General features: G+C 71.3%; 59 protein-coding genes and 1 pseudogene (1 of these 60 running past the window's edge). 26 read left to right on the forward strand and 34 right to left on the reverse strand.

Going from position 1 to position 54,272, the window contains the following annotated elements:
* Window positions 1-1,197 precede the first annotated feature (1,197 nt).
* The 5 genes from NDW01_RS38820 to NDW01_RS44575 form a co-directional block, all read right to left on the reverse strand.
* Entirely contained in the window at window positions 1,198-1,335 is a 138-nt protein-coding gene (locus NDW01_RS38820; protein ID WP_252829462.1) for a hypothetical protein, read from the reverse strand.
* A gap of 301 nt (window positions 1,336-1,636) precedes the next feature.
* Window positions 1,637-2,068, reverse strand: a complete 432-nt coding sequence (locus NDW01_RS38825; protein ID WP_252829463.1) for a DUF6896 domain-containing protein — start codon at window positions 2,066-2,068, stop codon at window positions 1,637-1,639.
* A 185-nt stretch (window positions 2,069-2,253) separates the two neighbouring features.
* Complete coding sequence (locus NDW01_RS38830; protein ID WP_252829465.1) at window positions 2,254-2,643, reverse strand: Imm32 family immunity protein; 390 nt, start codon at window positions 2,641-2,643, stop codon at window positions 2,254-2,256.
* 90 nt (window positions 2,644-2,733) lie between these two features.
* Window positions 2,734-2,919, reverse strand: a complete 186-nt coding sequence (locus NDW01_RS38835) for a hypothetical protein (RefSeq protein ID WP_252829466.1) — start codon at window positions 2,917-2,919, stop codon at window positions 2,734-2,736.
* 4 nt (window positions 2,920-2,923) lie between these two features.
* Complete coding sequence (locus tag NDW01_RS44575) at window positions 2,924-3,292, reverse strand: zf-HC2 domain-containing protein (protein ID WP_406567803.1); 369 nt, start codon at window positions 3,290-3,292, stop codon at window positions 2,924-2,926.
* 185 nt (window positions 3,293-3,477) lie between these two features.
* Here NDW01_RS44575 and NDW01_RS38840 point away from each other — a divergent pair, with 185 nt between their 5' ends.
* Window positions 3,478-3,828 carry a hypothetical protein gene (locus NDW01_RS38840; RefSeq protein ID WP_252829468.1) on the forward strand — a complete coding sequence of 117 codons (351 nt, stop codon included), beginning with the start codon at window positions 3,478-3,480 and terminating at the stop codon, window positions 3,826-3,828.
* Window positions 3,829-3,962: 134 nt separating this feature from the next.
* Here NDW01_RS38840 and NDW01_RS38845 read toward each other — a convergent pair whose 3' ends face one another.
* Window positions 3,963-4,334, reverse strand: a complete 372-nt coding sequence (locus tag NDW01_RS38845) for a hypothetical protein (RefSeq protein WP_252829469.1) — start codon at window positions 4,332-4,334, stop codon at window positions 3,963-3,965.
* Between the two features lie 406 nt (window positions 4,335-4,740).
* On the opposite strand from NDW01_RS38845, the gene NDW01_RS38850 reads away from it, so the two are divergent.
* Together NDW01_RS38850 and NDW01_RS38855 are read left to right on the forward strand one after the other, a co-directional pair.
* Window positions 4,741-5,319, forward strand: a complete 579-nt coding sequence (locus tag NDW01_RS38850; RefSeq protein WP_252829471.1) for an RNA polymerase sigma factor — start codon at window positions 4,741-4,743, stop codon at window positions 5,317-5,319.
* Entirely contained in the window at window positions 5,319-6,413 is a 1,095-nt protein-coding gene (locus tag NDW01_RS38855) for a hypothetical protein (protein ID WP_252829473.1), read from the forward strand. Before NDW01_RS38850 ends, NDW01_RS38855 begins: the two co-directional genes overlap by 1 nt.
* 90 nt (window positions 6,414-6,503) lie before the next feature.
* On the opposite strand, the gene NDW01_RS38860 is transcribed toward NDW01_RS38855, so the two are convergent.
* The 4 genes from NDW01_RS38860 to NDW01_RS38875 all read right to left on the reverse strand — a co-directional run bounded on the left by NDW01_RS38860 (window position 6,504) and on the right by NDW01_RS38875 (window position 8,834).
* On the reverse strand, window positions 6,504-6,953 hold the full coding sequence (locus tag NDW01_RS38860; protein WP_252829475.1) for a GlcG/HbpS family heme-binding protein: 450 nt from the start codon (window positions 6,951-6,953) through the stop codon (window positions 6,504-6,506).
* A gap of 103 nt (window positions 6,954-7,056) precedes the next feature.
* Window positions 7,057-7,569: a hypothetical protein gene (locus NDW01_RS38865; RefSeq protein ID WP_252829477.1), complete on the reverse strand. Its 513-nt coding sequence runs from the start codon at window positions 7,567-7,569 to the stop codon at window positions 7,057-7,059.
* 126 nt (window positions 7,570-7,695) lie between these two features.
* Window positions 7,696-8,172 (reverse strand): SRPBCC family protein, encoded by a 477-nt coding sequence (locus tag NDW01_RS38870; RefSeq protein ID WP_252829479.1) that lies wholly within the window; start codon window positions 8,170-8,172, stop codon window positions 7,696-7,698.
* A 131-nt stretch (window positions 8,173-8,303) separates the two neighbouring features.
* Entirely contained in the window at window positions 8,304-8,834 is a 531-nt protein-coding gene (locus tag NDW01_RS38875; protein ID WP_252829481.1) for a UTRA domain-containing protein, read from the reverse strand.
* Between NDW01_RS38875 and NDW01_RS38880 the strand changes: the two genes are divergently transcribed.
* Window positions 8,780-9,160 (forward strand): GNAT family N-acetyltransferase, encoded by a 381-nt coding sequence (locus NDW01_RS38880; RefSeq protein ID WP_308211868.1) that lies wholly within the window; start codon window positions 8,780-8,782, stop codon window positions 9,158-9,160. The two genes, NDW01_RS38875 and NDW01_RS38880, sit on opposite strands and share 55 nt — an antisense overlap.
* Window positions 9,161-9,219: 59 nt before the next feature.
* On the opposite strand, the gene NDW01_RS38885 is transcribed toward NDW01_RS38880, so the two are convergent.
* Window positions 9,220-9,975, reverse strand: a complete 756-nt coding sequence (locus NDW01_RS38885) for an SDR family NAD(P)-dependent oxidoreductase (protein ID WP_252829484.1) — start codon at window positions 9,973-9,975, stop codon at window positions 9,220-9,222.
* Between the two features lie 122 nt (window positions 9,976-10,097).
* On the opposite strand from NDW01_RS38885, the gene NDW01_RS38890 reads away from it, so the two are divergent.
* The 3 genes from NDW01_RS38890 to NDW01_RS38900 all read left to right on the forward strand — a co-directional run bounded on the left by NDW01_RS38890 (window position 10,098) and on the right by NDW01_RS38900 (window position 12,326).
* The gene (locus tag NDW01_RS38890) at window positions 10,098-10,697 is read left to right on the forward strand and encodes a TetR family transcriptional regulator (protein WP_252829486.1); all 600 of its coding nucleotides are present in this window, start codon (window positions 10,098-10,100) and stop codon (window positions 10,695-10,697) included.
* Window positions 10,698-10,771: 74 nt separating this feature from the next.
* Entirely contained in the window at window positions 10,772-11,281 is a 510-nt protein-coding gene (locus NDW01_RS38895; protein ID WP_252829488.1) for an FBP domain-containing protein, read from the forward strand.
* Between the two features lie 334 nt (window positions 11,282-11,615).
* Window positions 11,616-12,326, forward strand: a complete 711-nt coding sequence (locus tag NDW01_RS38900) for a choice-of-anchor P family protein (protein WP_252829490.1) — start codon at window positions 11,616-11,618, stop codon at window positions 12,324-12,326.
* 78 nt (window positions 12,327-12,404) lie between these two features.
* Here NDW01_RS38900 and NDW01_RS38905 read toward each other — a convergent pair whose 3' ends face one another.
* From NDW01_RS38905 to NDW01_RS38915, 3 genes are read right to left on the reverse strand one after another with little or no spacing between them, the layout of a single operon-like run.
* Window positions 12,405-12,770 carry a signal peptidase I gene (locus tag NDW01_RS38905; RefSeq protein WP_454923427.1) on the reverse strand — a complete coding sequence of 122 codons (366 nt, stop codon included), beginning with the start codon at window positions 12,768-12,770 and terminating at the stop codon, window positions 12,405-12,407.
* Window positions 12,771-12,799: 29 nt separating this feature from the next.
* Entirely contained in the window at window positions 12,800-15,484 is a 2,685-nt protein-coding gene (locus NDW01_RS38910) for a hypothetical protein (protein WP_252829495.1), read from the reverse strand.
* Window positions 15,484-17,250 carry an HSP90 family protein gene (locus tag NDW01_RS38915; RefSeq protein WP_252829497.1) on the reverse strand — a complete coding sequence of 589 codons (1,767 nt, stop codon included), beginning with the start codon at window positions 17,248-17,250 and terminating at the stop codon, window positions 15,484-15,486. The genes NDW01_RS38910 and NDW01_RS38915 overlap by 1 nt, the downstream gene beginning before the upstream one ends.
* A 152-nt stretch (window positions 17,251-17,402) precedes the next feature.
* On the opposite strand from NDW01_RS38915, the gene NDW01_RS38920 reads away from it, so the two are divergent.
* Window positions 17,403-17,591: a hypothetical protein gene (locus NDW01_RS38920; RefSeq protein ID WP_252829498.1), complete on the forward strand. Its 189-nt coding sequence runs from the start codon at window positions 17,403-17,405 to the stop codon at window positions 17,589-17,591.
* A 41-nt stretch (window positions 17,592-17,632) separates the two neighbouring features.
* Here NDW01_RS38920 and NDW01_RS38925 read toward each other — a convergent pair whose 3' ends face one another.
* Window positions 17,633-18,586, reverse strand: coding sequence for an SDR family oxidoreductase (locus NDW01_RS38925; RefSeq protein WP_252829501.1), 954 nt, complete (start codon window positions 18,584-18,586; stop codon window positions 17,633-17,635).
* Between the two features lie 120 nt (window positions 18,587-18,706).
* Between NDW01_RS38925 and NDW01_RS38930 the strand changes: the two genes are divergently transcribed.
* Window positions 18,707-19,297, forward strand: coding sequence for a TetR family transcriptional regulator (locus NDW01_RS38930; protein ID WP_252829503.1), 591 nt, complete (start codon window positions 18,707-18,709; stop codon window positions 19,295-19,297).
* Window positions 19,298-19,441: 144 nt separating this feature from the next.
* On the opposite strand, the gene NDW01_RS38935 is transcribed toward NDW01_RS38930, so the two are convergent.
* The 3 genes from NDW01_RS38935 to NDW01_RS38945 all read right to left on the reverse strand — a co-directional run bounded on the left by NDW01_RS38935 (window position 19,442) and on the right by NDW01_RS38945 (window position 21,201).
* Complete coding sequence (locus tag NDW01_RS38935) at window positions 19,442-19,870, reverse strand: MerR family transcriptional regulator (protein ID WP_252829504.1); 429 nt, start codon at window positions 19,868-19,870, stop codon at window positions 19,442-19,444.
* 69 nt (window positions 19,871-19,939) lie between these two features.
* The gene (locus tag NDW01_RS38940) at window positions 19,940-20,374 is read right to left on the reverse strand and encodes an Hsp20/alpha crystallin family protein (protein WP_252829506.1); all 435 of its coding nucleotides are present in this window, start codon (window positions 20,372-20,374) and stop codon (window positions 19,940-19,942) included.
* Window positions 20,375-20,832: 458 nt separating this feature from the next.
* A complete protein-coding gene (locus tag NDW01_RS38945; RefSeq protein WP_252829507.1) occupies window positions 20,833-21,201 on the reverse strand; it encodes an ATP-binding protein in 369 nt (122 codons plus the stop codon).
* A gap of 10 nt (window positions 21,202-21,211) precedes the next feature.
* Between NDW01_RS38945 and NDW01_RS38950 the strand changes: the two genes are divergently transcribed.
* Window positions 21,212-21,472, forward strand: a complete 261-nt coding sequence (locus tag NDW01_RS38950; RefSeq protein ID WP_252829509.1) for a helix-turn-helix domain-containing protein — start codon at window positions 21,212-21,214, stop codon at window positions 21,470-21,472.
* A 76-nt stretch (window positions 21,473-21,548) separates the two neighbouring features.
* Here the strand turns inward: NDW01_RS38950 and NDW01_RS38955 are convergent, their stop codons facing one another.
* On the reverse strand, window positions 21,549-21,956 hold the full coding sequence (locus NDW01_RS38955; protein ID WP_252829510.1) for a DUF2795 domain-containing protein: 408 nt from the start codon (window positions 21,954-21,956) through the stop codon (window positions 21,549-21,551).
* Between the two features lie 194 nt (window positions 21,957-22,150).
* On the opposite strand from NDW01_RS38955, the gene NDW01_RS38960 reads away from it, so the two are divergent.
* A complete protein-coding gene (locus tag NDW01_RS38960; protein WP_252829513.1) occupies window positions 22,151-23,899 on the forward strand; it encodes an acyclic terpene utilization AtuA family protein in 1,749 nt (582 codons plus the stop codon).
* Window positions 23,896-24,618, forward strand: a complete 723-nt coding sequence (locus NDW01_RS38965; RefSeq protein ID WP_252829515.1) for a YoaK family protein — start codon at window positions 23,896-23,898, stop codon at window positions 24,616-24,618. The genes NDW01_RS38960 and NDW01_RS38965 overlap by 4 nt, the downstream gene beginning before the upstream one ends.
* Here the strand turns inward: NDW01_RS38965 and NDW01_RS38970 are convergent, their stop codons facing one another.
* Entirely contained in the window at window positions 24,619-25,389 is a 771-nt protein-coding gene (locus NDW01_RS38970; protein ID WP_252829517.1) for a TIGR03943 family putative permease subunit, read from the reverse strand. It abuts the gene before it with no gap.
* Complete coding sequence (locus NDW01_RS38975; RefSeq protein WP_252829519.1) at window positions 25,377-26,390, reverse strand: permease; 1,014 nt, start codon at window positions 26,388-26,390, stop codon at window positions 25,377-25,379. The genes NDW01_RS38970 and NDW01_RS38975 overlap by 13 nt, the downstream gene beginning before the upstream one ends.
* 147 nt (window positions 26,391-26,537) lie before the next feature.
* On the opposite strand from NDW01_RS38975, the gene NDW01_RS38980 reads away from it, so the two are divergent.
* Window positions 26,538-28,430 carry a bifunctional metallophosphatase/5'-nucleotidase gene (locus NDW01_RS38980; RefSeq protein ID WP_252829521.1) on the forward strand — a complete coding sequence of 631 codons (1,893 nt, stop codon included), beginning with the start codon at window positions 26,538-26,540 and terminating at the stop codon, window positions 28,428-28,430.
* 81 nt (window positions 28,431-28,511) lie between these two features.
* Here the strand turns inward: NDW01_RS38980 and NDW01_RS38985 are convergent, their stop codons facing one another.
* A complete protein-coding gene (locus NDW01_RS38985; RefSeq protein ID WP_252829522.1) occupies window positions 28,512-29,084 on the reverse strand; it encodes a TetR/AcrR family transcriptional regulator in 573 nt (190 codons plus the stop codon).
* Between the two features lie 74 nt (window positions 29,085-29,158).
* Between NDW01_RS38985 and NDW01_RS38990 the strand changes: the two genes are divergently transcribed.
* A complete protein-coding gene (locus NDW01_RS38990) occupies window positions 29,159-29,572 on the forward strand; it encodes an organic hydroperoxide resistance protein (RefSeq protein WP_252829524.1) in 414 nt (137 codons plus the stop codon).
* A 31-nt stretch (window positions 29,573-29,603) separates the two neighbouring features.
* Here the strand turns inward: NDW01_RS38990 and NDW01_RS38995 are convergent, their stop codons facing one another.
* The 4 genes from NDW01_RS38995 to NDW01_RS39010 all read right to left on the reverse strand — a co-directional run bounded on the left by NDW01_RS38995 (window position 29,604) and on the right by NDW01_RS39010 (window position 33,821).
* On the reverse strand, window positions 29,604-29,885 hold the full coding sequence (locus NDW01_RS38995; RefSeq protein ID WP_252829526.1) for a hypothetical protein: 282 nt from the start codon (window positions 29,883-29,885) through the stop codon (window positions 29,604-29,606).
* A 146-nt stretch (window positions 29,886-30,031) separates the two neighbouring features.
* Window positions 30,032-30,790, reverse strand: coding sequence for a hypothetical protein (locus NDW01_RS39000; RefSeq protein WP_252829527.1), 759 nt, complete (start codon window positions 30,788-30,790; stop codon window positions 30,032-30,034).
* Window positions 30,787-31,326, reverse strand: a complete 540-nt coding sequence (locus NDW01_RS39005) for a SigE family RNA polymerase sigma factor (RefSeq protein ID WP_252783958.1) — start codon at window positions 31,324-31,326, stop codon at window positions 30,787-30,789. The genes NDW01_RS39000 and NDW01_RS39005 overlap by 4 nt, the downstream gene beginning before the upstream one ends.
* A 107-nt stretch (window positions 31,327-31,433) precedes the next feature.
* Window positions 31,434-33,821: a beta-xylosidase/alpha-l-arabinosidase gene (locus NDW01_RS39010; protein WP_252829528.1), complete on the reverse strand. Its 2,388-nt coding sequence runs from the start codon at window positions 33,819-33,821 to the stop codon at window positions 31,434-31,436.
* 379 nt (window positions 33,822-34,200) lie between these two features.
* Here NDW01_RS39010 and NDW01_RS39015 point away from each other — a divergent pair, with 379 nt between their 5' ends.
* The 7 genes from NDW01_RS39015 to NDW01_RS39045 are packed head-to-tail and all read left to right on the forward strand — an operon-like array spanning window position 34,201 to window position 41,453.
* Window positions 34,201-35,538: an ABC transporter substrate-binding protein gene (locus NDW01_RS39015; RefSeq protein WP_252829529.1), complete on the forward strand. Its 1,338-nt coding sequence runs from the start codon at window positions 34,201-34,203 to the stop codon at window positions 35,536-35,538.
* A gap of 28 nt (window positions 35,539-35,566) precedes the next feature.
* Window positions 35,567-36,505, forward strand: coding sequence for a carbohydrate ABC transporter permease (locus NDW01_RS39020; protein ID WP_252829530.1), 939 nt, complete (start codon window positions 35,567-35,569; stop codon window positions 36,503-36,505).
* Window positions 36,506-36,509: 4 nt separating this feature from the next.
* The gene (locus NDW01_RS39025; RefSeq protein WP_252783962.1) at window positions 36,510-37,397 is read left to right on the forward strand and encodes a carbohydrate ABC transporter permease; all 888 of its coding nucleotides are present in this window, start codon (window positions 36,510-36,512) and stop codon (window positions 37,395-37,397) included.
* 12 nt (window positions 37,398-37,409) lie between these two features.
* Window positions 37,410-38,819: a glycoside hydrolase family 30 protein gene (locus NDW01_RS39030; RefSeq protein ID WP_252829531.1), complete on the forward strand. Its 1,410-nt coding sequence runs from the start codon at window positions 37,410-37,412 to the stop codon at window positions 38,817-38,819.
* On the forward strand, window positions 38,819-39,892 hold the full coding sequence (locus NDW01_RS39035) for a Gfo/Idh/MocA family protein (RefSeq protein WP_252829560.1): 1,074 nt from the start codon (window positions 38,819-38,821) through the stop codon (window positions 39,890-39,892). Before NDW01_RS39030 ends, NDW01_RS39035 begins: the two co-directional genes overlap by 1 nt.
* Window positions 39,889-40,758, forward strand: coding sequence for a DUF6807 domain-containing protein (locus NDW01_RS39040; RefSeq protein ID WP_252829532.1), 870 nt, complete (start codon window positions 39,889-39,891; stop codon window positions 40,756-40,758). The genes NDW01_RS39035 and NDW01_RS39040 overlap by 4 nt, the downstream gene beginning before the upstream one ends.
* Window positions 40,752-41,453 carry a cupin domain-containing protein gene (locus NDW01_RS39045; RefSeq protein ID WP_252829533.1) on the forward strand — a complete coding sequence of 234 codons (702 nt, stop codon included), beginning with the start codon at window positions 40,752-40,754 and terminating at the stop codon, window positions 41,451-41,453. Before NDW01_RS39040 ends, NDW01_RS39045 begins: the two co-directional genes overlap by 7 nt.
* A gap of 13 nt (window positions 41,454-41,466) precedes the next feature.
* Here NDW01_RS39045 and NDW01_RS39050 read toward each other — a convergent pair whose 3' ends face one another.
* Window positions 41,467-42,363 carry a LysR family transcriptional regulator gene (locus tag NDW01_RS39050; protein WP_252829534.1) on the reverse strand — a complete coding sequence of 299 codons (897 nt, stop codon included), beginning with the start codon at window positions 42,361-42,363 and terminating at the stop codon, window positions 41,467-41,469.
* A 104-nt stretch (window positions 42,364-42,467) separates the two neighbouring features.
* Between NDW01_RS39050 and NDW01_RS39055 the strand changes: the two genes are divergently transcribed.
* The 4 genes from NDW01_RS39055 to NDW01_RS39070 all read left to right on the forward strand — a co-directional run bounded on the left by NDW01_RS39055 (window position 42,468) and on the right by NDW01_RS39070 (window position 45,932).
* Entirely contained in the window at window positions 42,468-42,773 is a 306-nt protein-coding gene (locus NDW01_RS39055) for a hypothetical protein (protein ID WP_252829535.1), read from the forward strand.
* A gap of 13 nt (window positions 42,774-42,786) precedes the next feature.
* Complete coding sequence (locus NDW01_RS39060; protein ID WP_252829536.1) at window positions 42,787-43,137, forward strand: DoxX family protein; 351 nt, start codon at window positions 42,787-42,789, stop codon at window positions 43,135-43,137.
* A gap of 261 nt (window positions 43,138-43,398) precedes the next feature.
* The gene (locus tag NDW01_RS39065; RefSeq protein ID WP_252829537.1) at window positions 43,399-44,385 is read left to right on the forward strand and encodes a lytic polysaccharide monooxygenase auxiliary activity family 9 protein; all 987 of its coding nucleotides are present in this window, start codon (window positions 43,399-43,401) and stop codon (window positions 44,383-44,385) included.
* A 146-nt stretch (window positions 44,386-44,531) separates the two neighbouring features.
* Window positions 44,532-45,932 carry an endo-1,4-beta-xylanase gene (locus NDW01_RS39070; RefSeq protein ID WP_252829538.1) on the forward strand — a complete coding sequence of 467 codons (1,401 nt, stop codon included), beginning with the start codon at window positions 44,532-44,534 and terminating at the stop codon, window positions 45,930-45,932.
* 66 nt (window positions 45,933-45,998) lie between these two features.
* Here the strand turns inward: NDW01_RS39070 and NDW01_RS39075 are convergent, their stop codons facing one another.
* From NDW01_RS39075 to NDW01_RS39085, 4 genes and pseudogenes are all read right to left on the reverse strand, one after another.
* The gene (locus NDW01_RS39075) at window positions 45,999-46,217 is read right to left on the reverse strand and encodes a TetR/AcrR family transcriptional regulator C-terminal domain-containing protein (RefSeq protein ID WP_252829539.1); all 219 of its coding nucleotides are present in this window, start codon (window positions 46,215-46,217) and stop codon (window positions 45,999-46,001) included.
* Window positions 46,218-46,251: 34 nt separating this feature from the next.
* A pseudogene (locus tag NDW01_RS44580) lies at window positions 46,252-46,413 on the reverse strand (TetR/AcrR family transcriptional regulator C-terminal domain-containing protein); the annotation flags it as partial.
* 394 nt (window positions 46,414-46,807) lie between these two features.
* A complete protein-coding gene (locus NDW01_RS39080; protein WP_252829540.1) occupies window positions 46,808-47,014 on the reverse strand; it encodes a hypothetical protein in 207 nt (68 codons plus the stop codon).
* A complete protein-coding gene (locus NDW01_RS39085) occupies window positions 47,011-47,283 on the reverse strand; it encodes a hypothetical protein (RefSeq protein WP_252829541.1) in 273 nt (90 codons plus the stop codon). Before NDW01_RS39085 ends, NDW01_RS39080 begins: the two co-directional genes overlap by 4 nt.
* Before the next feature lie 197 nt (window positions 47,284-47,480).
* Here NDW01_RS39085 and NDW01_RS39090 point away from each other — a divergent pair, with 197 nt between their 5' ends.
* A complete protein-coding gene (locus NDW01_RS39090; protein ID WP_252829542.1) occupies window positions 47,481-48,911 on the forward strand; it encodes a hypothetical protein in 1,431 nt (476 codons plus the stop codon).
* Between the two features lie 70 nt (window positions 48,912-48,981).
* Here NDW01_RS39090 and NDW01_RS39095 read toward each other — a convergent pair whose 3' ends face one another.
* The 3 genes from NDW01_RS39095 to NDW01_RS39105 form a co-directional block, all read right to left on the reverse strand.
* Window positions 48,982-51,006 carry a phospholipase D-like domain-containing protein gene (locus NDW01_RS39095; RefSeq protein WP_252829543.1) on the reverse strand — a complete coding sequence of 675 codons (2,025 nt, stop codon included), beginning with the start codon at window positions 51,004-51,006 and terminating at the stop codon, window positions 48,982-48,984.
* A gap of 127 nt (window positions 51,007-51,133) precedes the next feature.
* Window positions 51,134-53,446, reverse strand: coding sequence for a beta propeller repeat protein (locus NDW01_RS39100; protein ID WP_305883857.1), 2,313 nt, complete (start codon window positions 53,444-53,446; stop codon window positions 51,134-51,136).
* Between the two features lie 291 nt (window positions 53,447-53,737).
* A protein-coding gene (locus tag NDW01_RS39105; RefSeq protein ID WP_252783981.1) for an SLATT domain-containing protein crosses the window boundary here: on the reverse strand, window positions 53,738-54,272 show its 3' portion. It continues 53 nt past the right edge of the window; 535 of the gene's 588 nt are visible here — the last part of the coding sequence; its start codon lies beyond the right edge, outside the window; it ends in the stop codon at window positions 53,738-53,740.

Consider the following 54,272-nt stretch of genomic DNA (forward strand, 5'->3'; position numbering starts at 1 on the left):
CATCGCGTAACCACTCTCCTTCGTGTCTTGGTCGACTTCGAAGGGATCTACGCGATGGCCGTCCTCACTTCACGACGCCACGCCTGTCACCAGCGGAAACTCGTACACCACCTGCGTGGACGCAACCCCGGCAGACTCGCATTCGCTCGCCCTACGGGTGGCCTACGGCCATCAGACGGCAGCCCCACTCGCGCAATCAGTGGCCCGGGCTGTCAGCCGCCCGCGAAGCTCAGGCCCACAAAAGGATGGCTACGAGCATGACGGCCGAAAATGCAGCCAGCCCACCCCCAGACCGTCGTGCCTGGTAGTAACCCATCCCACGCCTTACGGCATAGTGATCGGCCAACCCACGAGGCAGATCCAGGGCGACGAGGAGACCGAAGACCAATGGGGCAAGCCAGATCAAGCCGAGAAGGTTGCTCCCGGGATGCACGTGCCTCCAGTGATCGTTCACGCCCCAGCCCCCCGTCTCCGCAACAATAGCTCGATCCGTCTTAGATCCACCGACGTGGGCTAAGGTTCCCTCCGCTTCCAGGGAGACTGGTCACCTGGTCTCAGCGGGATCGGATTGGATGGGTTGATCTCCAAGCGCCTCCGGCGGGGGCGCTCAGGCTCGGGGATAGAGTCGGCCGGCACCAGGCGCACGGTAGCCGATGGCTGAGGTGGAAGCCGGGTCATCCCCTCTGCCTCCGTCCCAGGACAGGCCCAGCAGACCAGGCCCCACGGGTCGAGGTCGTTCGTCCGTGGGGCGCTCCACCTCGACCCGTGGGGCCTGGCCCGCTTCCCCTCCGGGGTGGGACGAAGGCAGAGGGGATGACCCGGCGGGCGGTGCTGTGGCGAGGTCGCCGATGCCCATCGTCGGGCCATTAGCGGGCCATTAGCCTCGGTGATCAAGGGTCAACAGCGGTCATTCGCGATCACTCGGACGAGCAGGTCAGCGCCCAGGACGCCCCGGAACCAGACGATTCCCAAGCTGGTAGCGCGGGTTCGATTCCCGTCACCCGCTCCACACGCGAAAGCCCAGGCCAGGAACAGGATTCCGAACCTGGGCTTTGCTCTTGATGGGGCCTAGGATCCCGCTCACCAGGGGCGGGTAGCATCGCCAGTCACACCGGCCGGTCGCCCTCGAAGCAGGATGCCAGGACGGGGCTCAGGCCGGGCCGGGTCGCCGAGCGTGCAGCGCCAGTGGTCTTCCGGTCAGGGAGCGTTGTGCTCCGGCTGGATCGGATGGAAGTAGACGGTCAGACTCGGCCGGAGGCCGTCCGCGGTGATCTCGTTGTGCAGGATCAGGTCCTGCACCTCGACGGGACCCAGTTCCTCGATCGAGTCGGCCACCCGCCGCAAGAGCGAAGGAACGTTGCCTTGCTCCACTCCGTGCGGGTTGGACCACGTGCCGGATGGCCCACTGCTCACCATCGTCAACGCGATCGTGCCATGCGGCGCGTGCCCGTTACATGCCCGCCAGAGGGGGGTGATCCCGGCCGCGTACGGTCACTCACGGGTTGACCGCGAAGAACGCGCAGGTCGGAGTCGCCCCCAGGTAGCCGACGGTCAGCGGAAGCGACTTCCCAAGCTGCTAGCGCGAGCGCCGAGGTCAGCCGCCTGCTGCGTCGGTGTCTCGAGGACGCTGCAGCGGTCACCGTTCTGACGGCGGCGGTGCCGCATACCAAACGCCATACCTTGTTGGGGCAACGATCAGGATGCCCTCGCCGGCCAACTTCTCTAGCGTCGCAGAGAGCTCCAACTCGGTGACGGACTCCTCGCCGATGGACTGGGCGAACCGCCGGACTCGCCAGGCATCGAAGATCAGCATCTCCGGCTCGGGGCCCAGGTCGACATCAATCAACACTCCGTCCCGGTCCGTGATGCGGCAGCCGAATCCATGGACGTCGTAGCGCAGGCCCCCGGGAAGCTCACGATTACGGGGAATGAGTCGCCGGTTCACAGCCCTGACCAGTGCACCGATACCACCCTCACTACCGATGTCGTGCGCCGTCGCAGCGATCACCGCACCGGTCAAGCGCTCCATAGCGCCAAGGAATCGCAACAGCACCTCGTCGGCATCCATCCGCATATGCTCTCCGCTGCCAACGTCCAGGCCAAGGCATTTCGCCTCCGGCGGGGACCTCGGGATCCGGAATGACCGCGCCAATGGGCCGAGCCGGATGAGTGGTTGAGGTGGAAGCCTGCTCATCCCGTCGGCCATCGTCCCAAGACGAGTCGAGCAGACCAGGCACTAGCGGCGCCCTACCTTCATTGCCCCGGCATGCCGCCATGCGGGCTGTCGACCACCAGTGGTACCGATCCTGCTGCGAGGTAGGGGTGATCAGGGAAGTAGTCGACGTGGAGGTGACCGCCGTCTTCCATCTGGGCCATGTCACTGAGATTGTCGGCGAGGATGCCCCGGGCATCAGCGTTCCCGGAGATCACGAGAACCCGCCGCGCGGTATCGACATGGATGCGGACACCTGGACCGGTTTCCTGGGCGACTTCCACGGCTGTCAGGGAGCCGGGTTCGGCCGGCTCTGACTCCCAGCTCAGCGATCCCTCGCCGGTCACAACCAGCTCGGCCAATCGGAGCAGCTCCATCGCCGTCGCGCTCAGGTGCACTTCGCCGAAGGGCGGATAAGACACGATCCTCATGAGGTAACGCTCCCTAAGCGTACGGATCTGATCGAGGACTGAAGCCGGCCGGGCCGGGTCGCCGAGCGTGCAGCGCCAGTGGTCTTCCGGTCAGGGAGCGTTGTGCTCCGGCTGGATCGGATGGAAGTAGACGGTCAGACTCGGCCGGAGGCCGTCCGCGGTGATCTCGTTGTGCAGGATCAGGTCCTCCGGTGGCGCGAGCCACTCGGCATCCTCGGTGAAGACCGCGGCGATTCGGCCGGCATCGTGACTGGCATCGTGACCACCCTGGGTCACACCGTCAGTGTCCAAGCCCCAGGAGAGGCCCGACGAAGTACCTGAGGAACTCCGGTAAAGCGATGAAAACCAAGACGATCAGGGCGGTCAGCCATGTGCGTCGGTTCCTTAAGGTGCGCGGCGACGGACGTCGGATCCGACCGGAGGATGGCACCGGGGCCGGCGGAGCGGTGAACCAACGCGGCAAGATGGCTTCGGGCGGATAGCCCTGCGCGACAGCTTCCACCAGCTCCTCACGGCATGACCCGCATCCGCGGAGGTGTTCGATCACCTCTGCGGCCTCCCCATTGCTCAAGTCATATGACAGTAGCCGAGGGAGATCCGAAACGAAATGCTTGGCGTTTGAGGATCCGATCTGATCAAGCGATTCCACGGAAGGCCTGCATCTGTCGATGTTGCTATGAGTACCTCGATTCTATTATTCGAAGCTGAGCCGATCGAGTCTCAGGCCGCCGCCCCGGCCGTTACGGAGACCGGGTCAGGAGAGTGGCTTACGTGTCTCGGGCGGGAGCACGGACCGTCGATCCAACGACCGGCCGTGCTGCCATGCTGAGCGGCATGGACGACCTTGCACTGCTCCGCCGCGAGTTCGACGCGGAGGAAGGCTCGTTCTTGCTCCAGCTCCGATGCGACCTCCATTGGGACAAGGAGGCGTTCAGCCGGCTGGAGCAAGCGATGCGCCGGGTCTGCACCCGGCAAGAGGGGCGCGATCAACTCGAACGATGGCTGGTCGAGGGCTACTGGTATCTGGCGGATTTCGTACCCGCTCATACCGGCCACCCCGACTTCCCGCGCCCGGAACCGCCGGAATACTACGAAGCCGCTCTTGAGCGCCTTCACGACCTGCAGAATTGGTTCGTGTCCGGATGCTCGCCCTACATCCCGGAGCACGTCTGGCCGGACCTCTGAACCCCCGCCTCGGGGGATGGCCGGGTCATCCACTTCGCCGGCGCCCCAGCGCGGTCGCTCGCTGCCGAGACTTTCGGTGGCGAGAGAGCCACCGAAAGTCTCGGCGCTCGCTTTCTCGATAGCGACCGTCGGCGCTACCAGCCGCCTTCGGCGGTGCATCCGCTGTGGGACCCGACGAACCCGCAGGCACGGAGATTCCAGAGGATCCCCAGTCCGGACTCGTCCTTGGTGTTCACCGAGGTCGCACCCGCCGGAATCGTGGCGCCCCAGAACTGGTAGGTCTTGAAGCCGTCATCGCTCCACTCGAGCTTGACGACGTCGCCTGGCGAGCCGCCGACGATTTGCGCGTGCCACTCGATGGCGTCCCCGTACATCCACAGTTTCACCGTCCGGCCCTGCACGGTGGTCTGGTGGTCGACGGCCCAGCTGGTCGCCTGGGCGGTGCCGGCAGATGCCACGGACCCGCCGAGGGCCAGAACAGCACCCGAGCCCAGAGCAACGGCCATCTGACCGATTCGCGAACGGAGGGCGTTCGCTAAGACGAAATTCCTTGGATTCATAGCGCGAACGTACGTCGATTGCGCTGAACCCTGTCGCCAATGCGCGCACGGCCTCTCGCCATTTCATGCCCGGCCGGGACATGGGAGCGAGGGCAGGGCGCAGACCGGTGAGCATGGCAGGGCGGCCGCTCCGGTACGTCCTTCGAGTGTGCGGCGCGGGCGCCGGTCCCTCCGGTGGTGCCGCCGGTCTCGTGGTCGACCGGGTCGACCGGCCGTCGTTCCCCGCAGCGGTCCTACCGCTGAGTTCCCGAGTACGTGGTGCTCCGAGAGCATGGCGCTGACCAGCGCTGAACGCTTTGCCGGATCAGGTGGCAATCCCTTGATGTACGGCAATCCGGACGCGAGGAGGGTCATGTCATCTGATCCGGATGATGCGGAGTTGATCGCCCGGTCACTCGACGGCGATCAGGACGCCTTCGTCGAGGTCGTCCGGCGCCACGAGGCGGCGGTGGGCGCCTACCTCGCGCGACGAGTCGGCCGGGACTCGGCCGAGGACCTGCTCGGCGAGGTATGGGTGGCGGCGTTCAAGTCCCGGGCCAAGTACGACCGCGCGTTCTCGGACGCCCGCCCGTGGCTGATCGGCGTCGCGCACAACACGATCCGGCGGCACTGGCGTTCCCGTCCGGCCGAGGAGCCGGTGGCGGACATGAGCATCGTGGCGTCCGGGTGGGACCCGTGGGCGGCCGTGGACAGTCGCGTCGACGGAGAGTCGGTGCTGCGACGCGCCCTGGCGCTGCTCGGACCGCAACAGCGGGAGATCGTGACTCTGGTCGCCTGGGAGGACCTGACCGTCGCCGAGGCGGGCCGGGTGCTCGGCATGCCGTCGGGAACGGCGCGCCGTCGCCTGCACGAGGCGCGTACGGCGCTGCGGAACGCGCCGGGGATGGTCGAACTGCTGACCGACCACAACGCGATGAAGGGGGCGAGCTGATGGTTGACGAGATGGACCTGCTGAGGCGCCTGGAGGGCACCGGGCAGGTGCGGCCTGCCGCCTTCGACAAGGCGAGGTCCGCGCTGCGGGCGGCAATGGCCGCTGAAGAGGTATCGGAGATCAAGGGCGTGACGGAGGTCGGGAACGTGACCGAGATCAAGACTGCTTCGCACCGGCGGGCTCGGTGGGGCAAGGGTCGTACGGTGGGCTTCGGAGCCGTCGGGCTCGCCGCGGCCGCGGCGGTCGCGCTGGTCGTCACGTCCACGTCGGGGTCGGCGTCGGGCCACAACACCTCGGCGAGCGGGAGCCCCTCGACGGCCGCGGCGGCATCGGAGGGGAACCCGATCCTGGCCAGGCTGGCCGCGAACAACATGCCGCTGTCGACCAAGCTGCCGGGCGACGCGACGCTGGAGATCCGCAACCAGTCGCCCACCAGCGAGGCGGTGGGCGGGAACGGCATCGACATCTACACGGACGACGGCACGTACCACTGGGCGGTCGACAAGCGTGTCCTGCCGAAGGTGGCGGGCCAGAATCAGGACGACGGTGAGGGTACGTTCAAGCGCGACATCGCGGCGGCGCTGTACGCCGTGAAGGGTGACATCAACACCGCGCGCGCACGGATGGCCGTCGCCAACCTCATCCCGGGCAAGAAGGTGGATGACGGAACCAAGGCCGCGAACGAGAAGCTCAAGGCCATCGCCAAGGAGAAGGGTAAGAAGTTCGTGCCCTTGAAGCCGCTGACCCCCATCCAGAAGAAGGATCAGACCGACAACTTCATCTGGACGAACGCGATCGACGCTCTGGTCGCGGCACCACAGAACCCCCAGGTCCGGGCAGGTGTGCTCCGGATCATGGCGTCGATGCCGAACGTCAAGGTCGTGAAGTCCAGCACCGCCGGCCGGCCCACGCTCACGCTGTCGGACACCTGGCCGCACCTCGACGACTCGAAACTCGTCGAGTCGCTGGTCATCAACGCCGACACCGGCGCTCCCGTCGCCCTCTTCAACAGGGCGCCGGGCCAGCCGCTGAACGCGACGTACTACCACGTCCGCCGGGTGAGCCTCTCCGACCTCAAGGCCGGCAAGTTCTAACCGGTACGCGAGATCGTGCGGGCCGTCCGGTCACCGGACGGCCCGCACGTCCGTACAACGGTCGAAGAAGGTGCCGGCCGTCCACCCGCATCACTTCTGGCCGGCTGTGGAACGGCTCTCCTGCCACCGCCGCACCGCCGTCTGCACGGCCTCTTCGTCTTCACGGGCACGAGCGCCGGATGCGCCCGCGGCACCGAGGATCACCCCACCGTCGGTGATCAGAACACCACCCGCGAAGGGGACGAAGTCGCCGCCGTACAGGTGCTGAATGCTGTCGACGATCGGCCCGGGCAGGTCGACCGAACCGGAGGACTTCAGCGCGAGAAGCGCGGTGCGCGCCTTGGCGACGGCGATACGGCTGGTCATCGGCATGCCGCCATCGCTCCGCCGCAGCACGATCGCCTCTCCCGCGACGTCGACGACGGCCACCGCCAGCGGCGGAAAGCCTCGCTCCGTACCGACCGCCAGCGCGGCTTGCACCAACCAGTCCGCGTCGGCCAACGTGAGCCCGGGAAGGCGCGGAGTATCAGACATGATCATGAAGCTATTCGCGACGGCACCCAGCGGTCAAAGCGGTCGACACTCCACGGACGGCGACCGTGGACGTCGCACGGCCTCGACCGACGTGGTGGCAGGCCGAGGCTCACAGGCAGGTCCAGCAGTAGAGCCGGTCGTTCGCCTGACGGGCGCGACGCGCCAGAGCCACGAAGCCCTCGATGATGTCCAGGGCCAATGACGCGTCCATATGGCCGTCGAACTCCTCGATCCGCGCCCATTGATCGGCGATCGAGGGCAGCGCGTAATCGTCGACTCCGGCGAACGCGTCACGGAGCCGGTCGTCGATTTCTTCCACCCACGGGCCGGTGTTCCACGGAGACTCCTCGGGCAGCCGTTCCATCTCTTCGCGTGACCTCGGCTTCGTCTCCTCCGGCGGCCAGACGCAGACGGTCTCGACCAGCCCGACGCTCCACGGCACAGCGAGGATCAGGCCGAGCAACCGGCCGAGGATGACGTGAGGATCGATCCCTTTCGCGTCCAGCGCGTCCACGCCTGCGCCGATGGTCGCCGGTCCGGTCGGCACGCCATCCCCTTCGTCGAGCAGCCGAAGCGCCGCCTCCCGGTCGGGCGCCCGGAAGTAATCGAACAGCACGCCCACGCGACCCGCTCCCATCGACGTGTCAGGGGACCACCATCGCGCGGATCGTACCGATGGCCACCGTCGAAAAACCGTCATGACCGGGCCGTCGCGCGGCGCCGCGAGTGGTCATGGCGGTCGACGACATCACCTCCCGGAGGCGAGTTCGGCCAGGTGGCGCAGGGAGTTGGTGAGGTGGTCGGGGCCGAACGGCGGGAACTGGAAGTGTTCGCGGATGGCCTGAGGCACCGCCGACCAGTCGTAGGTGAGCGTGACCTCGGTCTCGGACGGGCCCAGCGGCGCGAGGTCGTAACGCCAGATCCAGCCGCCGAACTCCAGGTGACCGTCGCCGTTCTCCTGTCCGGGCAGCCAGCCGATGGCGTGCGGCGCGTCGAGCACCTGGACCTTGTTGGCCATCCGGTAGTCACCGTCGGGATGGTTGGGGTGATACATGTCCATCCGGAAGACCTGCCCCACCTCGCTCAGCGGCGCCCGGTCGACGGCTTCCCGAACCCAGCCGGTGCCGTCGATCGCGGGATGGGCCGTCGGGTCCGCCAGCACCGCGAACATCTTCGCGGCGGGCACGGCGACGGTCAGGGTGGCGCTCACGTTCTCCTGGTCCACGGGTGTGCACGCTCCTCGTCATCTCATCTCGGGTCTCCCGCAGGCGCGGGAGGCGCGTTCCACGATGTAGACCACGCGGAGAGGCGGAAGTCATCGGTCGCGCAGGCGGAACTTCGCACCCGGGTCACAGGTCAAAGCGCGTAGACGTCGGCCGGTTCCCGGGACTCGCCGGGGCGGGCGAGGTCGACGACCAGGACAGGGCGCTCCTGCGTGTCGGCGACCGTCGCGAGGATCGCCAGGACGGGTACGTTCCTCGCGAGGCCCAGCGCCTTGGCCTCCGCGCTGGTGGGCCGCCGGGCGATGAGGTGTTCGGCGACGCTGCCGAACCGCCGTCCGGTGGCCGACTCGATGAGCCGCCGGACGCTCGCCGACACGGGCGCCTGGATGTCCAGGCCGGTGGCACGAGCGAGGTCGGGGTCCAGCCAGAGGCTGATGAACTCCCGCGGCATCTCCTCCTGCACGACCACCCGTTGGCGGAGGACCAGCGGCGCGCCTTCGGCGACTCCGAGCAGCCTCGCCGTCTCGGTACGGGCCGGCCGTTGCTCGACGTACGTGACCTCCCCCGGTTCGTCGGCTTCGGCGCGGTCCAGCAGCGTACGGATCGGTCGTGCCCACATCGGTTCGCCCGGAGCCTTCGTCGGCATGTGGTTCGGCTCTGCCATGGCGACCACCCAACCACGCGACAGGAGAGCCCGACAGCGGCCGTACGGTCCCCACGAGGCGACGGCGGGGGCGGGGTCACATGACCGAAGGTCTGAACCTCGTCGTGCGTCCCGCCTTCGAGGGGTTGCGGCTCCATCGGCTGGAGGCCCAGATCCAGCCCGACAACCACGCCTCCATCGGTCTGGTCCGGCGGCTCGGCTCCGTTCGATGTCGGGTTGCTCGGTGTAGGTGGGCGGGTTGTGGAAGAGCCCGTAGCGCATCGCGCAGACCGTGGTCGCGCCGAGTACGGCGGCGGCCTCGACCGCCTGCTCGGGGGTCATCGTGACGGAAGCGGTTGCGGCGCCGCCGAAGCCGCGCCGCATCTGAATCCCCGCCGGCCGGCGCTCAGCGACCGGGCGGGCGTACGAACATGACGCTGCCCGAGATGTGCTCCGCCGCTTCACTGCACAAGAAGACGGTCAGCGGCACCAGGTCCTCCGGTTGCCCGATGCGCCTGCCCGGGTACTGCGCGGCGACACGGGCGAGGTGCTCCTCGGTGACGATCTTCTCCATGCCCGGCGTGACGGTCAGGCCGGGGGCGAGGGCGGTGGTGCGGATGCCGTCGTCGGCGAGCTCCTGGTGGACGACGTTGGCCAGGACGTTCACCGCGGCCTTGGAACCGCCGTAGGCGGCCCCGCCGGGAGCGGTCTGCACGCTCACGGCGCTGGAGAGGTAGATGATGCGGCCTCCGCCGCCCCGGATCATCAGCGGCGCGAAGTGCTTCGTCGTCAGGACGCTGCCGATGAGGTTCGAGCCGAAAACCTCTTCGAAGAGGGATGCCTCGGCCTCCAGGATCGGCTGGCGGGGCGGCATCCAGCCGGCGTTGTTGATCAAAGCGTCGACCCGGCCCCACGCGCGGTCGACCTCGGCGGCGGCCTCGCGTACGGCGGCCTCGTCTCGGACGTCGGCCTCGAGGGCCAGGGCGGGCGGCGCGTCGGGCAGTGTTCCGATCTCGTCGACGACCGCCTGCGCCCGCTTACGGTCCCGTGCGAGCACCGCCACCCGGGCGCCCTCGGCCGCCAGGCCGAGGGCCAGTACGCGCCCGATCCCCTGCGCGGCCCCGGTCACGACCGCGACCTTGTCCGTGATGTCCACATTCATCGCTGTGGCCTCTCGTCTATGGTGAGCAAAATGACCAACTCCAACGCTGGAGTTGGGAACGCTCCTCACCGTAGACCCTTCCTCGGGTAACTACAACGTTGCCGTTGGATTAGAGTGAGATCATGGCCTGGGACACGGAGGGGACCCGCCGCCGGCTGAAGGAGGCGGCGACGGTGGAGTTCGCCCAGTACGGGCCGGACGGCACGACCATGACGCGCATCGCCGAGCGGGCCGGCATCAACAAGGAACGGCTCTACAAGTACTTCGGCGACAAGGAGTCGCTGTTCGAGTCGGTGCTCCGCGACGAGCTGGAGAAGCTCGCCGCCGCCGTGACGCCGCCGGCCGACGGCCTGAAGGACATCGGGGAGTTCGCCGGGCGTACGTTCGACTACCACGCAGCCCATCCCGAGCTGGCGCGCCTGCTCCTGTGGGAGGGGCTGGCCGGCGGTCCCCCGGCCGACGAGGCGAACCGCACCGAGCACTACCGGCGCAAGGTCCGCGCCTTCGCGGCCGCACAGCGCGACGGCGCTCTCACCGACGACCTCGACCCCGCCTACCTCGCCTTCCTGGTCATCGGACTGGCCGCCTGGTGGCACGCCGCGCCGCAACTCACCCGCATGCTGTCCGGACTCGACCCGGACGACCCGGACGAGCGCACCCGCCGCCGCGCCTTCGTCGTACGCGCCGCGGAACGACTCGCCCTGCCGTACCGCGAGGCGTGACCGGGCAGCTCAGGGGCCGGTGAACCGGTTAAATGAGGCGACAGGAGTCGATTCCGGACACTACGGTACGGCGCATGAGACCGATCGGGGAGAACGAGATCCGGGGCTCCTTCGTCAACTGCTCCAAGGGCGAGGCGCGCAAGATGCACCTGCCCCGGGGGCTGGCCGACCTGCCCTGGGACGACCTGGACTACTTGGGCTGGCGAGATCCGGGAGCACCGGACCGCGGCTACCTGGTGGCGGAACGCGGCGACGGGCTGATCGGGGTCTCGCTGCGCGTCTCGGCCGAGGTTCGCCGGAGCCTGGCGAAGACGACGGTCTGTTCCATCTGCCTGACGTCCCACGCGGGGTCGGGGGTCTCCCTCTTCGTCGCGCGCCGGGCGGGCGCCGCCGGACGTGACGGCAACACGGTGGGCACCTACATCTGCGGGGACCTGGCCTGTCCGCTGTACGTGCGCGGCAAGAAGAAGAACCCCCTCGCCACGCGGTTCACCGAGTCGCTCACCCTCGAGGAGCAGGTGGGCCGGATGCGCGAGAACCTCGACGCCTTCCTGGACCAGGTCGTCGAGGAACGGACGTCCTGAGGCGGACGGTCGCCGAAGAACTTCTTCGGAAGCGTGCAACCCCGGCGCCACTTCATGCGTATTGGGGGGGCGGAAGGCACCTGTTCCGGAAGAGGGTGACGTCGATGGCGAGGTCGCCGCAGAGCCGGCCGGCCCACCGGGTCCGGCCGGTGTGCGCGTACGCCGGCCGGCCGTGCCGCGTGACCTCCACGCCGCGTACTGCCTCGGCCTCTTCCGGCGGTGTCCTCCACCTGCCCGGCCGCCCGCTCGAAACCGCGCCTGACGCGGAGCGGCCGCGCGACCGAACCGACTCCGCGCCCGCTCGCGGAGAGCTTCCCCGAAGGAGTGGACCCCTGTGCGCTTGACGCGTCTTTCCGCCTCCGCGGCCATCGCCGCCGCGCTGGCCGCGCCCCTGGCCCTGGCCGGTACGGCCTCGGCCACCACCGGAACCGGCTCCGCCTACGGCCTGGCCGCCAGTGGCCTGGTCGCCATCCCCGCCACCCCGGCTGCCACGGCCACCGCCGACAAGAGCCTGCTGCACCTGCCGGCCAACCCCCTCATCGACGTCAAGGTCCTGCACGTCACCGCGAAACCCGCGTACGCGCGGGCCAGCGTCACCGACCTGCACGTCGCCAAGGCCGCCCTCACCGCGCACCTGGTCACCGCCACCTGCCACGACGGCACCGGTGTCAGCCGCCTGGCGGGCGCGAGCCTCGCCGGACACCGCCTCGCCGCCGTCGCCGCGCCGAACAGCGCCATCAACATCCCCGTCCAGGGACTCGGCACCGCCTCCGTCACCCTCAACAAACAGACCCGCAACGCCGACGGCAGCCTGACCGTCACCGCCATCGAGGCCGTCCTCCCGCTGGGCCCCGGCCGTACCCAGACCCTCAGCGTCAGCTCCGCCACCTGCTCCGGTGGCAGTGGCCAGAAGCCGCCCACCCAGCCGCCGGGGAGTCCACAGCCGACCCCCACCCCGACCGCGACCGGCACCCCCGTCCCCGCGCCGCCCGGCGAGGCGCCCAAGCCCACCCCCGTCACCGGCGACCTCCCCGTCACCGGCTGATCGTCTGAGACGGACCCTCGTGAGGAGACCAGTGCACGGGCCCCCTCACGAGGGCCCTCCGAAGACCGAGCCGGCGGGTTACGCGGTGGGGACGGCGTAGCCGGGGATCGACGGCCAGCGGACGGTCATGACGACCGACTCCTCCTCGGCGTACCAGGAGTGGTCGACGCCGTGGCCCCACACCACGTAGTCGCCCTGTTCGCTCAGGACGACGTCGCGGCCGGGGAACTCCAGGTGGAACCGGCCGCTGATCAGGACGAGCAGGGCGGTGCGCTTCTCCTCCGTCGCCCACTGCGCCCGCCGGTCGCCGCGCGGGTGGACGCCCCACTTGATCTCGACGTCGTCGCTGTGCCGGATGTCGCCGACCGGCTTGAAATGACCGAGGAGCCAGCCCCGGTCACCGGCCGCGTCGGCGGCGGCCTTCCCGACGTACACGTTCTCCACCACGAGCGGCGACGCTAGCAGGCACTTCTTCAGGAATCCGCGTCGGCGGGGCCCGACCGCGCGGCGATCAGATCGGCGCGCAGCCTGGCCGCGGCCTCGGCGGGATCCTTCTGGTCCAGGTCGGCGAACGCCGCGGCCGCGCGCTCGGCACCGGCGATCGCCTCGTCGAACCGCTCCAGGGCGCCGAGGATCCGCGCCTCGTCGAAGTCGACGAGGGCCGTCTCCCAGGCCAGGGCGGCGGGTTCGTCGGCGGGCAGGCTCGCGAGCGCGGCCCGCGCGCCGGCCATGGCGGTCAGGCCGTCCTCGGCGCTGCCGCTCCACATCACGCACAGCGCCCGGCGCCGCAGCGCCTGGACGGTCCCGTACGGGTCGCCGGCCGCGGTCGACGCCTCGGCGGCCGCGGCGAAACGTTCGGCGGCGGTGGCGTCCTTGTCGAGCCGGCTCAGCAGGTCGCCCGCCTGGACGAGCAGGCGCGCGGCGGCGGACGGCTGGTCGGCGCGCTCGTCCTCGGCGAGACGGGTGAAGGTCTCGGCGGCGGCGTCGACCTCGCCGAGGTCGCGCTGGGCGTTGGCGAGCAGGTAACGGGTCCGGCGCGCGGCGTCGGCGTCACCGTGCGCCGTGAAGAGCGGTAGCGCCTCCTCGGCGGTCTCGGCCGCTTCGAGGTACCGACTGGTCTCCAGGTAGGCGACGCACAGGTCCTGGCGCGCGTACGCGGCCTGGTGGTGGGAGCCCTCGGCGGTGAAGCCCGCGACGGCCTCGACCAGGTCCTCGGCGGCCCGGACGGCGTCCCCGCGGCCCAGCAGGTGACCGCCGCGGACGGCGTACGCGGCGGCGCGGAGCCCGGCCATGTCCACCGGGGCGTTCGTGATGGCCTCGGTGAGCAGCGCGTCCGCCTCCGCGGCCTCCTCCTCCGCCTCGCTCGCGGCCAGCCGGCGGCCGAGCAGGAAGGCGGCCTCGGCGAGGACCGCCCGCTGACCGCTCTCGCGGAAGCCGCCGACCGCCCGCCGCAGTACGGGCGTCAGCTCCGCCTCGCGGCCGGCCGCCCCCAGGACGCGGGCGCGGATCATCTCCTGGTCGCCGAGGTCGTCGGGTTCGGCGGGCGCGGGCCCCTCGTCGAGCAGGGCGAGCGCGTCGTCGGTGCGGCCCGTCTCGCCGTACGCGGCGGCCAGCCGCCCACGGGCCGCGAGCACCCGCCGGGGATCCGTGCCGTGGGAGTTCAGCCAGGCGTACGCGGACTCCAGCAACGGGAGTCCCGCCTCGGCCTGCCCGGTCTGGCAGAGCACCGCGGCGTACCGGCTGGTCGCCGACTGCGCGCTCTCCTCGTCGCCGCCCTGCGCGTACAGCTCGGCGGACCGCCGCCACAGCTCGATCGCGCCCTGCGGGTCCCCGGTGAGGAGGCGTTCGAGACCCTCACCGTCGACCCGCCGGCCCCGCTGGACGGCGGAGAGCTCGCCCGCGACCGCGTCGACGCGCCGCCAGGCGGCCAGCGCCGCGGCGAACTCGCGCCGCCTCCAGTGCTCCTCGGCGAGGTCGAACAGCCGGTCGGCGTCGTCGACGCCGCCGAAGTCCTCCTGCGGTGCCGGTGCCGGGGGCGGCGCCGGGGCGCGGCGCGCGTACGGGGTCAGCGGCAGGTGGTCGACGAGCGGCTCGGCGTCGAGCAGGTCCCGTACGAGCCGGCCCTGCTCCGGCGTGCCGTTGCGGGCGTCGAAGCGCGCGGCGAGATCCAGGGCCTCCCTGGTCAGCTCCGCCCGCAGGTCGGCGGCCGGCACCTCGGCGGTGGGCCGGTCGCCGTGCGCGGGCCGCCGTACGCTCACGTCCCCGTGGCCGATCTCGGCGAGCCGCCGCAGCAGGAGCGCGCCCGCCGCGGCGAACCGCATGCCGTCGTACGGCGTCGGGGCGCGGTCGAGCCAGCCGAGGTGGCGTTCGAGCAGCTCCAGGCCGCGGGCCTCGTTGCCGGTCCGGGCGCAGAACTCCAGGTGCACGGCGATTCCCCACAGCTCCGACAGCCGGTCCCGCTGCGCGCGGTACGCGCGCCGGTGCGCGTCGACGGCGGCGTCGAGGCGGCCCGTACGGAGATAGATGGGGAGGAGCTCGGTGAGGATCGTCTGAGGCTGCTCGTCGCAGCCGAGTTCGCCGCGCAGCAGCGGCTCGGCGAGCGCCATCGCGTCCTCGTCCCGGCCGCGCGCGCCGAGGTAGGCGACCTTGCTGCTGGGGTCGCAGCCCTCGCAGTCCGACAGGCGGGTGCGCGGGGCGGCGTGCCACCGGGTGTACCACTCCTCGGCCGCCTCCGCGCCGTGGATGTGCTGGGTGACGACGGCCCGGCACATGTAGACCGGCTGCAGGCCCTCACCGGCGAGCCGGTACCGGCGCTCCATGTCGTCCAGGACCGCGAGCGTACGGTCGAGGGGGATCTCGGGGAACCTCGTGAGCCCGGTCACGGTCCCCTTGAACCCCCAGAACAGGCGGTGCTCCTCGCCGAGCTCGGGGTTCCGGTCGTAGTCGCTCAGGCAGCGCACGAACACCGCGAACGCCTTGGCGCGCTCACCGCTCTGGGTGTACTCGTTCCGCAGGTAGTGGCGGATCCGGTACGCGAGGCGCTCGTCGGCGGCCGCCTCGGCCAGCCGCAGCGCCTCCTCGACCATGATCGTCCGCGCCTGGCCGTACGGCAGCTCGCCGGCACGGCCCAGCACCTCGAACGCCTGCTCGACACTCATCATTTCTCCGGGGCGGGGTCGTGGACGGCCCAGTCGAGCAGGCCGAGGAAGGATCGGTTCAGCACGGCGGTGTCGGCGGCCCGCAGCGGGTGGTGACCGAGCAGGAGCGCCTGGCCGTACAGCGCCTGGACCGCCAGTTCGATCAACGGGGCTTCCGACAGCGCGGTGATGCGCCGGGCCAGCGGATTGCGGTGGTTGAGGACGAGTTGCGGGCGGTCGCTCACGGCCGCCATGCCCTCCAGCGCGCCGAGCACGCCGGACCACAGCGCGTCGGCGGACTCCCGCGCCTCACGCAGCTCGGCCTGGTGCCGGGCGGCCCGGCTGGTCAGGTACAGCGCGGGCAGCGAGGCCGGGTCGAAGTCGCGGACGACGACCTCGCAGCCGAGCGAGTCGACGGCCCGCTGCGCGACGGCCAGGAAGGGCCGCAGCGCCAGCTCGGTCTCCGGGTCGAGTACGCCGAAGTGGGAGGTCAGCTCGGAGGGGTCCAGCGGCCGCAGCACGGCGTCGGGGTCGATGGCCGGGAGACGTTCGATGATGTCGGTGTCGTAGACGTAGCCGCCGTTGACCAGCGCGACGCCCTGCGCGCCGGACACGGCCGCCAGGCGCCGGAACTCGTCCACGTCCGCGGTGTAGCGTCCGTCCCGGTGCCGGGTGCGGAACTCCGCCAGGGTCATCGGCCCGTCGGACGTCTCGAACTCCAGCCACCGGTCGACGATGCGCAGCATGTCGTCGTCGCGCAGGGCCATCGCCTTGACGCCGAGGTGGTGCAGGCGGAGGAAGGCGCGCAGCTTGGCCGGGTCGGTCTCCGACAGCCGTACGAGCCACTGCCGTACCTGCCGGCCCAGCGCGTCGCGGGCGGCGTCGAGCAGCTCGTCCTCGTACAGCGCCTCGCGTCCCGCCGTCGGGCGCAGCTCCCCGGCGTCCACCACGCAGCGCACGAAGAACGCCCAGTCGGGCAGCAGCCCCTCCACGCCCTCGGCCAGCAGCATCCGCTTCAGGTAGACGCGGTGCGCGCCGCGCGAGGACGGGGTCACCGGCTGTGGGAGGACGAACGCGACCCCGGTCAGCCCCGCCTCGGGCACCTCCAGGTCGATGACGTCGAACGGCGCGAACCCGAACAGCCGCCGGCAGTACTCCTCCAGCGCCGCGCGGCGGCGGCCCGGATCGGGGTACGCCGCCCGCCAGGGCGGACCGTCCGCGGTGATCCGCCGCCCGTCGACCGTCAGCTCGACCGGCAGCAGCTCGCCGTACGTCGCGGCGAGTTCGGTGACGGTCGCGGGCGTGAGCCAGTCGCCCGCGCCGTGCCGGGGCCGCAGGCTGACGGTGGTACCCGGCTCGTCACGCGTGCCGGGCTCGACCCGGTAGCGGCCGTCGGCGAAGCCGGTCCACCGTACGGCGTCCCCGCCGCGAGCGGAGCGGGTGACCACGGTGATCTCGTCCGCGACCAGGAACGCCGACAGCAGGCCGATCCCGAACTGGCCGAGGAAGTCGTGCCGGGCCAGGCCCAGCTCGTCACGCTTGGACGACCGGCCGATGGTCGCCAGCAGCTCGTGGACCTCCGCCTCGGTCAGGCCGATCCCGTCATCGTGCACGCGGAGCTCGGCCCCGGTCTCGATCCGGATCCGTCCCGGCCCGTCGCCGCGCGCGGTGATCGCGTCGACCCCGTTCTGCAGCAGCTCCCGCAGGTAGACGCGGGGACTGGAGTACAGGTGCCTGCTCAGCAGGTCGACGACGCCGCGCAGATCGACTTGGAACGCCTGGTCCACCCCGGTGACCTCTCATCGGTCGGCATTGCTGCCGATCACCCTAACGGCGACCTATCGGACCCGCTCTCCAATATCACGAGACGGCGGAGATCGGCTCCGTGTCGGGCCTGTGGCGGCGGGTAGGGGTGCCCTGACCAGGGAGGAGGCCGAGAATGACAGAGCAGCACGGTCCCGAGGGCGCCGAGCGCGGCACCGCCGAAGAGGCCACCGGAACACCGCTCACGCCGACGGAGGAAGAGGCCGAGCAGCACCCGGCCGGGGACGCGCCCGGCGAGGAGGACCGGTCACCGGGCGGCGGCACCGCCCGGCCGGAGGATCTCAGCCCCGACGACTTCGAGTAAGCCCGAAGGGCTGGAAGTGTCCGCTATTGCGGGTATGTGCGTCAGCTGTGGACGTGGTGCGGGGCCCAGATCTCCTCGGCGCGGGCGCTGGCCTGCGGGGTGAAGTAGTCGCCGGTCGCGAGGTCCTCGAGCAGCGTGGGGTGCTGCGGGCTCCAGCCGACGAGTGCTCGGGTTTGGTCGCTGGAGACGGGGACGTCGAGGGAGAAGAACGTGGCCAGGAACGGGTTGCCGAGGTGTTCGGCGGCCTGTTCGAGGGTCAGTGACCTGGTGGGGATGCCGAGGGTGCGCCCGATCTGCTGCGCGATGCTCTCGATCGTGACGGCGCTTTCTCCGGCGCCGTGCAGCACGCTGCCGGCGGGGGTGTTCTCGAGCGCGAGCCGGAACAGGCGGGCGGCGTCGAGGCGGTGGACGGCGGGCCAGCGGTTGGCGCCGTCGCCGATGTAGGCCGAGACGCCCGCCCGGCGTGCGGCCGCGATCAGGGCCGGGATGAATCCGTAGTCGCCCGGGCCGTGCACGGTCGGGGCCAGGCGTACGACGCCGGCGCGGACGCCGTGGTCGGCGAAGGCCAGGCAGGTCTGCTCGCCGGGGATGCGGAAGGCGGCGACCGAGTCGGGGTCCGGGGCGTCGTGCTCGGTGCTCAGGCGGCCGGGCTTGACCACCAAGGTGCCTGAGGTGCTGACGAACGGCTTGCCCGATCCGGCCAGCGCCTGGCCGAGCGCGTCGATCGCGGCGCAGTCGCGGCGGATGAGCGCCTCCGTGTCGGCGAAGTTCCCGCCGAAGGCCAGGTGCACGACGCCATCGGCGGCCGCCGCGCCGTCGCGCAGGCTCGCGAGGTCATCCAGGGAGCCGTGGTGCGGTGTGGCGCCGAGTGCGGAGAGCCGGGCGGCGGCGGCCTCGGAGCGGGCGAGGCCGGTGACGGTATGGCCGGCCGCGATGAGCTCGGCGACGACGGCGGGGCCGGTCTGGCCGGAGCCGCCGGTGAGGAAGACATGCATGAGAGCTCCCGTTTAACGCCATTGACTGGCGCTACTTAGCGCCAGTGAGTGACTCTAAGGTAGCGCCACTCACTGGCGCAACCGGTGTGGGTGACGGACCCGGCGCGATAAGCTCGCGGCGTGCCACGCAGCGGAGAGGACGCGCGCCGCCGCCTTCAGCAGGCGGCTCTGGAGCTGTATCGGGAGCGCGGATTCGAGGAGACCACTGCGGCGCAGATCGCCGCGCGAGCCGGGCTGAACCCGCGCACGTTCTTCCGGCACTACCCGGACAAACGCGAGGTGCTCTTCGACGGCGAAGCCGACCTGCGCGCCGCGCTGGTGCGGGAGGTGGCCGAGGCGCCCCAGGACCTGGCGCCGTTCGAGGTGCTGCTCGCCGCGTTCCGCACGGCCGCCCGGATCCTGGAGGACAACCGCCCGTTCTCCGAACCGCGTCTGCAGATCATCGCCGCGACCCCGGCCCTGCGCGAACGCGAACTGGCCAAGCACGCCTCGATCATCGAGGCCCTGGCACAAGCGCTGCGCCGGCGCGGCCAGAACGACCGGCTGGCGGCCCTGGCCGCCCAAGCCGGCTGGGCGACCTTCCAGGCGGCGGCCGACGCGTGGATCGAGGACCCGTCGCAAAGCCTGCAGGCGCACCTGGACCAGGCCTTCGACGACCTGCACACCCTGTCCGCGGCCACCCGACCGGGCCTTACGTGCCCTGAGAACTGAGATTCTCACGTGAGCGGCCGGGGCGGGTGCGGGTCCAGCCACTCTCTGAGCGGAGGCGGTGAGCGGCGGGTGGGTCCAGCCGCTCTCTGCTGTGAAACCCGATCGGCCAGTCGGTCCGCGCCCGCTGACCCGTGAGGCCCGCTCTCACCTGCGGCTCGGCTCGCCACCCCCGTAGTCGCCGTCATTCCCGCCAGGCCGCAGCCGATGCACGCGCCGGCCGGCGGGCCGGGGTCCGGTGACGGCCTCCGGCTCGTCCGTGCCGGCCTCGAGGGTGGCGATGCGGAGACGCGCCGCCTCGATCTGCCGCCGCAGGTGGCGGACCTCCTGCTCGAGCTCGAGGACCCGGCGGATCGCCGTCAGGGTCATTCCCTCGTCGGCGAGGCGGACGACGTACTGCACGCGGTCGATCTCCCGCCTGGAGTAGCGGCGCTGACCGCCCGTGGAGCGCTGGGGGCGGACGACGCCGTACTCATCCAGCCGCCGCAGGAACGCCTGCTGGACGTCGAGCATCCCCGCGACCTGCCCGACCGAGTACAGCGGCGCGTGCTCATCGTCGATGGGCAGTGATCCCATGGCGCTCCTCCCTTGGACGACGAAGGGGTGGGCGCCGTGACGCGCCCACCCCGTCGGCGACCGGCCCGATCAGCGGACGATCGCCTTCTGCTCCGACGTCTGCACCTCGATCTTGCGCGGCTTGGCCTGCTCCAGCACGGGGATGCGGACCGCGAGCACGCCGTTGTTGTACGCGGCGTCGATGCGCTCGGCGTCCAGGTGCTCGGAGAGATAGACCCGCCGGGTGAACGTGCCCATGGGACGCTCCCGTACGAAGACCCGGTCGTCCTCGGCGAACTCCTCTTCGCGCTTGGCGCTGACCGTGAGGACCCCGCGGTCGACCGTGACCTCGATCGAGTCCGGGTCGGCGCCGGGCACGTCGAACCGGAGCACCACGTCGTCCTTGCGCCGGATGCCGTCCATCGGCATGACCGCGCCGCCGGACTGTCCGAGGGCCTGCCGGGTGAGCCGGTCGAACTGTCGTTCGAACTCCTGCACGAATGGGTCGATCGACGTCAGCAGCATCGCGAACCACCTCCGAAGATCTGCACGTACGTTGTGCCGCCGACTGGAGAAAACCTCCAACTCGATTTCTATCTTCCCTCTCACCGTGTCGGCAGCAACTAGCGCTCAGGACAGATGTCTCTCACCGCGTTCCCGCAGCTCGCGGCCGGGTCTCGTTCCGGTTGGCGCCGGATGCGGTGCCTGGTTCTGGGAGTCGGGCTTGGGGTTCCGATGAACCGTCGACGTCGATGAGCTGCTCATTGCTCGGGGGCACGCGCGGAGGCTCCGCCAAAAGGGACACCAGGGGTGCCCCCCGCGTTCGGGGGGGTCTCCTCTCAGTAGATTTTGTCTACTCTCGGTAGACGGCGCAGAACGCGATGTCCCCAGGGGGACGCTGGGGGTGCTCCGCACGGCTGCGCGGGGGATCACCGGGGACCCGGTCACTCGGAGTGGCGCGCGCCGGGCGCGGAGGCGGCGGATCATCGCGGCCCCCGAAGTTCGGCCGGCTCGGCGGCCGTCAGGATGATGCCGGACGCCGGAACGATGACGTGCACGGTCTTGCCGTGCTCGGTGTAGGTCGGCCACCAGGCGAGGGCGTGCTGATCGATGATGACTAAGCCACGGCCGTTCTCGGCGAGCAGGCCGCCCATCTGTCGAGCGGACAGGGGCTCCGGATCGGGGTCGCTGACGGCCAGGTGCAGGTATCGGTCGGTGACGGCGACCTCGACACTTATCGGCCGAATGTCGTCCGGCCACGGATGCAGGGCCGTCGCCGCGCGTACGGCGTTGGTGGTCAGCTCGGACGCCAGCAGAGCGATGTCGTACGGGTCGTAGGGAGGGCCGGACACGGAGACACCTGTGTCCGATCGTCAGAGCCCGACGTTGCGCCGCCGCCGCCTCGCCGGTGAACTGCGGAAGCTCCGCGAGGCCGCCGGCAAGTCGAGCGGCGAGGTGACCAAATCTCTGGAGTGGCCGCCCGGCAAGCTCACTCGAATGGAAAGAGCCGAGTGGAAGCGCCCGAACCCGCGTGACATTCAGGATCTGTGCCAGGTCTACGGCCGCCTGCGTCGAGGTGAGAGTGCTTTCGAAATCCGCGCAGCAATAACGCCGGCGCGGTGAAATCCGGGACTGCGCGCTGAGAGACGGAGCGCGGGCGACCTGATCAGCGGTCGCCGCGCGCCTCGCCGTCGCGTCGTCAGGCTCGCCGGGTCTCGCTGCCCAGGCCCAGTGCCTCGGAGACCTCGGCGACGCGTGTGTACTCCCGGTCCGGCAGGTTCCGCAGCGACGAGACGATCTCGTCCGGGGCACCGTTGCCCGCGGCACGGTCGGCCAGCGCGGCCGGGCGCAGGGGCTCGTGGAACCCCGCGAGGTAGCGCGCCATGTCGCTGCGCCGCTCGACGTCGTCCGGGCTCATGCCGGCCGGAGTCCCCTCGCGGTCCGCGAGGTTCCCGGACGTCGCGTCGCGGTCCCTGTCATCCACCACCGGCTCGGTCTCCTTCCACTCCTCCGCGTGCGTCGGACGGCCCGCACGCTGTAGCCCCTCGGTCTCGTGCCGTATCTCGTCGTCGATGTGCGGCCCGTGCTTGGCGCTCTGATCACCCATGGTCGTCTCCTTCCGGCTCATCGATCTCGCAGGCCACCTACCCGTCGCACGCGGAAAATGCGGCTCACGTGCCGCGAGTTCTCCGGCACGAGCCGGGCGGGACCGGCCGGGCGACCGTGCGGTAACTTCGCCTTCCGGGACGGATTCCGACGCGGTGCCCGTCCCCGGCGCAGGACTCGGCACCTGGGAGCGGCATGAATCGGCCGGTACGAATCGCGAACTGCTCCGGCTTCTACGGCGATCGGCTCTCCGCGCTCGCCGAGATGGTGCGCGGCGGACCGGTCGACGTCGTCACGGGCGACTACCTGGCCGAGGTCACGATGCTCGTGCTGGCCAAGAACCGCCTGAAGAAGCCCGCCGGCGGGTACGCGACGACCTTCCTGCGCCAGTTGAGGCCCGTGGCCGCCGAGATCGCCGAGCGCGGGATCAAGGTCGTCGTCAACGCGGGCGGCCTGGATCCGGCGGGCCTGGCCCGGGACACCCGGGCGCTGCTGGCCGAGGCCGGCGTCGACCTCGCGGTCGCGCACGTGGAAGGCGACGACCTGTCGGCGCGCCTGGCCGGGCTGGCGGCCGAGGGACACGCCCTGGCCCACCTGGACACCGGCGAGCCGTTCGCGAGCCGGGGGCACGAGCCGCTGACCGCGAACGCCTACCTCGGCGGGTTCGGCGTCGCGGCCGCCCTCGCCGGCGGGGCCGACATCGTGATCACCGGCCGGGTCGCGGACGCGTCGCTGGTGACGGGGGCCGCCGCCTGGTGGTGGGGCTGGTCGCCGGACGACCACGACGCGCTCGCCGGGGCCGTCGTCGCCGGGCACGTGATCGAGTGCGGGGCCCAGGCCACCGGCGGGAACTTCTCCGGCTTCACCGGCATCGCCGACCTGCGCCACCCCGGCTTCCCGATCGCGGAGGTGGACCGCGACGGGTCGAGCGTGATCACCAAGCACGAGGGCACCGGCGGGGCGGTCACGGTCGACACCGTCACCGCGCAGCTGCTGTACGAGGTCGGCGCGCCCGGCTATCTGAACCCGGACGTGATCGCCCGGCTCGACACCGTCCGCGTCGAGCAGGAGGGGCCCGACCGCGTCCGGATGAGCGGCGTACGCGGGCAGGCGCCGCCGCCGACGACCAAGGTGGCCGTGACCGGGCTCGGCGGCTGGCGGAACTCCTGCACGTTCGTGCTGACCGGGCTGGACGTCGACGCGAAGGCCGCGCTGGTCGAGCGGGCGGTCCGCGCGCGGCTGGACGGCGAACCGGGCATCGCCGACCTGCGCTTCACCCGCATCGGCGTGCCCGCGGCCGACCCGGCGGACCAGATGGCCGGGTCCAGCCTCCTGCACGTCGCCGTCGACGGCGACCAGAACAGCGCGGGCCGGGCCTTCTCCGCGCTCTGCGTCGAGCTCGCCCTGTCCAGCTATCCGGGGATCTACGGCATGGGAGTGCCGTCGGCCGGTTCCGCGTACGGCGTGTACTGGCCGACGCTCATCCCCCAGGACGTCCTGCGGCACACGGTCGTGCACCCCGACGGGCGCGAGGAGATCGTTCCGCCCCCGGCGACCGCCGAACCCGCCGCTGAGACGGACGTCGCCCTCCCCCCGTACAAGGCGGGGCCGACCGTCGAGGGGCCGCTCGGCCGGCTCGTCCACGCCCGCTCCGGAGACAAGGGCGGCAACGCGAACGTCGGCCTGTGGGTCGCCGACCCCGAGGCGTGGCCGTGGCTCGCCGCGACGATGACCACCGAGCGGTTCCAGGAGCTGCTGCCGGAGACGCGCGGGCTGGTCGTCGACCGGTACGTCCTGCCGAACCTCCGGGCGGTCAACTTCGTCGTCCGTGGCCTGCTGGACGGCGGCGCGACCGAGGCGCGCCGCTTCGACACGCAGGCCAAGGCGCTCGGCGAGTGGCTGCGCGCCCGCCACGTGTCCCTTCCGGAGCGATTGCTGAGATGAGGACCGCCACCGAGTCCGCGCGGCGCCGTACCGTGGCGTCGCTGGAGCTCGGTGTGCTGCTCGCGCTGGTCGGCGGGTTCCTCGACGCGTACTCCTTCATCCACCTGGGCGGCGTCTTCGCCAACGCGCAGACCGGGAACGTCGTGCTGTTCGGCGTCGAGGCGGCCCAGGGGCACTGGGGAAGCGCCGTACGGCACCTGCCGCCGATCGTCGCCTTCATGATCGGGGTGGCGGTCGCGGAGACGCTGCGGCGGCCCCGCGTGGCGGCCCGCATACGGAGCCCGGCCAGGGCCGCCCTCGTGCTGGAGATCCTCGTCCTCGTGGCCGCCGGGTTCGTGTCGTCCGTCGTCCCGGCCGACGCGCTCGTGGTCGTCATCGCGTTCGTCGCGTCGGTCCAGGTCTCGTCGTTCCGCAAGCTGCTCGACTGGCCGTACAACACGACCATGACCACGGGGAACCTCCGGTCCGCCGCGCAGGCGCTGTACGTGGCGGTGGCCGACCGCGACGCCGGGTCGGCGCGGAAGGCCCGCAGCTTCGCCGTGATCATCGTGAGCTTCCTGATCGGCGGGTTCCTCGGCGGGTTGCTGACCCTGCGCCTCGGCGCGCACGCCATCTGGATCTGCGCCGCGGTGCTCCTCCTGGCGCTGGGCCTGTTCGTCGTCGACGTGCGCCGGAACCTCCTGGAGCTGCGCCGGCGGAGGTCCCGCCGCCCGCGGTGATCACTCGTACGGGTCCCGTGGGGCGGTGATCTCGGCGAGGCTGGTGGCGCGCAGTTCGGGTACGCCGTCGGCCGACCGCTGGAACGTCCCGGTCACGGTCACCCACTGGTCCCGCGCGGGGGTGTTCCCGGTCGTGCCGGTGACGCGGACGACCGCCGCGACGGCGTCGGCGGCGCAGCAGGCGATCTGGTACCGCGCGATGCGGAAACCGGCCCGGTCGTTCCCCGGGGTGACGAAGCCCGTCAGCCGTACGGGGGTGGCGCCGAAGCTGGCACCGGCGTGGTCGGCGGCGCGCTCGTCGAACTCCAGCAGCGTCATCGACGCCGTACGCCCGGCGGGCAGCGGATCGAACGTGCGCCCGCCGGAGCGGACGTCGACGGCCGCGCTGCGGCCGACGCCGAAGCTGCCGAGCGCGGGCGGTGTGACCAGCAGCAACGCCAGGACGGGCCCGAGCAGCAGCCAGCCGGCCCGGTCCCCGTGTGCGTGCCCGTGCCCATCCGCGTGGCCGGGCCCCCGCTCGTCGCCGTGCCCGTGGGCGTCCGCCTGCGCGTGCGCGTCGCCGTGGGCGTCGGCGCGGCGTCGTACGAGACCGAGGGCGCGGGCGACGCCGACGAGTCCGAGCGCGACGAGCAGGGCCCCGGCGACCAGGAGCACGCCGCCCATGCCGGTGCGGACGTACTTGGCGTACGCGCCGGTGAGCGCGAGGCGCACCATCATCGCGCCGACGAGCAGGACGGTCGTCGCGCGGGCGTCCTCCGTCACAGCAGCCACCACCCGACGAGACCGGCGCAGGCGACCGCCACGGCGAACGTCGCGAGGGAGAACCGCCACGCGAACCGGGTGCCGAACGTTCCCGCCTGCAGCGCGAACAGCTTGACGTCCACCATCGGCCCGACCACGAGGAACGCCAGCCGAGCCGTGAGGGAGAACTGCTTGAGCCCGGCGGCGACGAAGGCGTCCGCCTCCGAGCAGAGGGCCACGACGACGGCCAGGACGCCGAGGACGAGCAGCGACAGCGGGCCGGTCCCGGCGACGGAGTCGACGATGCTGCGGGGCACGAGGGTCTGCAGCGTGGCCGCGGTGCCGGCTCCGATGACGAGGAAGCCGCCGGCCTGCAGGAGGTCGTGCTGGGCCGTGGCGAGGAAGACCGCGAGGCGGGGCCCTTCCTCGGTGTGGTCCGAGCGCCTCGGCTTGATCAGGTCGTCGCGGCCCAGCGCGATCCACAGCAGGCCCATGACGACGGAGGCGGCCAGACTCGCCAGGAACCGCGCGAGGACCATCGCCGGCCGCCCGGGGAACGCGACCGCCGTCGAGACCAGGACCACCGGGTTGATGGCCGGGGCCGACAGGAGGAAGGCGAACGCCGCCGCCGGGGTCACGCCGATCGAGACGAGCCGCGCGGCGACCGGGACCGAGCCGCACTCACAGCCGGGCAGAGCCGCACCGGCCGCCGCGGCGGCGGGGACGGCGAGCGCGGGCCGCTTGGGCAGCAGGCGGGCGATCAGGCCGGGCGGGACGAACGCCGCGATCGACGCGCTGACCGCCACGCCGAGGACGAGGAACGGCAGGGCCTGGATGGTGATGGCGACGAAGACGGTGGCCCAGTTGGCGACGGCGGGGTGGCCGAACAGCCCGGTCAGCACGGGCCGCAGCGCGACCGCGGCGACGATCAGCGCGGTGACCAGCGGCAGCCCGGCTCCGCGCGGGCGCCGGCCGGACGCGGCGGCGTCGTCGGCGGGAGGAGCCTCCGGAGAGGAGGCGGGGGTCGGCACAGGCGGCAATCTACCTCTTTGTCTGGATCACGCCATGAACACGAATCAACCCGACGTCTTTCCGTCCGTCCTCGTCGCATGGGAGGGTACGGCCGGTATTCAGTGTCCCCGCCGGCGACGGCGTGGTCCCGGCTCCCGGAGGAAGCCTTGCTCCCTGCGTTCCTGCGTTCCCGCGCGGCCCGTGCGGGACTCATCGCCGTCGCGCTGGGCGCGGTGGCCGCCGCGCCGCTGGCGGTCACCGGCTCACAGCCGGCCGGTGCGGTCACCATCGCCGGCGCCAACACGCTCTCCGACAAGGTCGCGGTCGACTGGGCGGGCAAGCACCGCCCCGCCCGTACGACGGACGTCCACCTGATCGCCTGGAACGACTTCCACGGCAACCTCGAACCCGCCGGCCTGACCATCTACGGCAGGTTCGCGGGCGGCGCCGCCTTCCTCGCCAAGGCGGTGAAGGACAAGCAGAAGCAGTACGGCAGCCGCGAGGCCAGCGTCATGGCGGGTGACGACATCGGTGCCAGCCCCCTCGTCAACGGGCTGTTCAACGAGGAACCGGCCACCATCATGGCCAACATGATGAACGCCGACTTCGCCTCGGTCGGCAACCACGAGTTCGACAAGGGCAAGACGGAGCTGCTGCGCATCCAGAACGGCGGCTGCGCGAGCACCGGCTGCAAGGGCGCGCCGTACCCGGTGAAGCGGCACGGCAGGTGGACGACGACGAACACCTACCCGGGCGCCGACTTCCAGTACCTGTCCGCGAACGTGACGGACAAGGCGACCGGCAAGACGCTGCTGCCCGCGTACGGCGTCAAGCGGTTCCCCTCGACGAGCGGGCGGCCGATCTCCGTCGGGTTCATCGGCGAGGTGCTGCAGGCCACGCCCACGATCGTCACCCCGACCGGCGTCGCCGGCCTCGACTTCGGCGACGAGGCGGACGCCGCGAACCGTGCCGCCAGGCGGCTCGCCCGGCAGGGCGTGAAGATCCCCGTCCTCGTCATCCACCAGGGCGGCTTCCAGACCGGCACGATCGCCGCGCCGAACGGCTGCGCCGGGAACCTGGCCGGCAGTGACATCGAGGCGATCGCCAAGAAGCTCGACCCCTCCATCAAGGTGATCGTGTCCGGTCACACGCACGCGGAGTACCGCTGCACGATCACGGTGAACGGCGTGACGCGCCTGATCACCAGCGCTTCGTCGTTCGGCCGCATCCTCAGCGACATCACGCTGAAGGTCGACAACCGGACCGGCACGCTCGTGTCCGCGGACGCGACCAACTCGATCGTCGAGAACGCGCTGAACACCCCGGGCGCCGGCGTCACCCGCCAGGAGGACCCGTCCAAGGCCGACCCGGCCGTGGCCAAGGTCGTCAAGCAGTACGTCGACGCGTCCGCGCCGCTGGCCAACAAGGTGGTCGGCAAGATCCAGGGCGACCTGACCCGCGACGCCAGCCCCGTCGGCGAGACGGCGCTCGGCGACGTGATCGCCGACGCGCAGCTCGCCGCGACCTCCGACGCGAGCAAGGGCGGCGCCCAGGTCGCGCTGATGAACCCGGGCGGCGTCCGCGCGGACCTCAGGGCCGGCGACATCTCCTCCGGCGGTGAGGCGCCCGGCGAGGTCACCTACGGCGAGGCGTTCACCGTCCAGCCGTTCGGCAACAGCCTCGTGACCAAGACGATGACCGGCGACATGCTCCGGCGCGTCCTGGAGCAGCAGTTCACCGGCTGCGGCGGTCAGACCAGCCAGAAGATCCTGCAGCTCTCCAAGACGCTGAGCTACCAGTCCAACCCCTCCGCGGCCACCTGCGCCGGCAAGATCGGTGAGATCAAGGTGAACGGCGCGACGGTCACCCCGACCACGAGCCTCCGCGTGACGATGAACAACTTCCTCGCCACCGGCGGCGACGGGTTCACCGTCTTCAACGAGGGAACCGACCCGCTCGGGGGCGCGCAGGACATCGACGCGTTCGTCGCCTACCTCGCGGCCGCCGGCGCCACCGGCGTCGCCGTCCCGGCCCTGGACCGCATCACCCCGCTGTCCTGACCGACCGCCGACGCCCCGGGTGCCGCTCCTCGGTACCCGGGGCGTGGCACGTCGGTGCCACGGGCGCTGCCCGAGGGCGGGTCAGGCCGCGGGCCGGATGAGGTGGGCGACGGCGGCGCGTACGGCGGGGCGTGCCTCGGCCGGGTCGTCGAGCGCGCCGGCGACGGTGAGGCCGTCGCGGAGCGTCATGAGGGCCACGGCCGTGCGCTGCGGCTCCGGGTGACCGGCCGCGACGAGCAGTTCTTCCAGCAGGCCCTTGAACCACCGGCGGAAGTCGGCGACCACCCGGCGGACGGGGTGGTCCGGATCCGGGTACTCGGCCGCCGCGTTGATGAACGCGCAGCCACGGAAGCCCGGCGCGCAGGTGACCTCGCCGACGCCCTCGAAGACGGAGACGATCCTCTCCTCGGGCGTCTCGCCCTGCGGGACGGCCTGCTCCCGTACGCGGGCGATCTGCTCCTCCAGGTACGCGCAGACCAGGTCGTCCTTGGAGGGGAAGTGGTGGTAGAAGGTCGCCTTCGCCACACCGGCCTCGGCGATGATCCGGTCGATGCCCACCGCGTGGATGCCCTCCGCGTAGAACAGCGCGAGCGCGGTGTCGAGCACCCGCCGGCGCGCGGGGCTCCGGCGGGGAGCGGTGGCGGTCGAGGTCATGGGTTGACTTTACCAGACAGACCTGTCTACCTTAGGTGGCGTACAGACAGGTCTGTCTAGTTGGGAGATCGGACATGAGCGCCATCTACACCGCCATCGCCACCGCGTCCGGCCGGGACGGCCGTGCCGTCAGCTCCGACAAGAAGCTCGACGTGACGCTGGCCAAGCCGACCGAGATGGGCGGAAACGGGGAGGGGACCAACCCCGAGCAGCTGTTCGCCGCCGGCTACGCGGCCTGCTTCGCGAGCGCGCTCGACCTCGTCGCGGGCAAGAAGAAGGTCGACGTCTCCGACACCGCCGTCACCGCCGAGGTCGGCATCGGGCCGAACGGCTCGGGCGGGTTCGCCCTCCAGGTCGTCCTGCGCGTCGAGCTGCCCGACGGCGTCGCCGCCGAGACCGGCCGCGAGCTCGTCGAGGCCGCCCACCAGGTCTGCCCCTACTCCAACGCCACCCGTGGCAATGTCCCGGTCGAGCTCGTCATCGAGTAGGCGCCCCGCGCGCCCTCCGGTCGCCGGCCTCTCAGCGCCGGTCCGCCGCCTCCTCGCGTCGCAGGAAGCCGTGGATCCGCTCGGCCGCTCCGGTGACGTCGCCGACCGGATGGCGCATCTCGGCGTTCCGCCAGTCGAAGTGGTCGCCCGACTCGCTGACGAAGATGTAGAGCGGGACGCCGGGCACGTCGGTCACGACGGCCAGGCCGGGCAGCGACCGTCGCAGGTCGGACTCCACTCCGAGCCGCGACAGCTCCGCGCTCAGCCTCTCCAGCAGCCGGACCTCCTCGTCGTGAGCGATCGCGTGTCGCACCGCCGAACTCCTTCCGCCGTGCTCTGTTCGCCGCGCATGGTCGCGAACCTGGACCGTTCTAACCCGGTACGCGAGGAATGGGACGGACGGTTCAACCGGGACGGGACGCCCTAAAAGCGGGCGCGGCCGTCGAACCGGCGGAATCGTCAGAATCGACCGCTCTGGGTGAACGGGCGGCCGGCGCCGTCGGCGGTCGTCACGGTGTAGCTGTCCTGGTGGACGTCGTGACCGCCGGGCGCGCGGGCGTACTGGGCGGCGAAGACGTATCGGCCCGGCGGCACCGGCCGGCCGGACCGCACCGTCCACGTGTAGACGATCGCGTTCCGCTCCTCGCCGACCGTCACCTGGTACGTGTCACCCGGCAGCGACGACCAGGAGCCCGTCGACCGTACGTTCTGCGTGCGCGCCACGCGGACGGTGACGCGCAGTGTGGTGAGCGGCTTGGCCTCGGAGACGGTGACGTTCTCCTGCGCCCAGTAGTCGTTGGTCCCCGGGCCGAGGCCGGCCGCGACGTCCGGGGCCGCCGCCCGTGACCGCTGCGGGGCCGCCGAAGAACCGGTTGGACGGCCCGTCGGGGAAGGGGTGCCGGCGCGGGACGTCGGCCCGGCGCTCGCCCACGTGGAGGCCGCGGACGGGGACGGCCGGTCGCTCGGGGCGGACCCGTGACCGGCGGGAACGGCCGGGTCGGCCGGGCCCTCGGAGCGCCACGTCACCACCCCCACCGCGACCGCGGCCACGCCGGCCGCCGCCAGCGCCGCCGCGACCACCGACCGGCCGCGGGCCGTACGGTCCCGGCGCGAACGGGCACCGGCCTCGACGCGGGACCACATGTGGTCGCCGTCGGGCCGGTGCGCGTCGGCCTCCTCACGGAGGGCGGACCGCAGCCAGGGTGGCGGTTCGTTCACCGCGCCTCCCCGGTGCGCCCGGCCGGGTGCGCGGGCGGCGACCGCCACGCGCTCAGCGCCTTCTCCAACTCCGCCACCCCCCGTGACGTCTGGCTCTTCACGGTCCCGACCGAGATCCCCAGGACGCGGGCCGTCTCCTGCTCCGACAGGTCGAAGGCGTACCGCAGGACGACGCACGCGCGCTTGCGCATCGGCAGGCGCCGCAGCGCCGCCCGTACGTCGACCACGGCGGGGACGTCCGGCTCCTCGGACCGGTCCCGGAACATGGCCCCCAGCAACCCGGCGCGCGAACGCTCCCGGACCAGGGTACGGACCCGGGTGGCGGCGAGGTTCACCACGATGCGGCGGACGTAGGCGAGCGGCTGGTCCGCCGTGCGGACGCGGCCCCACCGACCCCAGGCCGCGACGAACGCGTCGGCGGCCAGGTCGTCGGCGGCGTCCGCGTCGCCGGTCAGCAGGTAGGCGAGACGCGCGAGCTCCCGATGGTGCGCCTCGAAGAAGGCGTGGAACTCTGCTGCGTCGTCCTCGGACTGCACAGGGCGCTCCCGGGTGCGTCGGCTGCGTCCGCTCGTTCGGCCTCAGCCGCGCCGAGACTAGTGGCAGCCCCGATCGGATTTCTACCGGTGAGCGCAGTCTCAGCGTCTCAGCACGGCGTCACCTCGACGGGTACGGTCAGGACGCGGTCCGGGCCGAGCACGCGCTCGGGGCCGGTCAGCGTGAACGACCCCTGCAGGGGCAGGTCGGCGCTGGACCCGCCGACCGCGACGTCGATCCGGCCGGGTTCCACGACGCGCCGCAGGCTCAGGTCGGTGAACGAGGTCCGGTCGGCGTGCACGGTGAACTCCACCCGGGCGGCCGCGCCGGGTTCGAGCCGGACCCGCGCCCAGCCGGCCAGCCACCGCACCGGCCGTACGACCGAGCAGACCGGGTCGCCGAGGTACAGCTGGACGACCTCGGTGCCGGGCCGGTCGCCGGTGTTGCGGACGGTGGCGGAGACGCGGACGGTCCCGTCCGTGCCGGCCGACGGGTCCACCTCCAGGGCGTCGTACGCGAACCGCGTCCAGGTCAGCCCGTGACCGAAGGGGAACAGCGGCGTCGGGTCGATCGCGCTCCAGCGCGACGGCCCGCCGGTCCGCGAGTGCAGGTACGTCGCCGGCTGGCCACCGGGGCCGTGCGGCACGCTGACCGGCAGCCGGCCCGACGGCTCGACGCGGCCCGAGAGCACGCCCGCGACCGCCGGGCCGCCCTCCTCACCGGGGAAGAACGCCTGCACGATCGCCGCCGCCCGGTCCGCCAGGCCGCCGAGGGCGTACGGGCGGCCGGCGAGCAGCACGATGACCGTGGGCGTGCCGGTGGCCAGGACGGCGTCGGCGAGTTCGGCCTGCCGGCCCGGCAGGGCGAGGCTCTCGGCGTCGCACCCCTCACCCGAGGTGCCGCGGCCGAACAGGTCCGACCGGTCGCCGAGGGTCAGCACGCACACCTCCGCGCGGCGGGCGGCCGCGACGGCGGCGTCGATGTCCGCGTCGTCGGCGACCAGGACGTCCCGGCCGGCCGTCACCTCGACCTCCGCGCCGGACAGCTCGGCGCGGAGCGCGTCCGCGAGGGCCGGGATCTCCACGCCGAACGGCAGGTCGGGGAATCGCGCGGTCATGTGGTTGGGGAAGGCGTAGCAGCCGAGCATGGCGCGCGGCTCGGCGGCGAGCGGGCCGGTCACCGCGACGCGTCCGGCGCGCAGCGGCAGGACCCCGTCGTTGGCGAGCAGGACGACCGACGCCTCCGCGACACGGCGGGCCAGCCCCCGATGGGCGGGCGGGTCCAGGTCGATGGTGTCGTCCGGCCGTACGCCGTCCACCGCGCCGCCCGGCGGGACCCCGTCCACGGCTCCGTCGGCGGTTCCATCGGCCGTCGCGGCGGCCGTTTCGTCGAGCAGGCCCAGCTCGCACTTGAGGGCGAGCACGCGGGACACGGAACGGTCCAGGTGCTCCTCCGGGATCGCGCCGCGCCGGACCATCTCGACCAGCGGCGCGCCGTAGCAGCGGATCGTCGGCAGCTCGACGTCGACGCCCGCGCGCAGGGCGAGGGCGGCGGACTCGCCGGGGGAGCCGGCGACGCCGTGCATGCTCTCCAGGAACGAGATGCCGAAGTAGTCGGCCACGACGATGCCGGTGAAGCCGAGCTCGTCGCGGAGCAGCCGGGTCATCAGGCGTTCGTCGGCGGTGGCCGGAACGCCGTCGACGTCGACGTACGCGGCCATCACCGAGCGGGCACCGCCCTCGCGGAGCGCGAGCAGGAACGGTTCGAGGACGATGTCGGCGTACTCGCGGGGGCCGAGGCCGGCGGACGCCATGTTCCGGCCGGCCCGGGAGGACGCGTACGCCGCGAAGTGCTTGAGCGTGGCCACGATCCCGTGGCCCTCGAGCCCGCGCACGTACGCGGTGCCGATGCGGCCGACGAGGTACGGGTCCTCGCCGATGGTCTCCTCGGTCCGGCCCCACCGGGGGTCGCGCGTCACGTCGAGGACGGGCGCGAGGCCCTGGTGGACGCCGACCCGCCGCATGCTGTCGGCGATCGCGCCGGCCATCTCCTCGACCAGCTCCGTGTCGAACGTCGCGCCCCACGCCAGCGGGCAGGGGAAGACGGTCGCGGTGTGGGTCATGAAGCCGGTGAGGCACTCCTCGTGCGCGATCGCGGGGATGCCGAACCGGTTGCCGGCGGCGACCCGCGCCTGCAGCTCGCGCAGCCGCGCCGCGCCCTCCGCCGGGGGGACCGGCGCGGTGCCGAAGACGCGGGTCAGCTGGCCGAGTCCGGCCTTGATGACGTCGTCCAGGGGCGGCGGCTCACCGAAGTCGTCGGGGAGTGGCGCGACCTCCTCGCCGGGGCGGGCGGACACGGCCCAGTAGCCGACCAGCTGGGCCGCCTTCTCCTCCACGGTCATCCGGCTCAGCAGGTCGGCCACCCGCTCGGCGGTCGGCAACCGGCGGTCGCGCCATGAGCCGGTCGGTCGGGTCGGGTGAGGAAGCGTTTCGGCCATCTGTGGTGGGCTCCCGTCTGGCGATCGAGTGTGGGCCGGGCGTGTCCCGTGGGCCTCGCGCTCCCACCGCATCGAGGTCCACGGGGCACGCGTCCTGGGTGCGGCCGGCGGTGGCGCCGTGGATGGCCGGACGCGCGGCTCGATGGCGAGGAGCGTGCTCGCCGAGCGGCCGAGGTGAACGTTATCGCAATGTTTCGGAGCCGCCAAGGTCTCACTGGCGCGCTTGATCGCCGATTTATCAAGAAACGTCGCGAAGGGTTGACCGCTGCGGGGGGCTTTCTTAAGGTACGGCAACAACCGCTTCCCCGACACTTTTTCGAAACAGCACCGACACGTCACCGCAACGCCCGTCTCTGCCGCAATCCCCCAAGGAGGACCGATGGGCGACTCACCGCTCTCGCGCCGTACCTTCCTCTCGGCCGCCGGAGCCGCCGGAATCGCCGGCCTCACCGCCCCCCTGCTCAGCGCCTGCGGAACCTCCGGGCCCTCCGGTGGCGGAGGCGGCGGCAAGAAGACCCTCCAGGCCTGGGTCCTCCAGGACGACGGGCAGAACCCCATTCAGCAGGCGTCCCTCGACGACTTCAACAAGTCGTCGAGCACGAAGATCAAGCTCGTGGAGATCCCCAACTCCGGCTCCTCGGGGTACACCGACAAGCTCCGCATCGGCATGGGCTCGCCGAACCCGCCGGATCTGCTGTTCAACTGGGGCACCGGCAGCATCCAGGACTACGCCGCGAGCGGCCGGCTGGTCGACCTCACCTCGCAGCTGAACAGCGACCCGACGTGGAAGAGCGCGTGGATCCCCTCGGTGCTCGACGCCGGGAAGGCGGCCGACGGGAAGTACTACGGCATCCCGATGCGCGGCATGCAGCCCGTGCTGCTCTTCTACAACAAGACGCTGTTCGCCCAGCACGGGCAGAAGCCCCCGGCGACGTACGACGACCTGCTCAAGCTGGTCACGTACTTCGACTCCCAGAAGATCCAGCCGTTCGCGCTCGGGCACGTCGACGCCTGGCCGAACCTCATGTGGCTGGAGTACCTCGTCGAGCGCCTCGGCGGGCCGTCGGTCTTCGCGGACATCCTCGCCGGAAAGCCGAACGCCTGGAGCAACCCGATCGTCCTCGACGCGCTGCACCGGATCCAGGACCTGGTCGACCGGCGGGCGTTCGGCACCAACTTCGCGTCGGTGAACTACGTCAACGACGGTGCCGGGCTGCTGTTCGCCAAGGGCAAGGCGGCGATGCACCTGATGGGCACCTGGGAGTACTCCAACCAGGTCGACAAGCACCCGGACTTCGCCAAGAACGACCTCGCGTTCGCGCCGTTCCCGACCATCACCGGCGGCAAGGGCGACCCGAACAACGTGGTCGGCAATCCGACCAACTACTACTCGATCAGCCGTAAGTCCAAGGACGTCAACGCCGCGATCTCCTTCCTCAAGAAGGAGATGTCGAGTCAGATGTACATCGACAAGCTGATCAAGGCGGGCGACGTGCCGGCCGCGACCGGCCTGGAGGCGAGACTGGCGGCCTCTCCCGGCCCGGAGTTCGCCAAGTACGTCTACCAGATGGTGCAGAAGGCGCCGAGCTTCACCCTGTCCTGGGACCAGGCGCTGCCGAGCAGGTTCACCGACCCGCTGCACAACAACCTGCAGAAGGTCTTCCTCAAGAAGATGACGCCCGAGAAGTTCACCCAGGTCCTGGGCCAGGTGAAGTGATGGCGGCGCGGATCGAGGCGGGCCGCCGATGACCGCCGTGGCGGGCGCGCGGCGGGGCAGGCGGCGGTCGGCCGCCTCCGCCGGCGCGGACCGGGCGGCCCGGCCGGGCGCGGTCTGGATCCTTCCCGCCGTGCTGTTCTTCGGCGTGTTCGCGGGGGTGCCGCTCCTCCTGACGGCCGTGCTGTCCTTCACCGACTGGAACGGGCTCGGCACGCCGAACTTCAACGGCGTGGCCAACTGGCGCCACGCGCTGACGGACAGCGCGATCTGGGAGTCGATGCGGATCAGCCTGGTCTTCATGGTGCTGTGCTGGGTCGTGCAGACCCCGCTCGCCCTGCTGATCGGCGTGTGGGCGGCGGGCCGGGAGCTGAACCGCGCGGTGCTGTCCTCGATCTTCTTCCTGCCGCTGCTGATGTCGACCGCCGCGATCGCCATCACGTGGCGGGTGCTGCTCGACCCGAACTTCGGGCTCGCCGCGACCGTCGGCCCCTGGATCGGCTTCCCGGACGGGAACATCGCCGGCGACCAGCACGGCGCCCTGGGCGCCGTCGTGGTCGTCATCGCGTGGCAGTTCGTGCCGTTCCACTCGCTGATGTACCAGTCCGCGACGCGGCAGATCCCGAAGATGCTGTACGACGCCGCGCTCATCGACGGCGCCGGGCGGTTCCAGCAGTTCTGGCACATCACGCTGCCGCAGCTCCGGAACACCATCATCACCTCGTCGGTGCTGATGCTGGTCGGGTCGCTGACCTACTTCGAGACCATCCTGATCGTCACCAACGGCGGTCCGGGCACCGCCACGATGGTCCTGCCGCAGCGCATGTACAACAGCGCCTTCCAGAGTTTCCAGATGGGGTACGCGAGCGTGATCGCGCTGGTCCTGGCCGCGCTCGGCACCGCGCTGTCGCTGGTGATCGTCCGCTTCTCCGGATACGGGAAGATGCGCAGCACGCTGGAGGGGATCTGACGCCATGACGGCACTCCGGGAAGAGACGTCGGTGCCGGTCGCCGATCACCGGCGCGGCGACCGTCCACGACGGAAGCGGCAGCGGCCGAACTGGGGCGCCGGGCTGGCCGCGCTCGCCTGGCTCGTGTTCGTGGGCGTGCCGATCTACCTGATGATCAAGGACAGCTTCCAGCCGAAGGACGCCTATCTCGACGGCGGCCCGCTGTCCCTGCCGCGCAAGCTGACCCTGGACAACTTCGCCGAGGTCTTCCGCAGCGGGTACACCCGCTACCTCATCAACACCGCGGTGGTCACCGTGGCGAGCGTCGCGCTGACCGTGCTGCTCGCCTTCCCCGCGGCGTACGCGATCGTGCGGTCGCGCAGCCGGATCGTCTCCGGAACGTTCCGGATCTTCCTGGCCGGGCTCGCGGTGCCGGCGCAGGCCACGATCATCCCCGTCTACCTGATGATCTCGCGGATGCACCTGTACGACTCGCTGACCGCGATCATCCTGCCGACCGTGGCGTTCGGCCTGCCGCTCAGCGTGCTGGTGCTGTCCTCGGCGCTGCGGGACGTGCCGCGCGAACTGTACGAGGCGATGACCATCGACGGGGGCGGATCGTTCCGGTTGATGTGGAGCCTGGCGCTGCCGCTCAGCCGCGCGTCGCTGACCACCATCTCCGTCTACAGCGCGCTGAACGCCTGGAACGGCTTCCTGTTCCCGCTGATCCTCACCCAGTCCCCCGAACAGCGGGTCCAGACGCTCGGCCTGTGGAACTTCCAGAACCAGTTCGGCGCGAACGTGCCCGGCCTGATGGCGGCCGTGCTGCTGTCGGCCATCCCGGTTTTCGTCGTCTACCTGTTCGCGCGCCGCTGGCTCATCGCGGGCCTGGCCGGCGCGGGCGGAAAGTAGAGATCTCCCCCCATGCGTCCCCTCACGCGCAGATCACTCGCCCTCGCCCTGGCCGCGGCGACCGCGTGCTCCCTCGGCGTTCCCGCGCACGCCGAGGGAGCGCCGGGCGGCCGCGTGGACTTCGGCAGGAGGCTGCAGCCCATCGACGGGTTCGGGTTCTCCGAGGCGTTCCAGCGGGCCGCCGTGATCCACGGGCTGAACGGGCTGCCGGCGCCGAAGCAGAAGGAGGTCGTCGATCTGCTGTTCGGCCGGCGCGCCGGGGCCGGGGCCTCCATCCTGCGGCTCGGCATCGGCTCGTCCGCCGACACGGTGTACGACCACATGCCCTCCATCGAACCCGCCGACCCGGGCGGGCCGGACGCACCGCCGAAGTACGTCTGGGACGGCGACGACGGCGGCCAGGTCTGGCTCGCGAAGCAGGCCAAGGCGTACGGCGTGAAACGGTTCTACGCCGACGCGTGGAGCACGCCGGGCTACATGAAGACCAACGGCACCGACGCGAACGGCGGCACCCTCTGCGGCCTCCAAGGGACGAACTGCGCGAGCGGCGACTGGCGGAAGGCGTACGCGAACTACCTCGTCCAGTACGCGCGGTTCTACCGCCGCGAGGGCATCCGGATCACCGACCTGGGCTTCACCAACGAGCCGGACATCACCGTCTCGTACGCCTCGATGAACTTCACCCGCGCTCAGGCCGCGGAGTTCGTGAAGGTGCTCGGCCCGGTCGCGACGAAGGCGGGGCTGAGGCTGTCCTGCTGCGACGAGACCGGCTGGGACGGGCAGCGGGACTACACCCGGGCCATCGAGGCGGACCCGCAGGCGGCCCGGTGGGTCACGACCGTCACCGGCCACGCCTACTCCAGCCCGGTCACCGCGCCGCAGCCGACACGGAAGCGCACCTGGATGTCGGAGTGGGGCCCGGGCGGCAGCACCTGGAACGAGAACTGGGACGACGGCACCGAGTCCTCCGGCTTCGCGGTCGCGCAGAACATCCACCGGACCCTGACCGACGGCAACGCGAGCGCGTACGTGTACTGGCTCGGCGCCTCCGTCGGCGCGACCCGCGCGCTCATCCAGCTCGACGGCGACGCCTACCACGTGTCCAAGCGGCTGTGGGCGTTCGCCGCGTACAGCCGGTTCATCCGGCCGGGCGCGACCCGCGTCGCGGTGAGTACCGCCGACCCGGCGCTGGAGGTCTCGGCGTACCGTAACGCCGACGGCACCGAGGTCGTCGAGATCCTCAACACCGGGACCGCCGCGTCGACGACGGACCTCGCCCTCGGCTCCCCCGCCGGGAACGCCCGGGCGTACCTGACCGACGGCGGCCACTCGGTGGCCCCCGTCGCCGCCGCGCGCGCCCACGGCCGGACCCTGTCGGTCGACCTCGCCCCCCGCTCGCTGACCACGGTCGTCCTGCGGTGATCCGGGCCGCGATCGTCGGCACGGGCGGGATCGCGGGCATCTGCCACCTGCCCGCCCTGCGGGCGGAGGCGCACCGCGCCCGGGTCGTGGCCGCCGTCGACGTCGACGCCGGGCGGGTGAAGGACTTCTGCGCCGAGCACGGCATCCCGGCCGCCTACACCGACCTGGGGGAGATGCTCGCCGAGGCCCGTCCCGACCTCGTCCACGTCTGCACGCCGCCGCACGTCCACGCCGCGCAGGTCGGCGCGTGCCTGGACGCGGGCGCGTGGGTGCTGTGCGAGAAGCCGCCCGCCCTCTCGCTCGCCGAGTACGACGCCATGACGGCCGCCGAGCGCGATGGCGGCCCGTACGCGGCCGTCGTCTACCAGCACCGGTTCGGCTCCGGCGCCCGCCACCTGCGCCGCCTCGTCACCGAGGGAGAGCTGGGCCGGCCCCTGGTCGCGGTCTGCCTGACCACCTGGCACCGCGACCAGGCGTACTTCGACGTCCCCTGGCGCGGCCGGTGGGACACCGAGGGCGGCGGCCCGACCATGGGCCACGGCATCCACCAGATGGACCTGCTGCTCGCGACGCTCGGCGACTGGGCCGAGGTCCGCGCCATGGCCGGCCGCCTCGCCCGGAACGTCGACACCGAGGACGTGTCCGTCGCGTCGGTCCGGTTCGAGAACGGCGCGCTCGCGTCGGTCGTCAACAGCGTGCTGTCGCCGCGCGAGGAGAGCCGGCTGCGGTTCGACTTCACCGAGGCGACGGTCGAGCTGTCGCACCTGTACGGCTACGGCAACGCGGACTGGACCTACACCCCCGCGCCGCACGTCACCGACGAGGCGCGGATCGCCGCGTGGCGGACCCCGGACCGCGACGTGCCGAGTTCGCACACCGCGCTGCTCGGCGACCTGCTCGACGCGTACGAGCGCGGCGAACGCCCGGAGACCAGCGGGGCGGGCGGCCGGCAGACGCTCGAACTCATCGCCGCGTTGTACCGGTCGGCGTTCACCGGCCGGCCCGTACGCCGCGGCGAGATCGACGACGCGGACCCCTTCTACCGGGAGATGAACGGCGGGATGCACCTGTGAGGATCGAGTACATCGGCGACCACACCCTCGCCGTGCGCGAGCGCGACGTGGAGCTGTTCCGGTACGTCTACCGGCCGGCCACGCCGGCGTTCGAGGGACCGAAGCCGTACCTGCACCCGGTCCGTACGCTCGCCGGGGACGTCGTCACCGCGTACCGGCCGCACGATCACCGCTGGCACAAGGGCGTCCAGATGACCGTGTCGCACCTGTCGGGGGAGAATTTCTGGGGCGGCGGCAGCTACGTCCGCGACCAGGGCTACGTCGACCTGCCGAACGTCGGCGTCATGCGGCACGAGGAGTTCGCCGACGCCGACGGGGGCCGGATCGCCGAGCGCCTCACCTGGCACACCCAGGCGGGCGAGCACTGGGTGGACGAGCACCGCGAGCTGACCGTACGCGACGTCGCCGCCGACTCGTGGGCGCTGGAGTTCGCGACCGCGCTGACCAACGTACGGGGGGAGCCGCTCGTCTTCGGCAGCCCGACGACGAACGGCCGCCCGGCGGCCGGGTACAGCGGGCTGTTCTGGCGCGGGCCGCGGGCCTTCACCGACGGGGAGATCCTCGCGGCGGAGGGGCAGGGCGGTCCGGAGCTGATGGGCCGGCCCGCGGCCTGGCTCGCGTACGTCGGCCGGCACGACGAGGTCGACCGGGCCTCGACGCTCATGTTCTTCGACGACCCGGAGTTCGGCAGCGACTGGTTCGTCCGGAACACACCGTTCCCGGCGGTCAACCCCTCGCTCGCCTTCGCCGAGGAGTTCGCGCTGCCGCCCGGGGAGACGCTGCGCCTGCGGTACCGGATCGTCGTCGCCGACGGCGCCTGGGACCGCGCGCGGCTGGACGCCTACGCCAAGGACCACCCATGGTGAGCCCGCTGCCCGGCGCGGTCGGGATCTCGGGGCTGCGCGTGTACGACTGGCCGACCGCCGACGGGCTGTGCGGCGGCTCGCCGCACGTCCACCTGACCTGCGCGGAGGCGTACGTCGTCGTCGCGGGCGAGGGCAGCGTGCAGACGCTGACCTGCGACGGCTTCACCGAGACGCCGCTGGCCCCCGGCACCGTCGCCTGGTTCACGCCGGGGACCGTGCACCGTCTCGTCAACGGCGACGGCGGGCTGCACATCGTCGTCGTCATGCAGAACAGCGGGCTGCCCGAGGCGGGCGACGCCGTCTTCACCTTCCCGCCGGAGACCCTGAACGACCCGGCGGCGTACGAGCGGACGGCAACCCTGGACCCCGCCGCGCGCGAGGACACCGCCCGGCGCCGCCGCGACCTGGCCCTGGAGGGCTACGCCGTCCTGCGCGAGCGGCTCGACGACGGCGACCCGGCGGCGCTGCACGCCTTCTACCGGTCGGCCGTACGCCTCAAGGCGCACCTGTTCGGCGAGTGGGAGAGGCGCTGGCGGACCGGTGCGTTCGCCGAGGCGCTGCAGACCGGCGCGCACCTGAGCCGCCTGGGCGCGGGCGACATCGGCCACCTGACGGAGGCCGCCGTGCACCGGCTCGAACCGCCGCCGGAGCGCGCGTTCGGCATGTGCGGCCGCCTCGACACGTACGTGCCGTGACCCGTCCGGCCGGTCAGGCCGGGTCCCGCGTCTCCAGGCAGCAGCGGACGAAGTCCTGGACCACAGGGTCGGCGTCGGCGGCCGGCGTCCAGGCGACGCCGACCTCGCTCGGGGAGACGCCGGTGACGGGCAGGTACGTGACGCCGGGGCGGGCGTAGAAGCGGGCGGCGGACTCCGGAGCGAGGGCGACGCCGTAGCCGTTGGCGATCGCGCTGAGCCAGTCGTCGGGCTGGTCGGTGACCGCGCCGACCGGCGGCGGCGCACCGCCGCGCTCGTCGACGGCCAGCCAGTAGTCGCGCCATCGACCGGTGTCGGCCGGGGCCGCGACGAACGGTTCGTCCCGCAGGTCGGTGATGGAGACCCGGTCGCGCGCGGCCAGCCGGTGGCCACTGGGCACCGCGACGCAGCGGGGCTCGCTGAACAGCACCTCCATCCGGAGGGCCTCCTGCCCGGGGAAGGGCAGGCGCAGCAGCGCCACGTCCACCTCCGCGTCCGCGAGCCCGGCCGTCGGATCCGACCAGGCGGCCTGCCGCATGTCGACCCGCCATCCCGGCCGGCGGCCGGCGAACGCGGCGATGATGCGCGGCGTCGCCTCGTTCGCGGCGCTGGCCAGGAAGCCGACCCGCAGCACGCGGTCCGCCCGGCGCGCCGCCTCCCTGGTCTCCCGGAGCACACGGTCCCAGTCGGCCAGCAGGGCGGGGGCCCGGGCCGCCAGGGCCCGGCCGGGTTCGGTGAGGGCCATGCCGTCGCGGGACCGTACGAACAGTGTCATTCCGAGGAGGGTCTCCAGGCGCTTGATCTGCTTGGTCAGCGCCGGCTGGGAGACGTACAGCCGCTCGGCGGCGTGAGTGAGGTTGCCCTCCTCCGCGACGGCGACGAAGTAGCGCAGGAGCCGGAGGTCCACATCCATGCCAACAGGTTATAGACGCAGGTATTGGACGCTTGACCGCGTCCTCGGCGAGCCTTGTGTCGACGGCGGGCACCGGCCCGCCGAATGGCGGACGAGGAGGTCCCATGCCCATGCTGATGGTCCGGTACGAGGTCGCCGAGGAGAACGCGGCCGAGGTCGCCGCCGCGATCGACGAGGTGTTCGCGGCCGTGCGGGAGCGGCAGCCGGAAGGGGTCCGGTACGCCTACCTGCGTGCCGTCCACGGCACCGAGTTCGTCGCCCTGCTGGAGCTGCCCGAAGGCGTCGAGAACCCGCTGCCCGGCATCGAGGCGGCGCGGCGGCTGCAGGAGGTCGTCGCGCGCTGCGCCGTGGGGCCCGCGCCGGTACCCCGGCCGCTCGACGTCCTCGGCGACCACCGCCTCTTCGGCTGAACGGGGCATCGGGGTGTTCGCCGCGTACGTCGCCGTCACCGTCGTCACGATCCTGGCCACCGCCGGCATCGCCGTCGCGGACGTCGCGCGCGCCGGGTTCGTCCTCGCCAACTCGGCCGAGGTCGGCGTCCCGCAGGCGTGGCTGCCGATGCTCGCCGTGCTCAAGGGCGCCGGCGCGGCCGGGCTTCTCCTCGGGCTCCTGGGGATCCGGTTCGTCGGCGTCGCCGCCGCCGTGGGACTCGTCCTGTTCTTCGCCGGAGCCCTCTTCGCCCACGTCCGCGCCCGGGTCTTCCACAACATCGCCTTCCCCGGCGGCTACTTCGCGCTGGCGGCGGCGTCGCTGGTCCTCGTCCTCGGGCGCTGAACGGCGAGCCCGCTTTCACCTGCTTTCACGGCCGGTCGCCCGGCAGGGCGCGTCGTCGCAGGTCACCGCGCCGAGGCAGGACGTCCCCGCGGCCGTCGTTGACCCTTCGAGACCCGGAAACCGATCCTGAGAACGCGCTCCCACCGCGCCCGAACTCCCGCGGGTCCGCCTGACCGGCTCGCGGGCGGATCGAAGGGAAACGGTGTCGTGAGAAAGCGACGGAGAAGCGCGCTCGCCGCGGCCCTAGGCATGGTGTTGATCATGGGGCTGAGCGTCTTCACGGGAACCACCCCCGCGTGGGCCCACGGAGCGTTCATGCAGCCGGGCAGCCGTACGTTCCTGTGCTGGAAGGACGGCCTCACCTCGACCGGGGAGATCAAGCCCCAGAACCCGGCGTGTGCGGCCGCCGTCGCCCAGAGCGGGACCAACTCGCTCTACAACTGGTTCTCCGTGCTCCGGTCCGACGGCGCCGGCCGTACGCGGGGCTTCATCCCCGACGGGCAGCTGTGCAGCGGCGGGAACCCGAACTTCACCGGCTTCGACCTGCCGGGGACGAACTGGCCGGTCACGCACCTGACGAGCGGCGCGAACTTCAACTTCCGCTACAACAAGTGGGCGGCGCACCCGGGCTCGTTCTACCTGTACGTCACCAAGGACGGCTGGGACCCGTCCAAGCCGCTGACCTGGGACGAGCTCGAGACCAATCCGTTCCTCGTCGCCGACCACCCGGCGGACACCGGCCCGGTCGGCAGCGTCGACGGCTACTACTACTGGTCCGGCAACCTCCCGGCGAACAAGACCGGCCGCCACATCATCTACTCCGTCTGGTCGCGCTCGGACAGCACCGAGACCTTCTACGGCTGCTCCGACGTGGTCTTCGACGGCGGCAACGGTGAGGTCACCGGCGTCGGCACCGGCGGTGGCGGCACCGGGGGAGGCGGCGGCACGACCATGCCGTGCACCGCGACGTACAAGACCACCAGCAGCTGGTCGGGCGGCTTCCAGGGCGAGATGACGGTGAGCAACCCCGGTACCGCGCCCCTCAACGGCTGGACCGTGAGCTGGATGCCGGCCAGCGGCCAGACCATCAACAGCGTGTGGAACGGAACGCTGACTCAAAGCGGAGACATGGTGACGGTGCGCAGTGCCGATTGGAACCGGACGGTGAACGGCGGCGCGTCGACCACCTTCGGATTCGTCGCGAACGGCTCGCCGGGCGCGGACATGCTCTCCTGCACGAGCCCCTGACCCACCGGCCCGGCGCGACGACCGTGCCGGCCTCCACCCGTCCCAGCCCCTGACCGGACCGACCCGGCGCGGGGGAGCCCCGCTCTCCCCCGCGCCTCGTCCTGGGCACGGCACTTCTCCCGCACACCCCTCTGGAGGAACCCAGCATGTCCTCGCCATTCCGGCCGAGACTCGCGGCCGTCCTGGCGCTGGCACTCGGCGCGCTCCTGGCGCTCACCGCCGTGGTGATGCGCCCGGCGTCCGCCGCGTCAACGCTCGACCAGCTCGCCAAGGCCAAGGGCAAGTACTTCGGTTCGGCGACCGACAACTCCGAACTGTCCGACAGCGCCTACACGGCGATCCTGGGCGGCGGCGAGTTCGGGGCGACCACCCCGGGCAACTCGATGAAGTGGGACACCACCGAGCCTTCGAGGGGATCGTTCAACTTCAGCGGAGGCGACCAGATCGTCTCCTTCGCCAAGAGCCACAACATGATCGTGCGCGGTCACAACCTGGTCTGGCACCAGCAGCTCCCGAACTGGGTGTCGAGCCTGCCGAGCAACCAGGTCCAAGCCGCGATGGAGAACCACATCACCACGGAGGTGACCCACTACAAGGGCCAGCTCTACGCCTGGGACGTGGTGAACGAGCCGTTCAACGAGGACGGCACGCTCCGCTCCGACGCGTTCTACAACGCGATGGGCAGCGGCTACATCGCCGACGCGCTCCGTACGGCGCACGCCGCCGACCCGGACGCCAAGCTCTACCTGAACGACTACAACATCGAGGGCCTCGGCGCGAAGAGCGACGGGATGTACAACCTCGTCAAGTCGCTCAAGCAGCAGGGCGTGCCGATCGACGGCGTCGGCTTCGAGAGCCACCTGGCGATCCAGTACGGCTTCCCGACCAACATGCAGCAGAACATGCAGCGCTTCGCCGACCTCGGCGTGGACGTCGCCGTCACCGAGCTCGACGTGCGGATGCAGCTGCCCGCCGACACCAGCAAGGTCAACACCCAGGCCCAGTACTACACGAACGTCGTGAACGCCTGCCTCGCGGTGACCCGCTGCGTCGGCATCACGATCTGGGACTACACCGACAAGTACTCCTGGATCCCCGGCACCTTCAGCGGTGAAGGCTCGGCCCTGCCCTGGGACCAGAACCTGCAGAAGAAGCCGCAGATCTACGGTGCGATCAGCACCGCGCTCGGCGGCACGGGCGACGGCGGCACCCCGACGCCCACCCCGACCCCCACGCCCGGCAGCTGCAAGGTCGCCTACGCGGCCAACGACTGGGGGACCGGCTTCACCGCGAACATCACGATCACCAACGGGAGCTCGGCGATCAACGGCTGGACGCTGAAGTTCTCCTATCCCGGCAACCAGCAGCTCTCCCAGGGCTGGAGCGGCACCTGGTCACAGTCCGGCAACACCGTGACCGTCACCAACGCGAGCTGGAACGGCGCCCTGGCCGCCGGCGCGTCGACCTCGGTCGGCGCGAACTTCACCTACAGCGGCTCCAACGCGGCTCCGGGCTCGTTCACCCTCAACGGCACGACCTGCGGCTGAGGGCCGGCAGACCGTCCCCGGGGGCCTCGCGTGCGGAGGACCGAGGCCCCCGGGGACATTCGTTCGTCAGTGCTGGTGCGGTAGGGCGGCGATGCCGTCGAGCAGGCGGTCCAGCGCGAACGCGAACCGGGTGTCGAGGTCCGGGGCGGTGAGGTCCCCGGCCAGTGCGACGGTGTGCGGCAACTCCTCGGCGGGCAGCGCGGCGAGCCGGTCGCGCAGGTCGTCGAGGTACGAAAGGGGGAGTCCGGCCGGCGGCGACCGCGGCGGACAGCGGGGCCTGCTCACCGCCGACGAAGCCGATCAGGAAGGTCGTCAGGAGGTACAGCGCGTAGGCGGCGTCGCGGTCGGAGAGCCCGGCACCGCGCAGCGCCCCGATGACGACCTCGATCGTACGCAGCCGGCCGCGGCCGGCGGTGAACCGTCCGGAGAGCAGCCGGGCCGAGTCCCGATGGGCGAGCAGGTGCCGCCGCAGCGTCGGCATGATCGCGGAGAGGCTGGCGCGCCAGTCATCGCCGTCGTACGCGGGGAGTCGGCCAAGACGCCCCGACTTTGGGAAACGGACCTGAGCTGACGCCACCGATGGGACCTGCGGCGCCGAGGATTTTCGTCGCCCTGTGACCGCGAAAACCCTCGGCCGTACCGCCCCGCGCCACCGCCGCCGCTTTCACGGTCGACCCAGCCTCACTACACGGACGGTCCCTCGCGAAGACGCACCCCCAGCACCGCGCCGTACGAAACGCTCGCTGCCCTCACCGTGAGCCTCGCGATCCCTGCCGCCGGTATCGACGGAAGAAAGCGACGAGTAAGACAATGCTCGTCCACCGCGGCGGCAAGGTGGCGACAGAGACGGTGAAGCAGGCGGTGATGGGTACCGCTCACCTGGGCGGCAACGCACCGGCGGGCCAGGGCCATGAACGGGCATTGATGATCGCGCGGGTCAGTTCCTCGGGGTGCAGCGCCTCGATCAGCCGCCATCCGACCGGCGGCGGTATCAGGGCCCACCAGGACCTGGTGTACGTGCCGAACCAGATCGGTGTTCCCGGGAATCTCCGGCTCAGGACGGCCAGCGCGTCGGCGCTCACGGACGGGCGTCGGGCACTTCGGTTCGCCCGCCGAGGTATGCCGTGATCTCGGCGGCCGCTCCCGCCGGATCGCCCACCGCGTAACGCACCTTTTCGCTGCGACGCCACACGAAGGCGTCGTCCTCGATGCCGATCCAGATCCTGTCCCCGGTAAGAGAGGCACGAACCGACAAGGCCGGCCGGGCGTCGCTCAAGCCGACATGCAGTCCGGATCCGGCGAGTGCCTGGCACAGATCGGTCAGTGCGCGGATCTTCTGCTCGCTGTCCATCTGACTCCCTTCTCGATGCGAAATCGACGCTTTCCACGATCGGGCATCGGGCACCGAGAAATGGGCTTCGATCCGGCACGGCAGGTGCGGACATCTGCGGATTGGTGTGCTCGGTGTGCTTCCGGTTCTCGCCTAACACCGCGGTTAGAGTTATCACCGCACCATCCCCCGATGGCACTCTCCCCTAGGTGGACCTCATGACGGCCGTCACCAGCGAGAGCAGCGGCAGATCCGGCGCGCCGAATGAAAAGCTGAAGGACCTGCTCGAAGAAGCCGGATGGCGTCCGGAAAGCCTTGCGCGCCGCGTCAACGCGGCCATCTCAGCAATCAGCCGGGAAAATCGCCAAATCCACCATAAGACTCCCTACCGCTGGCTGAATCGCGGTGAGGTCCCTCATGCGCCGGTGCCCGAGGTCGTTGTGTGGCTTCTCGCCGAAGCCACTGGACGTGATCTGACGTTCGACCAGGTATGGCCTCGCGGGGCATCGCGCTCTTCGCTGCTCTTGCCCGCCGACCACCGCCTCGATCTACCCTGGGATGCGGGCGGATTGCTGCGTCTCCTGGAGGAGTGGTCGCATCCGATGCTGACCCGGCGGACATTCATGGTGGTCTCCGGTACGACACTGACACGCCATGCGTGGCAGTGGTCCGAAGCACCGGTCCCGGTCCTCACCTCGGCCGCGCGGGAGGGGGATCGCGTCACCGCGTCGATGCTCGAACTCGTCGAGGACATCGTCGCGCGATGCCGTCGTCTGGACGAGCGGCACGGTGCCGCGGGTGCCGCCTTCGTGGCCGACCAGTTCGCATGCGTGTCGCGGTTACTACGGCGGTCCCGATACGACGCGCGAACCGGTCGGCGGCTTACCTTCGCCCTTGGCCAACTCGCCCAGACCTCCGGGTTCATGGCGTTCGACTCCGCCCGAGACGGCGAGGCACAGCGCTGGTACCTGACCGGTCTTCGCGCGGCGCACGCCGCCGATGACCGCGCGCTGGCCGCGAGCATCCTGGGCCTGATGAGCAATCAGGCGACGGAGATCGGCGAAGTGGGGGATGCGCTGCAGCTCGCCACGGCCGCGCAGGAGGCCGCCTCGCGGGCTCCGTCGACGGTGCGGGCGCTCATCGCCGCGCGCAGCGGTCTCGCCAGCGCGGCCGCCGGGGATCTGGCGACCTTCCAGCGATTGCGGGAGCAAACGCTGGACCTGCTCGAACGCGCGAAGGACCGTGGAGAGGTCGCTCCGGACTGGGCCGGTTACGTCACCCCGACCGAACTCGATGCCATCGCCGGGCGATGCATGGTCGTCCTGGCCCGGCGAATGCCCACGCGCCAGGGCCGTCTGCTGGCGGAGGCCGAAGGCCTGCTGCGCGGGCGGGCACAGACCGATCCGTCCGGCGAGCCACAGCGGTCGGCGTTCCGGCACGGCGCGTGGCTCGGGCTGGCCCATGCCCAGGCCGGCGACCTGGACCAGGCCGTGGGCGCGGCGCGCCGTGCCGTCGACCGGCTGCCCGGCGTCACCTCGGCGCGCAGCGTCGGCCTCCTGCAGCGCCTTGGCCGCGAACTGGCCCCGCATGCACGCCGATCGCCCGACGTGAAGGGCCTCCTTCATGATCTCGAACGAAGACTGACGTAAAGACAACGCGCCTTCTTCCGCCCGTGGATGGAGCGGAAGAAGGCGCGTGGTCGCCTTGGTGAGGACGGGGCTACCAGTGCGGGACCTCCCTCTGGATCCAGCGCAGGGTCTTCCGGTCGACGATGTCGATTTTCTTGCCGACGATCGACGGGGCCTCGTCGAAGGAGCACCGGTCACCTGAGTTCGTGTCCTTGCACTCCACCTTGTTGCCGTAGGCGACCAGGAAGGAGTCGCCGGAATGGGTGACGGCCTTCACGGTGACCTTCACCTTCGACGCGCCCTTGGCGCGGTCGGTGGCGATGGAGACGACGGTGGGAGGCAGGAACCTCTCCCAGTCGTACGTCGCGTCGGCCTTCGAGTACTTCCACTGCGGGTCGAGGAACTCCTTCCTCAGGTGCGCGACCGCCGCCGGGTCCTCGATGAAGTAGCCGTCGTCCTGCAGGAAGGCCGGGTAGGCGTTCTTGGATCCGAGGTAGAAGACGCGGTCGTCGACCTCGATCAGCTTGGTGTGCTGGGCGTAGGTGCAGGACTCCTTCGGGTCGTCGCAGTCGATGACCTTGCCCTCGTCGTTCTTCTCCTTGCCCTCCCAGCGGGGCTTGTCGCTGCTGCGCAGCGAGGCGTACTGGAGGGTGTCCTGCATGACCTGATCGGCCTTCTTGTCGCCGCCCGCCTGCAGCGCGATCCGCTTGCGCAGCAGGTCCGAGAACTGCCGCATGTTCTTCATGGTGGAGTAGGCGTCCTCGTTGCCGGGCGTGGAGATGACGATCCGGACCTTCACGCCGTGGATCATCTTCCTGGCGACGTTGTCGAGGAGCCGCAGATCCGCCAGCGGCTGGACGGCCTTGATGGGGCCGCCGATGCTCGCGCACCAGCCGTAGAGGTCCTGCTGGGAGAACACGATCGACTTGGTGGCGGTGGCCACCATCTCCCGCAGCGCGGTCTCCTCCGGGTTGACGGTCTGGTAGTCCCGGTCGCGGTTGACCACGTCCTTGTCGGCGAAGCGCAGCGGGCACTTGGCGTCGTCAGGGTGTTCGAGGTCGGGCAGCTTGTAGATGGAAGAGCCGTCCTTGGACTGGATGCCGACGCCGAGCCCGCCGACCTCCAGCATGTCGAGGTCGCCGGCCTTCGCGGCGGCGGGCGGGTGCAGGGTCGAGATGCAGCCTCCGCTCGACGGGTACACCCACGATCCGGTGGTGGCCGCCCAGTTCCACGTGTTGCGGTGGGCGCAGGTCCAGTCCCAGAGCCGATTGACGTAGCCGGTCGCCGACGCGGCCGCGGGGCCCCGGATGGCCATCATCATGTCGGTGACGGGTTTGGGGGTCTGGACGTAGTTGTCGGTGTAGGTGTTGACGCCGCCGGTGATGACGGTCCTCCCGTCGACCACGAACAGCTTGGAGTGGTTCCAGGAGGGCGTGTAGCCGCCGACGGGGACGCCCGGTGTTCCCGAGTACGAGGTGGTCATCGTTGCCACGTTGAACGTGATGTTGCGGGCCGAGGCGCCGATGGTCTTCTTCGCGGCGTCGATCCAGTCGTCGCCGTTCACCGTGGCGGGCAGGACCGGCGCGCCCAGCAGCATCCTGAAGGTGATCCGGTGCTTCTCCGATGCCTTCTTCAGCCCGGCGACGATGGCGTCGCGGAAGTAGCCGTCCGGGAACGTACGGCACGGGGAGGGCAGCGGCAGGACCAGCTTCTCCGGGCAGCCGAGCGAGGTGATGTCGACGGTGCTGGTCGCCTCGCCGATGTTCTCGGTGATCTTGCTCAGGAGCCGCTTGGTGCCCGGCCGGTCGGCGGGCGGGCAGGGGTCGTGTCCCCAGCACTGCGGGGTCTGCAGTAGCCAGTCCCCGGCCGATTCGTCGAGCCGGTTGCCGTGACTGCGCTCCCAGACCTGGTGTTCCAGGCCCGGCGACACCTGCCTGACCGCCCTCTCGATCCGGTCGAGGTAGGGCGTCGGCGAGACCGCGATCCCGGCGGCGCGGTGGGTCGCCGCCGGGGCCGTCGGCGACGCCGTGGCCGAGGCCGCGTCGCGGGTGGCCGCCGGCGAGGAGACGGCGGCGGCGACCGCGGCCGCCGCCGCCGCGATGATGATCGTCTTCATGCTCGCCACTCAACCCAGCGGAGCCGCCCGCGCGTTAACGAGCCACACCTCGCTCGGGTAAAGCTTGGGCGCGCGGTGTGCCGAGGGTTTTCGTCGCGAGCACGACGAGAGTTCTCGGCGTTGAGCGCTAGCCGCCCGTACGGTCGCCGTACAGCACGCCTCTTCCGTTCGTTCCTACGTAGACGCGGCCGTAGACGCGCGGGTCGCCGGTGATGGCGGCGCCGATGTTGCCCCACTGGTGGGCGTCGTCGTTGATCCGCACCCAGGTGGTGCCGGAGTCGTCGGACCGGAAGACACCGCGGACGCCGCCGACCTTGGCGATGACGTACAGCGCCGGGTAGGTCTTGCCGGTCGCGGCCTTGCCGAAGCCGACGTTGTCCGCCTCCTGGACGTTCGACAGCTTCGTGAACGTCGCTCCGGAGTCGGTCGAGTGCCACAGGCCGTACGCCGAGCCGGAGGTGCCGCCGGCCAGCCAGAGGTCGCCCTCGTGTCCCGCGACCGCCTTGACGTGCCCGGAGGACGGCAGGCCGGTCGCGGCGGTCGCCGTGAACGTCGCGCCGCCGTCCGTGCTCACGTACAACCGGCCGCCGGACAGGCCGTAGAACTTCTTCGGGTTCACCCGGTCCGCGGCGACCCGCGCGCCGGACGGGATGCCGGACGAGGCGGTCCAGGAGTTGCCGAAGCCGACCGAGTAGTACACGCCCGTGCCGTCGGGGCTCCACACGAACCGGGACCCGTCCGCCGCCGCCGCGACCGTGCCGCCGCCGGTCACGCCCGGCGGCTCGCTGCCCTGCCACCAGTCCGCGCCGCCGTCGGTGGAGAAGCCGACCCGGTTGACGCCCGGGCTGGCGGACTTGTCGACGTCGCCGACGCGGACCATCCAACCGGGGTTCGTCTCGGCGTAGTCGAGGCTCGTCGTGGTGGTCAGGTTCGGCTGGGTGAACATCATCGACGGGATCGCGTCGAGGTTCGTGTGGCGGAAGCCGTCGATGTCACCGAGGGCCGACAGCAGGCGCGCGTCGCCGGACGGCGGGCTGATCAGGTCGTTGACCGCGGTCTCCTCCAGGCCCTTGACCATCGGCTTGATGGCGATCTGCTTCCCGGCGTCCCAGTCCGTCAGGTTCGTCGTGCCGTAGATCGTGGCGCCCGTCCCGTACATCATCCGCGCGGAGTCGAACGGGTCGATCTCCAGCCCCTCGGTCATCCAGCCGAGCTTGGGCGTCACCTCGGGCGGCGACGGGTACGCGCCGAACGTCAGCCACGGCACCGAGGAGACGTCCTGCGTGTAGCGGAACGTACGGTTCGGGTAGCTGCTCCAGTCCCAGATCCGCGTCCAGGTGGCGCCGTTGTTCGTGCTGCGCCAGATCATCGTGTCCGGCCACCAGGAACTGTATCCGGTCACCATGAGGGTGCCGGGGTGCTGCCGGTCGACGCTCAGGCCGCTGTACCCGTAGTAGTTGTCGCCGCTGGAGACCGGGATCGGGCTGATGTCGGTCCACGCTCCGGTCGCGGTGTCGTAGCGCCATACCTGGCCCTTCGATCCGTCGTACGGGCCGCCCTTGTCGCTGGTCGCGAGGTAGAGGTAGCCGTTGGTGGTGTCGAGGACGCCCTTGTGCGCCAGGTACCCGGTGGGCTGGCCGGCGAGGCGCTGCCAGGTGGAGCCGCCGTCGGTGCTGCGGTAGACGGTGTTCTGCGGGTCCGCGACGCCGACGTAGATCGTCTTCGTGGCGTTCCCCGCGCTGCCCGTGCGCTTGTCGAACGTCACCCACACGACACCCTGATCGTCGCTGAGGTAGCCCGAGGAGTCGCTCGGGTCCTGCTGGTACGTGCCGGGGTTCGGGAAGCTCGTCACCTTCGCCCAGGTGGCGCCGTAGTCGGTGCTTCGCCACAGGCCGTTGCCGCTGGGCGCGCCGAGGTAGAGGACGGCGTCCTTGTTCGGGTCGATGGCGAGGCGTTCGCCCATGCCCCGGCCGGGCATGTTGCCGCCCAGCTTGAACGGCAGCTGCGTGGCGGTCCAGCTGTCGCCCTTGTCCGTGGACCGCAGGATGGCGCCGTTGTTCGGGTCCCAGCCGTTGGTGTACATGCCGGCGGCCACGTACACGCGGTTCGGGTCGACCGGGTCGCTGGCCAGGCTCGCCGCACCCATCCAGCCCCAGTTCGTGAAGCCGATCGAGTCGAGCAGCGGCGTCCAGGAGGACGTGCTCTGGTTCCAGCGGTACACGCCGCCGATGTCGGTGCGGGCGTAGATCAGGTTCGCCTGCGACTGGTTGAACACGATGCTCGGCACGAACCCGCCGCCACCGATCTGGACGTTGCGCCAGGTGTACGACTCGGCGGCGGAGGCCGCGCCGCCGACGGCGACCTGACCGGCGAGGCCCGCCAGGACCATGATCACGGCCGCCAGCGCGGCCGTGAGCGCGCCGACCGGTTCTCTACGCATGGACGGACTCCTCTCTCGGCAGCGCCACCGGTGGGAGGGACAGAGGCTGCCGATCGAGGACGACGCTCACCCCGGCGCGTCGAGACCGTCAACGTTTCGACGCGCCGTTCGATCACCTTTCACGGATCGCCGCTCCGGCCAGCGGAAACGGCGACGGGGACGGGCCGGCATGGACACGCCGTTCGACCATGCTCAGGCCGGTCCGGGCACGCCGTTCGACCATGCTCAGGCCGATCCGGGCACGCCGTTCGACCATGCTCACGCCGGTCCGGGCACGCCGTTCGACCATGCTCAGGCCGGCTGGTCGGCCGCCCGCCGCGGGGTCTGGAACACGCGGACGATGTCGCTCATGCGCTCGGTCATGACCTCTTCGGCCCGCTCGACGTACCGGTTGCGCTCGGCGCGGTGCTGCGCCCAGGCGGGGGCGGGAGGAGCGTTGCGGATCACCGCGTGCCAGCGGGCGGTCAGCTCGTCGAGGACCTGCCGCGCCTGCATGAAGGCGTGGCCGGGCAGGTCGACCTCGCGGGCCTGCCGTGCGGCCGTCTCCACCGACCGGTAGGCCTTGGCCGCCTCGGCCGCCTGGTTCTCCTTGCGGCCGGGCGCGACCATGCTGACGACCGTGGCGAGGAGCGCGGCGGCCAGCGCCAGCCCGCCCGCGACCAGGGGGAAGCGGTCGCCGGCGAGGACCAGGCTGCCGGCCACCCCGGCGGCGAGGACGGCGGTGGACCCGAGCCACAGGTTGAGCACCCGCCAGATCTTCACCGTCTCGGCCTGGGCGCGCGCCGAGTGCGAGCAGTGCTCCTCGATCCGGTACAGCTCGGCGGCG

Source organism: Actinoallomurus soli, assembly GCF_024055715.1.
Lineage (GTDB): Bacteria > Actinomycetota > Actinomycetes > Streptosporangiales > Streptosporangiaceae > Actinoallomurus > Actinoallomurus soli.

What these genes read in the sequence shown, in the direction of transcription:
- NDW01_RS39020 (WP_252829530.1), top strand. Translation starts at nt 35,567, where the DNA reads ATGACCGCCGTGGCGGGCGCGCGGCGGGGCAGGCGGCGGTCGGCCGCC.
- NDW01_RS38885 (WP_252829484.1), bottom strand. Translation starts at nt 9,975, where the DNA reads ATGAATGTGGACATCACGGACAAGGTCGCGGTCGTGACCGGGGCCGCG.
- NDW01_RS38860 (WP_252829475.1), bottom strand. Translation starts at nt 6,953, where the DNA reads ATGATCATGTCTGATACTCCGCGCCTTCCCGGGCTCACGTTGGCCGAC.
- NDW01_RS38940 (WP_252829506.1), bottom strand. Translation starts at nt 20,374, where the DNA reads ATGCTGCTGACGTCGATCGACCCATTCGTGCAGGAGTTCGAACGACAG.
- NDW01_RS38935 (WP_252829504.1), bottom strand. Translation starts at nt 19,870, where the DNA reads ATGGGATCACTGCCCATCGACGATGAGCACGCGCCGCTGTACTCGGTC.
- NDW01_RS39010 (WP_252829528.1), bottom strand. Translation starts at nt 33,821, where the DNA reads ATGGCCGAAACGCTTCCTCACCCGACCCGACCGACCGGCTCATGGCGC.
- NDW01_RS38890 (WP_252829486.1), top strand. Translation starts at nt 10,098, where the DNA reads ATGGCCTGGGACACGGAGGGGACCCGCCGCCGGCTGAAGGAGGCGGCG.
- NDW01_RS38830 (WP_252829465.1), bottom strand. Translation starts at nt 2,643, where the DNA reads ATGAGGATCGTGTCTTATCCGCCCTTCGGCGAAGTGCACCTGAGCGCG.
- NDW01_RS38955 (WP_252829510.1), bottom strand. Translation starts at nt 21,956, where the DNA reads ATGGGTGATCAGAGCGCCAAGCACGGGCCGCACATCGACGACGAGATA.
- NDW01_RS39045 (WP_252829533.1), top strand. Translation starts at nt 40,752, where the DNA reads ATGGTGAGCCCGCTGCCCGGCGCGGTCGGGATCTCGGGGCTGCGCGTG.
- NDW01_RS39025 (WP_252783962.1), top strand. Translation starts at nt 36,510, where the DNA reads ATGACGGCACTCCGGGAAGAGACGTCGGTGCCGGTCGCCGATCACCGG.
- NDW01_RS38855 (WP_252829473.1), top strand. Translation starts at nt 5,319, where the DNA reads ATGGTTGACGAGATGGACCTGCTGAGGCGCCTGGAGGGCACCGGGCAG.
- NDW01_RS39090 (WP_252829542.1), top strand. Translation starts at nt 47,481, where the DNA reads ATGACGGCCGTCACCAGCGAGAGCAGCGGCAGATCCGGCGCGCCGAAT.
- NDW01_RS39095 (WP_252829543.1), bottom strand. Translation starts at nt 51,006, where the DNA reads ATGAAGACGATCATCATCGCGGCGGCGGCGGCCGCGGTCGCCGCCGCC.
- NDW01_RS38825 (WP_252829463.1), bottom strand. Translation starts at nt 2,068, where the DNA reads ATGGATGCCGACGAGGTGCTGTTGCGATTCCTTGGCGCTATGGAGCGC.
- NDW01_RS38965 (WP_252829515.1), top strand. Translation starts at nt 23,896, where the DNA reads ATGAGGACCGCCACCGAGTCCGCGCGGCGCCGTACCGTGGCGTCGCTG.
- NDW01_RS38840 (WP_252829468.1), top strand. Translation starts at nt 3,478, where the DNA reads ATGGACGACCTTGCACTGCTCCGCCGCGAGTTCGACGCGGAGGAAGGC.
- NDW01_RS39055 (WP_252829535.1), top strand. Translation starts at nt 42,468, where the DNA reads ATGCCCATGCTGATGGTCCGGTACGAGGTCGCCGAGGAGAACGCGGCC.
- NDW01_RS38910 (WP_252829495.1), bottom strand. Translation starts at nt 15,484, where the DNA reads ATGAGTGTCGAGCAGGCGTTCGAGGTGCTGGGCCGTGCCGGCGAGCTG.
- NDW01_RS39050 (WP_252829534.1), bottom strand. Translation starts at nt 42,363, where the DNA reads ATGGATGTGGACCTCCGGCTCCTGCGCTACTTCGTCGCCGTCGCGGAG.
- NDW01_RS38875 (WP_252829481.1), bottom strand. Translation starts at nt 8,834, where the DNA reads ATGGCAGAGCCGAACCACATGCCGACGAAGGCTCCGGGCGAACCGATG.
- NDW01_RS39085 (WP_252829541.1), bottom strand. Translation starts at nt 47,283, where the DNA reads ATGGACAGCGAGCAGAAGATCCGCGCACTGACCGATCTGTGCCAGGCA.
- NDW01_RS39030 (WP_252829531.1), top strand. Translation starts at nt 37,410, where the DNA reads ATGCGTCCCCTCACGCGCAGATCACTCGCCCTCGCCCTGGCCGCGGCG.
- NDW01_RS38925 (WP_252829501.1), bottom strand. Translation starts at nt 18,586, where the DNA reads ATGCATGTCTTCCTCACCGGCGGCTCCGGCCAGACCGGCCCCGCCGTC.
- NDW01_RS39100 (WP_305883857.1), bottom strand. Translation starts at nt 53,446, where the DNA reads ATGCGTAGAGAACCGGTCGGCGCGCTCACGGCCGCGCTGGCGGCCGTG.
- NDW01_RS39015 (WP_252829529.1), top strand. Translation starts at nt 34,201, where the DNA reads ATGGGCGACTCACCGCTCTCGCGCCGTACCTTCCTCTCGGCCGCCGGA.
- NDW01_RS38920 (WP_252829498.1), top strand. Translation starts at nt 17,403, where the DNA reads ATGACAGAGCAGCACGGTCCCGAGGGCGCCGAGCGCGGCACCGCCGAA.
- NDW01_RS38850 (WP_252829471.1), top strand. Translation starts at nt 4,741, where the DNA reads ATGTCATCTGATCCGGATGATGCGGAGTTGATCGCCCGGTCACTCGAC.
- NDW01_RS38895 (WP_252829488.1), top strand. Translation starts at nt 10,772, where the DNA reads ATGAGACCGATCGGGGAGAACGAGATCCGGGGCTCCTTCGTCAACTGC.
- NDW01_RS38985 (WP_252829522.1), bottom strand. Translation starts at nt 29,084, where the DNA reads ATGACCTCGACCGCCACCGCTCCCCGCCGGAGCCCCGCGCGCCGGCGG.
- NDW01_RS38990 (WP_252829524.1), top strand. Translation starts at nt 29,159, where the DNA reads ATGAGCGCCATCTACACCGCCATCGCCACCGCGTCCGGCCGGGACGGC.
- NDW01_RS38960 (WP_252829513.1), top strand. Translation starts at nt 22,151, where the DNA reads ATGAATCGGCCGGTACGAATCGCGAACTGCTCCGGCTTCTACGGCGAT.
- NDW01_RS39065 (WP_252829537.1), top strand. Translation starts at nt 43,399, where the DNA reads ATGGGGCTGAGCGTCTTCACGGGAACCACCCCCGCGTGGGCCCACGGA.
- NDW01_RS39070 (WP_252829538.1), top strand. Translation starts at nt 44,532, where the DNA reads ATGTCCTCGCCATTCCGGCCGAGACTCGCGGCCGTCCTGGCGCTGGCA.
- NDW01_RS38845 (WP_252829469.1), bottom strand. Translation starts at nt 4,334, where the DNA reads ATGGCCGTTGCTCTGGGCTCGGGTGCTGTTCTGGCCCTCGGCGGGTCC.